The organism is Bradyrhizobium sp. HKCCYLS20291, from assembly GCF_051167715.1.
GTDB lineage: Bacteria > Pseudomonadota > Alphaproteobacteria > Rhizobiales > Xanthobacteraceae > Bradyrhizobium.
The window spans coordinates 1-56,133 of sequence record NZ_JBNPTO010000019.1 but is presented as its reverse complement, the minus strand read 5'-3'; the positions used below and the strand labels follow the sequence as shown (position 1 = coordinate 56,133).

Annotated in this window: 52 protein-coding genes (1 of these 52 only partly in view); 12 read left to right on the top strand and 40 right to left on the bottom strand. The window is 66.1% G+C overall.

Annotated elements, in window-relative coordinates:
- Both ACQR07_RS30845 and ACQR07_RS30840 read right to left on the bottom strand, forming a co-directional pair.
- On the bottom strand, window positions 1-480 hold the 5' portion of the coding sequence (locus tag ACQR07_RS30845; RefSeq protein ID WP_434905835.1) for a hypothetical protein. Its footprint begins 117 nt before the window's first position; the window shows 480 of its 597 coding nt (coding positions 1-480); its start codon is at window positions 478-480; the stop codon falls past the left edge of the window.
- 137 nt (window positions 481-617) lie between these two features.
- Window positions 618-1,547: a LysR substrate-binding domain-containing protein gene (locus ACQR07_RS30840; protein WP_434905834.1), complete on the bottom strand. Its 930-nt coding sequence runs from the start codon at window positions 1,545-1,547 to the stop codon at window positions 618-620.
- 234 nt (window positions 1,548-1,781) lie between these two features.
- Here ACQR07_RS30840 and katG point away from each other — a divergent pair, with 234 nt between their 5' ends.
- Window positions 1,782-3,953, top strand: coding sequence for a catalase/peroxidase HPI (katG, locus tag ACQR07_RS30835; protein WP_434905833.1), 2,172 nt, complete (start codon window positions 1,782-1,784; stop codon window positions 3,951-3,953).
- Between the two features lie 78 nt (window positions 3,954-4,031).
- On the opposite strand, the gene ACQR07_RS30830 is transcribed toward katG, so the two are convergent.
- On the bottom strand, window positions 4,032-4,847 hold the full coding sequence (locus ACQR07_RS30830) for a lytic murein transglycosylase (RefSeq protein ID WP_434905832.1): 816 nt from the start codon (window positions 4,845-4,847) through the stop codon (window positions 4,032-4,034).
- Between ACQR07_RS30830 and ACQR07_RS30825 the strand changes: the two genes are divergently transcribed.
- Together ACQR07_RS30825 and ACQR07_RS30820 are read left to right on the top strand one after the other, a co-directional pair.
- Window positions 4,825-5,106: a hypothetical protein gene (locus tag ACQR07_RS30825; RefSeq protein WP_434905831.1), complete on the top strand. Its 282-nt coding sequence runs from the start codon at window positions 4,825-4,827 to the stop codon at window positions 5,104-5,106. The genes ACQR07_RS30830 and ACQR07_RS30825 overlap by 23 nt on opposite strands.
- Window positions 5,107-5,174: 68 nt before the next feature.
- The gene (locus ACQR07_RS30820) at window positions 5,175-5,771 is read left to right on the top strand and encodes a PepSY domain-containing protein (protein WP_434905830.1); all 597 of its coding nucleotides are present in this window, start codon (window positions 5,175-5,177) and stop codon (window positions 5,769-5,771) included.
- Between the two features lie 2 nt (window positions 5,772-5,773).
- On the opposite strand, the gene ACQR07_RS30815 is transcribed toward ACQR07_RS30820, so the two are convergent.
- From ACQR07_RS30815 to ACQR07_RS30775, 9 genes are all read right to left on the bottom strand, one after another.
- Complete coding sequence (locus tag ACQR07_RS30815; RefSeq protein WP_434905829.1) at window positions 5,774-6,478, bottom strand: TetR/AcrR family transcriptional regulator; 705 nt, start codon at window positions 6,476-6,478, stop codon at window positions 5,774-5,776.
- Between the two features lie 150 nt (window positions 6,479-6,628).
- Complete coding sequence (locus tag ACQR07_RS30810) at window positions 6,629-7,351, bottom strand: HAD-IA family hydrolase (protein WP_434905828.1); 723 nt, start codon at window positions 7,349-7,351, stop codon at window positions 6,629-6,631.
- Window positions 7,348-8,292: a CbbX protein gene (gene cbbX, locus ACQR07_RS30805; RefSeq protein ID WP_434905877.1), complete on the bottom strand. Its 945-nt coding sequence runs from the start codon at window positions 8,290-8,292 to the stop codon at window positions 7,348-7,350. The genes ACQR07_RS30810 and cbbX overlap by 4 nt, the downstream gene beginning before the upstream one ends.
- Before the next feature lie 170 nt (window positions 8,293-8,462).
- A complete protein-coding gene (locus tag ACQR07_RS30800; RefSeq protein ID WP_434867603.1) occupies window positions 8,463-8,882 on the bottom strand; it encodes a ribulose bisphosphate carboxylase small subunit in 420 nt (139 codons plus the stop codon).
- Between the two features lie 75 nt (window positions 8,883-8,957).
- The gene (locus ACQR07_RS30795) at window positions 8,958-10,418 is read right to left on the bottom strand and encodes a form I ribulose bisphosphate carboxylase large subunit (RefSeq protein WP_434905827.1); all 1,461 of its coding nucleotides are present in this window, start codon (window positions 10,416-10,418) and stop codon (window positions 8,958-8,960) included.
- A gap of 36 nt (window positions 10,419-10,454) precedes the next feature.
- Entirely contained in the window at window positions 10,455-11,537 is a 1,083-nt protein-coding gene (gene fba, locus ACQR07_RS30790) for a class II fructose-bisphosphate aldolase (RefSeq protein WP_434905826.1), read from the bottom strand.
- 51 nt (window positions 11,538-11,588) lie between these two features.
- On the bottom strand, window positions 11,589-13,616 hold the full coding sequence (gene tkt / locus ACQR07_RS30785; protein WP_434905825.1) for a transketolase: 2,028 nt from the start codon (window positions 13,614-13,616) through the stop codon (window positions 11,589-11,591).
- Window positions 13,613-14,488 (bottom strand): phosphoribulokinase, encoded by an 876-nt coding sequence (locus tag ACQR07_RS30780; RefSeq protein WP_434867607.1) that lies wholly within the window; start codon window positions 14,486-14,488, stop codon window positions 13,613-13,615. The genes tkt and ACQR07_RS30780 overlap by 4 nt, the downstream gene beginning before the upstream one ends.
- 50 nt (window positions 14,489-14,538) lie before the next feature.
- Entirely contained in the window at window positions 14,539-15,606 is a 1,068-nt protein-coding gene (locus ACQR07_RS30775) for a class 1 fructose-bisphosphatase (protein WP_434905824.1), read from the bottom strand.
- Between the two features lie 146 nt (window positions 15,607-15,752).
- On the opposite strand from ACQR07_RS30775, the gene ACQR07_RS30770 reads away from it, so the two are divergent.
- The gene (locus ACQR07_RS30770) at window positions 15,753-16,673 is read left to right on the top strand and encodes a LysR family transcriptional regulator (protein WP_434905823.1); all 921 of its coding nucleotides are present in this window, start codon (window positions 15,753-15,755) and stop codon (window positions 16,671-16,673) included.
- A gap of 48 nt (window positions 16,674-16,721) precedes the next feature.
- Here the strand turns inward: ACQR07_RS30770 and bchJ are convergent, their stop codons facing one another.
- The 16 genes from bchJ to bchF form a co-directional block, all read right to left on the bottom strand.
- Complete coding sequence (gene bchJ / locus ACQR07_RS30765; protein ID WP_434905822.1) at window positions 16,722-17,363, bottom strand: bacteriochlorophyll 4-vinyl reductase; 642 nt, start codon at window positions 17,361-17,363, stop codon at window positions 16,722-16,724.
- A gap of 1 nt (window position 17,364) precedes the next feature.
- Window positions 17,365-18,969: a magnesium-protoporphyrin IX monomethyl ester anaerobic oxidative cyclase gene (bchE, locus tag ACQR07_RS30760; RefSeq protein WP_434905821.1), complete on the bottom strand. Its 1,605-nt coding sequence runs from the start codon at window positions 18,967-18,969 to the stop codon at window positions 17,365-17,367.
- A 96-nt stretch (window positions 18,970-19,065) separates the two neighbouring features.
- A complete protein-coding gene (hemA, locus tag ACQR07_RS30755; protein ID WP_434905820.1) occupies window positions 19,066-20,277 on the bottom strand; it encodes a 5-aminolevulinate synthase in 1,212 nt (403 codons plus the stop codon).
- On the bottom strand, window positions 20,274-21,335 hold the full coding sequence (gene puhE / locus ACQR07_RS30750) for a putative photosynthetic complex assembly protein PuhE (protein WP_434905819.1): 1,062 nt from the start codon (window positions 21,333-21,335) through the stop codon (window positions 20,274-20,276). Before puhE ends, hemA begins: the two co-directional genes overlap by 4 nt.
- Before the next feature lie 13 nt (window positions 21,336-21,348).
- Window positions 21,349-22,410 carry a magnesium-protoporphyrin IX monomethyl ester (oxidative) cyclase gene (acsF, locus tag ACQR07_RS30745; protein ID WP_434905818.1) on the bottom strand — a complete coding sequence of 354 codons (1,062 nt, stop codon included), beginning with the start codon at window positions 22,408-22,410 and terminating at the stop codon, window positions 21,349-21,351.
- Entirely contained in the window at window positions 22,407-22,712 is a 306-nt protein-coding gene (locus ACQR07_RS30740) for a hypothetical protein (protein WP_434867615.1), read from the bottom strand. The genes acsF and ACQR07_RS30740 overlap by 4 nt, the downstream gene beginning before the upstream one ends.
- Entirely contained in the window at window positions 22,709-23,176 is a 468-nt protein-coding gene (puhC, locus tag ACQR07_RS30735) for a photosynthetic complex assembly protein PuhC (RefSeq protein WP_434905817.1), read from the bottom strand. Before puhC ends, ACQR07_RS30740 begins: the two co-directional genes overlap by 4 nt.
- A gap of 16 nt (window positions 23,177-23,192) precedes the next feature.
- Window positions 23,193-23,813, bottom strand: coding sequence for a photosynthetic complex putative assembly protein PuhB (gene puhB / locus ACQR07_RS30730; RefSeq protein ID WP_434905876.1), 621 nt, complete (start codon window positions 23,811-23,813; stop codon window positions 23,193-23,195).
- Window positions 23,814-23,839: 26 nt separating this feature from the next.
- Complete coding sequence (gene puhA / locus ACQR07_RS30725; protein WP_434905816.1) at window positions 23,840-24,619, bottom strand: photosynthetic reaction center subunit H; 780 nt, start codon at window positions 24,617-24,619, stop codon at window positions 23,840-23,842.
- A gap of 19 nt (window positions 24,620-24,638) precedes the next feature.
- Window positions 24,639-26,069, bottom strand: a complete 1,431-nt coding sequence (locus tag ACQR07_RS30720) for a BCD family MFS transporter (RefSeq protein ID WP_434905815.1) — start codon at window positions 26,067-26,069, stop codon at window positions 24,639-24,641.
- Window positions 26,066-26,767 carry a magnesium protoporphyrin IX methyltransferase gene (gene bchM, locus ACQR07_RS30715; protein WP_434905814.1) on the bottom strand — a complete coding sequence of 234 codons (702 nt, stop codon included), beginning with the start codon at window positions 26,765-26,767 and terminating at the stop codon, window positions 26,066-26,068. The genes ACQR07_RS30720 and bchM overlap by 4 nt, the downstream gene beginning before the upstream one ends.
- 12 nt (window positions 26,768-26,779) lie before the next feature.
- Complete coding sequence (gene bchL, locus ACQR07_RS30710; RefSeq protein WP_434867620.1) at window positions 26,780-27,685, bottom strand: ferredoxin:protochlorophyllide reductase (ATP-dependent) iron-sulfur ATP-binding protein; 906 nt, start codon at window positions 27,683-27,685, stop codon at window positions 26,780-26,782.
- Window positions 27,682-31,272: a magnesium chelatase subunit H gene (locus ACQR07_RS30705; RefSeq protein WP_434905813.1), complete on the bottom strand. Its 3,591-nt coding sequence runs from the start codon at window positions 31,270-31,272 to the stop codon at window positions 27,682-27,684. Before ACQR07_RS30705 ends, bchL begins: the two co-directional genes overlap by 4 nt.
- Window positions 31,247-32,803, bottom strand: a complete 1,557-nt coding sequence (bchB, locus tag ACQR07_RS30700; protein ID WP_434905812.1) for a ferredoxin:protochlorophyllide reductase (ATP-dependent) subunit B — start codon at window positions 32,801-32,803, stop codon at window positions 31,247-31,249. Before bchB ends, ACQR07_RS30705 begins: the two co-directional genes overlap by 26 nt.
- 1 nt (window position 32,804) lies before the next feature.
- The gene (locus ACQR07_RS30695) at window positions 32,805-34,091 is read right to left on the bottom strand and encodes a ferredoxin:protochlorophyllide reductase (ATP-dependent) subunit N (protein WP_434905811.1); all 1,287 of its coding nucleotides are present in this window, start codon (window positions 34,089-34,091) and stop codon (window positions 32,805-32,807) included.
- A complete protein-coding gene (gene bchF, locus ACQR07_RS30690; RefSeq protein ID WP_434905875.1) occupies window positions 34,088-34,675 on the bottom strand; it encodes a 2-vinyl bacteriochlorophyllide hydratase in 588 nt (195 codons plus the stop codon). The genes ACQR07_RS30695 and bchF overlap by 4 nt, the downstream gene beginning before the upstream one ends.
- A 328-nt stretch (window positions 34,676-35,003) precedes the next feature.
- On the opposite strand from bchF, the gene ACQR07_RS30685 reads away from it, so the two are divergent.
- The 6 genes from ACQR07_RS30685 (at window position 35,004) to ACQR07_RS30660 (ending at window position 41,086) form a co-directional block, all read left to right on the top strand.
- Entirely contained in the window at window positions 35,004-35,801 is a 798-nt protein-coding gene (locus tag ACQR07_RS30685; protein ID WP_434905810.1) for a cobalamin B12-binding domain-containing protein, read from the top strand.
- A gap of 140 nt (window positions 35,802-35,941) precedes the next feature.
- Complete coding sequence (gene ppsR, locus ACQR07_RS30680; RefSeq protein WP_434905809.1) at window positions 35,942-37,309, top strand: transcriptional regulator PpsR; 1,368 nt, start codon at window positions 35,942-35,944, stop codon at window positions 37,307-37,309.
- Window positions 37,310-37,325: 16 nt separating this feature from the next.
- Entirely contained in the window at window positions 37,326-38,264 is a 939-nt protein-coding gene (gene chlG, locus ACQR07_RS30675; protein ID WP_434905808.1) for a chlorophyll synthase ChlG, read from the top strand.
- Window positions 38,261-39,595: a BCD family MFS transporter gene (locus tag ACQR07_RS30670; RefSeq protein ID WP_434905807.1), complete on the top strand. Its 1,335-nt coding sequence runs from the start codon at window positions 38,261-38,263 to the stop codon at window positions 39,593-39,595. The genes chlG and ACQR07_RS30670 overlap by 4 nt, the downstream gene beginning before the upstream one ends.
- Before the next feature lie 4 nt (window positions 39,596-39,599).
- Complete coding sequence (locus tag ACQR07_RS30665) at window positions 39,600-40,811, top strand: geranylgeranyl diphosphate reductase (RefSeq protein WP_434905806.1); 1,212 nt, start codon at window positions 39,600-39,602, stop codon at window positions 40,809-40,811.
- A gap of 11 nt (window positions 40,812-40,822) precedes the next feature.
- A complete protein-coding gene (locus tag ACQR07_RS30660) occupies window positions 40,823-41,086 on the top strand; it encodes a hypothetical protein (protein WP_434905874.1) in 264 nt (87 codons plus the stop codon).
- Between the two features lie 273 nt (window positions 41,087-41,359).
- On the opposite strand, the gene ACQR07_RS30655 is transcribed toward ACQR07_RS30660, so the two are convergent.
- Complete coding sequence (locus ACQR07_RS30655; RefSeq protein ID WP_434867923.1) at window positions 41,360-41,779, bottom strand: c-type cytochrome; 420 nt, start codon at window positions 41,777-41,779, stop codon at window positions 41,360-41,362.
- Window positions 41,780-42,102: 323 nt separating this feature from the next.
- Here ACQR07_RS30655 and ppsR (ACQR07_RS30650) point away from each other — a divergent pair, with 323 nt between their 5' ends.
- Window positions 42,103-43,473, top strand: coding sequence for a transcriptional regulator PpsR (gene ppsR, locus ACQR07_RS30650; protein WP_434905805.1), 1,371 nt, complete (start codon window positions 42,103-42,105; stop codon window positions 43,471-43,473).
- Entirely contained in the window at window positions 43,474-45,648 is a 2,175-nt protein-coding gene (locus ACQR07_RS30645) for a GAF domain-containing protein (RefSeq protein ID WP_434905804.1), read from the top strand.
- A 397-nt stretch (window positions 45,649-46,045) separates the two neighbouring features.
- Here ACQR07_RS30645 and ACQR07_RS30640 read toward each other — a convergent pair whose 3' ends face one another.
- The 11 genes from ACQR07_RS30640 to ACQR07_RS30590 form a co-directional block, all read right to left on the bottom strand.
- Entirely contained in the window at window positions 46,046-46,729 is a 684-nt protein-coding gene (locus ACQR07_RS30640; protein WP_434905803.1) for a heme oxygenase (biliverdin-producing), read from the bottom strand.
- A gap of 34 nt (window positions 46,730-46,763) precedes the next feature.
- The gene (gene pufM, locus ACQR07_RS30635; protein WP_434905802.1) at window positions 46,764-47,690 is read right to left on the bottom strand and encodes a photosynthetic reaction center subunit M; all 927 of its coding nucleotides are present in this window, start codon (window positions 47,688-47,690) and stop codon (window positions 46,764-46,766) included.
- Window positions 47,691-47,708: 18 nt separating this feature from the next.
- Window positions 47,709-48,554: a photosynthetic reaction center subunit L gene (pufL, locus tag ACQR07_RS30630; protein ID WP_434905801.1), complete on the bottom strand. Its 846-nt coding sequence runs from the start codon at window positions 48,552-48,554 to the stop codon at window positions 47,709-47,711.
- A 141-nt stretch (window positions 48,555-48,695) separates the two neighbouring features.
- Window positions 48,696-48,884, bottom strand: coding sequence for a light-harvesting antenna LH1, alpha subunit (pufA, locus tag ACQR07_RS30625; RefSeq protein ID WP_315725281.1), 189 nt, complete (start codon window positions 48,882-48,884; stop codon window positions 48,696-48,698).
- Window positions 48,885-48,900: 16 nt separating this feature from the next.
- Window positions 48,901-49,128, bottom strand: coding sequence for a light-harvesting antenna LH1, beta subunit (gene pufB / locus ACQR07_RS30620; RefSeq protein WP_434905800.1), 228 nt, complete (start codon window positions 49,126-49,128; stop codon window positions 48,901-48,903).
- Between the two features lie 170 nt (window positions 49,129-49,298).
- Window positions 49,299-49,526 carry a hypothetical protein gene (locus ACQR07_RS30615; protein ID WP_434905799.1) on the bottom strand — a complete coding sequence of 76 codons (228 nt, stop codon included), beginning with the start codon at window positions 49,524-49,526 and terminating at the stop codon, window positions 49,299-49,301.
- Between the two features lie 31 nt (window positions 49,527-49,557).
- A complete protein-coding gene (bchZ, locus tag ACQR07_RS30610; protein ID WP_434905798.1) occupies window positions 49,558-51,009 on the bottom strand; it encodes a chlorophyllide a reductase subunit Z in 1,452 nt (483 codons plus the stop codon).
- On the bottom strand, window positions 51,009-52,556 hold the full coding sequence (bchY, locus tag ACQR07_RS30605) for a chlorophyllide a reductase subunit Y (RefSeq protein ID WP_434905797.1): 1,548 nt from the start codon (window positions 52,554-52,556) through the stop codon (window positions 51,009-51,011). Before bchY ends, bchZ begins: the two co-directional genes overlap by 1 nt.
- Before the next feature lie 45 nt (window positions 52,557-52,601).
- Window positions 52,602-53,600: a chlorophyllide a reductase iron protein subunit X gene (locus ACQR07_RS30600; RefSeq protein ID WP_434905796.1), complete on the bottom strand. Its 999-nt coding sequence runs from the start codon at window positions 53,598-53,600 to the stop codon at window positions 52,602-52,604.
- On the bottom strand, window positions 53,597-54,538 hold the full coding sequence (gene bchC, locus ACQR07_RS30595; RefSeq protein ID WP_434905795.1) for a chlorophyll synthesis pathway protein BchC: 942 nt from the start codon (window positions 54,536-54,538) through the stop codon (window positions 53,597-53,599). The genes ACQR07_RS30600 and bchC overlap by 4 nt, the downstream gene beginning before the upstream one ends.
- Window positions 54,539-54,628: 90 nt before the next feature.
- The gene (locus ACQR07_RS30590; RefSeq protein WP_434905794.1) at window positions 54,629-55,774 is read right to left on the bottom strand and encodes a methyltransferase; all 1,146 of its coding nucleotides are present in this window, start codon (window positions 55,772-55,774) and stop codon (window positions 54,629-54,631) included.
- Window positions 55,775-56,133: the final 359 nt, after the last annotated feature.

Sequence of the window (56,133 nt, the reverse complement as noted above, 5' to 3'; positions counted from 1 at the left end):
GACCTCGTGCGTCCCGGTGATCTTGCGAAACTTCATCGCATATTGCGAAGCGATGATCTCGAGATCGACCGGCCGCCAATCGCCACGAGGATCGGCGCGCAGCGCCTCGAGACGCTGATTATGCGCCCGGCCCTGTCGGCTTTCCGACATCTGGCCGGGGGACGGCGCGCCATTGTCGGTCGTGACGGGGGCATCGGGCAGCACCAGGCGAAGAAAGGCGACAATGAAATCGCCGACGCTGTCGTTGCGATGCGCGAGCCGCCAGTTCTGTGACAGCACGAGCTTCGCACCGCTGCGCGCATGATGGAGCGCGACGAGCTCATCCATCATGGTCAGGACCCTGACGGCGCTCAGATTATACGGTTCCTGCGTGAACTTGCGCTTGAGGTCGACGCGTTCCCTGCGCAGGCTGGCGTTCTTGACCAGCCAGTCGACGATCGTTCCGACCCAGAACGTCTCGGTGTTCGCCGCTTCAGACATGACCGCTCTCCCGGCGCGCGCCCTCGGCGCGCAGCCGCTTGCGGAGATCGATACAAGAGCCATGCCATCGCCGGCCGAGACTGCTCGCGCGTCTCGAAGAACGACGAGGTCCGCCTTCGCCGGATCTTCCTCGCTGCTCAGCCGCGCCGCTTGCGGCCCTGACCTGCCGCGGTCTGCTTGCGCAGCCCTTCCGCCGCGCTGCCGACGACCTCGGAGATCTGAATGAGCTGCTTGGCGAGCGGGCTGGTCTTGCGCCAGACCATGCCGATGGTGCGCTGGGGCTGCGGCTCGGCGAAGCGCGCCAGCGACACCGAAGCGGAGCGCGTCTCGACGCCGACGGCCATCTCCGGAATCAACGTCACGCCCATGCCGGCGCCGACCATCTGCACCAAGGTCGAGAGCGAGGAGGCATCGAGCATCTCGCGCGGCGCCTGCATGTTGCAGAACGACAGCGCCTGGTCGCGGAAGCAGTGCCCCTCCTCCAACAGCAACAGCCGCATCTCGCGCAGGCTCTCGCTGCTCGGCACCGGTGCGCCTTCATATTCGGGCGGACGCACCAGCAGGAAATTTTCCGAGAACAGCGCGACCTCGGTGAGCGAGGGCTCCGACACCGGCAGCGCGACGATCGCTGCATCGAGCCGGCCCTCGATCAGTTCCTCGATCAGGGTCGGCGTCTTCGACTCGCGCACGTGAATGTCGATCTCGGGCTGCTTGCGCGTCAGACTTCCGATCACCTTCGGCAACAGATAGGGCGCGACGGTCGGGATCATGCCGAGCCGCAGCCGGCCGGTGAGCTTGTCGCGCGAGGCGCGGGCGAAATCGCCGAGCTCATCGACCGAGCGCAGGATTTCGCGAACGCGTTCGGCCAGTTGTTCGCCGAAGCGGGTCAGCACCACCTGGCGCGCATTGCGCTCCAGCAGGACGCCGCCGAGCGCGTCCTCCATTTCCTTGATCTGCATCGAGAGCGCCGGCTGCGAGATCGCGCAGGCCTCCGCGGCACGGCCGAAATGGCCGAGACGCGCCAGCGCATCGAAGTAGCGAAGCTGCCGCATCGTCAAATGTATCATCAGATAATCTTATCGGCCGCGAGCATGGAGTCAATTTTCCCCCACCTCGCAGCGTCGGCAATCTCGGGATGCAATCAAGAGTGGCATATGGTGCAGGGTGAGCGAGCGCCATACGTTATTCATCAGATAATCTTATCGCTGCGATCACCAATCTCAACTTCCCCTGATCGGGGTGGCCGCGTAGGGTCCCGCCACCCTTCCCCCAGGGGAAAGATGCAGGTTCAGGAGGCGACTATGGATGACGTCAGCAAGTGCCCGTTCTCGGGCGGCGTGAAAGGATTCAAGAACAAGGACTGGTGGCCGAACCAGCTCGATCTGTCGGTGCTGCATCAGCATTCGAACCTCTCCGACCCGCTCGGTGAGGCGTTCGATTATTCCAAGGAATTCAAGAGCCTCGATCTCGACGCGCTGGTCAAGGACCTGACCGCGCTGATGACCGATTCGCAGGAATGGTGGCCGGCCGATTTCGGCCATTACGGTCCGCTGTTCATCCGCATGGCCTGGCATGCCGCCGGCACCTATCGCATCGGCGACGGCCGCGGCGGCGCCGGCACTGGTCAGCAGCGTTTCGCGCCACTGAACAGCTGGCCAGACAACGCCAACCTCGACAAGGCCCGCCGCCTGCTGTGGCCGATCAAGCAGAAATACGGCCAGAAGATCTCCTGGGCCGATCTGTTCGTGCTGACCGGCAACGTCGCGCTGGAGTCGATGGGCTTCAAGACGTTCGGCTTCGGCGGCGGCCGCGCCGACACCTGGGAGCCGGAGCAGGACATCTATTGGGGTCCGGAAGGCAAGTGGCTCGCCGACGAGCGCTACAGCGGCGACCGCGAACTCGCAGGCTCCCTCGGCGCCGTGCAGATGGGCCTCATCTACGTCAACCCGGAAGGTCCGAACGGCAACCCCGATCCGCTGGCGGCGGCGCGCGACATTCGCGAGACCTTCGCCCGCATGGCGATGGACGACGAAGAGACCGTGGCGCTGATCGCCGGCGGCCACACCTTCGGCAAGACCCATGGCGCCGGTGATGCGTCGCTGGTCGGTGCCGAGCCGGAAGGCGCCGACATCGCGCAGCAGGGTCTCGGCTGGTCCAGCAAGTACGCATCCGGCAAGGCAGGCGACACCATCACCTCCGGCCTCGAGGTGATCTGGACGACCACGCCGACCAAGTGGAGCAACAACTTCTTCTGGAACCTGTTCGGCTACGAGTGGGAGCTCACCAAGAGCCCGGCCGGCGCGCATCAGTGGAAGCCGAAGCATGGCGCCGGTGCCAACACGGTGCCGGACGCGCATGACAAGTCGAAGCGCCACACGCCGTCGATGCTGACCACCGACCTCGCGCTGCGCTTCGATCCGGCCTACGAGAAGATCTCGCGCCGCTTCCTGGAGAACCCGGATCAGTTCGCCGACGCCTTCGCCCGCGCCTGGTTCAAGCTGACCCATCGCGACATGGGTCCGAAGGTGCGCTACCTCGGCCCGCAGGTGCCGAAGGAGGATCTGATCTGGCAGGATCCGCTGCCGGCCGTCGACCATCCGCTCGTCGACGACAAGGACGTCGCCGCGCTCAAGGCGAAGATCCTCGCCTCGGGCCTGAACGTCGCGCAGCTGGTCTCGACCGCCTGGGCCTCGGCCTCGACCTTCCGCGGCTCCGACAAGCGCGGCGGCGCCAATGGCGCGCGCATTCGCCTCGCTCCGCAGAAAGACTGGGCGGTCAACAACCCGGCCGAGCTCGCCAAGGTGCTGTCCGCGCTGGAAGGCATCCAGAAGGAGTTCAATGCCGGGGCGAAGAAGATCTCGCTCGCCGACCTGATCGTGCTGGCCGGCAATGCCGGCGTCGAGGCGGCGGCCAAGAAGGCCGGCGTCGAGGTGACGGTGCCGTTCGCACCGGGCCGCACCGATGCCTCGCAGGAGCAGACCGACGTCGAATCGTTCGCAGTGCTCGAGCCGACCCATGACGGCTTCCGCAACTATCTCAGCGGCAAGCAGTGGCTGTCGGGCGAGGAGCTGCTGGTCGACAAGGCCCAGCTGCTCAACCTGACCGCGCCGGAGATGACCGTGCTGGTCGGCGGCCTGCGCGTGCTCGGCGCCAACGCAGCCGGCTCCAAGCACGGCGTCTTCACCGCGCAGACGGAGACGCTGTCGAACGACTTCTTCGTCAACCTGCTCGACATGGGCGTGGCGTGGACGCCGGTCGACAAGGGCGAGCACACCTTCGAGGGCCGCGACCGCAAGTCCGGCGCCGTGAAGTGGACCGCGACCCGCGCCGACCTGATCTTCGGCTCGCACTCGCAACTACGCGCGCTCGCCGAGGTCTATGCGAGCTCGGATGCCAAGCAGAAGTTCGTCAAGGACTTCGTCGCCGCCTGGACCAAGGTGATGAACCTGGACCGGTTCGAGCTGAAGGCGTGAGGCCGAACGGCTGACTGACTAAGACGAAGCGGCGCTTCAGTGATGAAGCGCCGCTTTTTTTGAAGTGATTAGTCGACCTCACCGCTCCGCGGCCGAGCCGCCGCCGTCGATCTGGCGGCCCATCAGCGCGATGGCCTTCTGGTAGACGCCGGCGGCGTTCCAGGCTTCGATGGCGACAAAGTTCGGCTCGCCCGGCTGATAGCCGGCGCCCGCCTTCCAGCCATTGGCACGCAGGAAGTTGGCGGTCGAGGCCAGCGCGTTGGCGGCGACGTCGAGATTGCCGATGCCGTAGGCCAGGATGTTCTTGGGCATGAACTGGGTCTGCCCGACCTCGCCGTGCATCGAGCCGCGCGTGGCGCCCGACAGCACGCCGCGGTCGATCAGCTTGAGCGCGGCATAGAGCTGCTCGGTGAAGAATTCCGGACGGCGGCAATCATAGGCCAGCGTCGCGATCGACGACAGCATGTGCTGGTTGCCGCGCTGGCTGCCGAAGCCGCTCTCCATGCCCCAGATCGCGATCAGCGGCCCAGGCGGCACGCCGTAGCGCTGCTCGATCGAGGCGAACATCGCCGCCTGCGACTGCTTCAGCTGACGGCCGCGCGCGACGATGGTCGCAGCGCCGCGCTTGGCGAGGAACTGTTCGAGCGACAGGCTGAAGCTGCGCTGGCCGCGGTCGGCGGCGATGGTGGCCGAGGCGTAGTTGGTCTGCATCAGCGCCGCGAGCGCGGTGTTGCCGATCCCCTTGGCGCGCGCCTCCTCGCCGAACTCGCGCTTCCAGCCCTCGAAACCCGCCGGTGACGAGCCGCACTGCGCCGCCTCCGCCCCGCTGCCGAAAGCCGCGAGCAGCGCCGCCGCGGTGAAGGTGATCGTGATGATGGCCCGGCGCTTGATCATTGATGCTCCTTCTGATGACGCCCTTCCAGCCGGCTTGCATGACGCTGGCATGACAATGGAAGACGCCGTCGCGGCAAAATTCACCGCAATGATTGAAACGCCGAACAACTTATCGCAGTTGTCGACAAACGCCCAGCGCGGTGCCATTGAGGTTCCCGACCACGCCGCTCGCGCGCAATTGATCGAAGCCATCGGCGAGTGGCAGAACGCCGCGTTGACAGGCCTCGATGGCGAGCCTTTAAGAAACGAAACGGTTTAGTTCTTAACGTTCGATTCGGATATGACGCCCCAAACTGCCGGGCGAGGCGTGGAGCCGGTGAGACGTCCATGAGATCAAAGCTACTTCTTTCGCTGATGCTGTCGTGCTGGACGGCGTTGACGCCGGTCGCTGCAATGGCCCGCGTCACCGACATTCAGCCGCAGTCCACTACGGAAGCACCGTCCGCCACGGATCCCGCGCTCAGCCAGGCAACGATCGACCTCGAGCTCGACCGGTTCCGCCGAACGGAAGTCTCGCTGCACCAGGCGTTGCGAGTTGCTGAGAAGCTGCATCCGGGATCCAAGACCGCGGACATCAGCTTCGAGGGCGGCCTCGGCGCGCCGGTCTACAAGGTTCGCACGCTGCTGAAGGGCCAGATCTGGGAATCCGATATCGACTGCGCCACCGCCAAGGTGCTGAGCAGCGTCCTGTTCTCGACCGTGCAGGGCCTCAACGAGGGCGACCGCACCAGCCTGGCCGCGCTCAACGGCATCGCGCTACGGATGTCGGATGCGATCCGGATCGCGGAACGATCCGCAGCGGGCAAGGCCATCAGTGGCGGCCTGATCACCAAGGACGGCAAGCTCGCCTTCATCATCGTCGTCGTCAGCGGCAAGGATCTCAAGCAGGTGACGCTCGAACCGACGTCACTGCGCCGCCGCTGAGCTCACGCCGAGGTTTTGGCTTGCAACATCAGGAAGATCTTGACGCGCTCGCGGACGAAGCCCGGCATCTCCTTGCGAACGGACTTTTCAGACGTTCCCATCAGGGCCCGCATCAGCAGCGGTAGCACGATCAGGTCGATGAAGATTTCGGCGGAGGCGGTCGCCGCCTTGGACGGCGCGCGCTTGGCCGATGTTGCCGGTGAGCCGATCGTATCAGCCAGCAACGACGCCACGGCGCGGCTTGCCCGCTGGCGCGACAGCTCGTGAAACTGGCAGCTCAGATCAGGAAAGCGATAGGCTTCGCCGATCGTGACGCGGAACAGCCCAATCGACTCCTTCAACGCACGGTCGACGATGGCCATCGCAAGCCCGGCCAGCTTCTCCTGCACCGTCCCGGACGGCAACGTGTAGGACGAGCCCAGCGCCATCCGCTCATCGATGGAACGTTCGACGATGGCGGCAAACAGGGCAGGCTTGCCGGAATAGCGTGCATAAATAGTGGGCTTGGAGGCCGGCGCCCGCTCGGCGATCTCATCGATGCTGGTGCCATCGAAGCCGCGCTCGAGGAATACCTCACGCGCCGCGTCCAGAATCCGTTCTTCGATATTACCGGCCAGCGCTTTCGGCGGCCGTCCGACTCGTCCACGCAGCGCGACCGCGCGCGGGACGTCACTGCGTTTGTTAACCTTGGCCTGCGTGCGGGCCATACTCACGACCTCGACTCGACATGTCAGCATGCGATCAAGGCATTACACGTTCTCATCGCAACAGCAATAGAACGCGATGGCGAACAGCCATGCGCACTATGATGTATATAGTTAGAACCATTCTTGAGTTTGCTGGTACCTCATGACACCTCAGGTAAACAATTCGCTGAGGTCGTCGAGCACCGCGAGCGCGCCGTTGAAACTGTCATCATGAAAGTAGAGGCTGCGCGTGATGAGCACCGGGACACCGGCGCGTGTCGCCGCCATCAGTCCATTGCCGGAATCTTCGATCGCGATACAATTCGCAGCCGGCAAGTCGAGCTGTGACAGCACCTCGATGTAGACGTCGGGCGCAGGCTTCTTGCGCGCAACGTCGTCGGCGGCGACGACGGCTGCAAACATCGTCTCCCAATCCCGACCGAGCACCGGCGCGAGCAGCGCGTCGATATTCACACGCGTGGTCGTGGTCGCGATCGCCATCCGCTGACCGCGGCCGATCGCCGCATCGAGCAGCTCCTTCACGCCGGGCCGCAACGGACAGCCCTTGTCGGCCATCAGGGCGGCAAAACGTTCCGTCTTGACCCGGTGCAGCCTCGCGATCACGGCGTCGCTCAAGGGCGGGCCACTGCGCCGCATCTGGTCGAAGGCGCGAATACGCTCCTTGCCGCCGGCGACGCGCAGCAGCTCCTTGTAGACGCGTCGGCCCCAATGCCAGTCCAGCTTCGCATCCACAAAGGCCTCATTGAAAGCCTCGCGATGAATCTCCTCGGTCTCCGCCATCGTGCCGTCGACATCGAGAAGCAATGCGCCGGCGCCGGCGATCCGCGCCCGGAGCTCGTCGCGCGTCAAGTTCGGGACCACGGCGAGGCTCATGGCTGCTCCTCCGTCCGCATCCCCTCGTTCGCCGCTCCCTTGGCGAACACGCGGCTTGCCAAGACGTCGCTGGCTTCGATCGACATCACCTCCTCCGCCGTCAGCACGCGGTCGAGCCGCGACACCAGCCGGTTGGCCTGGCGTAGCCGAATCCGGTCCAGCGCATTGCGGATCGAGCGGGCGTTGGAGAACAGCGGCTGGGTCCGACGGACCGCGATGTACTTCTCGAATGCCGCGCGCGCCTCGGGTGAAAACCGGTAGTTCTGCCCCTCGAGCATCATCTCGGCGATCGTCAGGAGCTCGCCTTCGGAATAGTCGGGAAAGTCGATGTGATGAGCAATGCGCGAGCGGAAGCCGGGATTGCTCTGGAAGAATTTCTCCATCCGGTCGGCATAGCCGGCGAGGATCACCACCAGGTCCTCGCGCTGCGACTCCATGATCTGCAGCAGGATCTCGATCGACTCCTGGCCGTAGTCGCGCTCGTTCTCGGGACGGTACAGGTAATAGGCCTCGTCGATGAACAGCACGCCGCCCATCGCCTTCTTCAGCACTTCCTTGGTCTTCGGCGCAGTATGGCCGATGTATTGGCCGACGAGGTCATCGCGGGTGACGCTGATGACATGGCCGCGGCGGACGAAGCCGAGCCGGTGCAGGATGCCGGCCATGCGCAGCGCGACCGTGGTCTTGCCGGTGCCGGGGTTGCCGGTGAACGACATGTGCAGGGTCGGGAACGTCGTCGCCAGACCCATCTTCTGGCGGATGCGCTCCATCAGCAGCAGGGAGGCGATCTCGCGGATCCGCGTCTTCACCGGCGCGAGGCCGACCAGTTCGCGGTCGAGCTGCTCCAGCACCGGGGCGATGTCGACGCTCTCGAACTCGCGGCGCAGATCGATCGTCTCGACCGGCGTCGCCTCCTTGGCATCCGCCTGCGTGGCCTGCATCATGGGCTGTGCTCCGCTCGCCGAAGTTCGCACACGCTGGCGGAATGCCCCCGCGAACTCCGGCAAGCAGGGTACGCCGTCAAATCGGAATCAGCAAATCGGACTTTGCCACGACGGCAGGGCCGGCGCTGGAGCCGCCGACCAGGCCGGCGACTCCAGCGTAGCTTATGTTAGGAGTAGCGTTCGCCTTCGGGACGCTCGGCCGCGTAGGACCGCGTCGAATAACGCTGATTGCGCCCAACGGTTTCCTGGCGGTCGAGCCGGAAGCCGGGCTCGTTCTTCGGCCGGTTGACGATGAAGGACAGCCGGATCGACTCCCAGCCATGGCTGGAATCGAATGCTGAGATCCGGATGTAGCGGTCGCCGTAGATCTTCCGGCATTCCGACAGCTCGCGCATGATGCCGGCGGCGTCGCGCAGGTCGAACATCGGCAGCCCCCACATCTCCCAATAGGTGTTGCGGGGATGCGGATCGTCGGTGAACTCGATGTTCACGGCCCAGTTCTTCTCGAGACAGTACTGGATCTGGGCCGTGATCTGGTCGTCGGTCAGGTCGGGCAGGAAGGAAAAGCAGCCTTGGGTCACACGCATGGTGAAATCTCCTGATGTTGTGCTGCCGGGCGGGCCGGGGTCCGGCCCGCAGCGCGGCGACGCATCGAACGAGGTTTAGGCGGCGGGGGTGACGGTCGGCACGAAGTCCGGCGAGTCCGTCGATTCGTAGTTGAAGGTGACGTCCTTCCAGATCTCCAGCGCCTCACGCAGCGGCGTGCAGGTCTGCGCCGCCTTGGCGAGGATCTCCGGACCTTCGTGGACGTAGTCGCGACCCTCGTTGCGGGCGAGGATCATCGCTTCCAGCGCGACGCGGTTGGCGGTCGCGCCGGCCGCGATGCCGCGCGGATGGCCGATGGTGCCGCCGCCGAACTGCAGCACGACGTCCTCGCCGAGCAGGTCGAGCAGCTGGTGCATCTGGCCGGCATGGATGCCGCCGGACGCCACCGGCATCAGCTTGTTCAGGCTCGCCCAGTTCTGGTCGAAGAACACGCCATGCTCGAGCCGCATCGGGTTGAAATCCTCGCGGCAGATGTCGTAATAGCCGCGCGTGGTGTTGGGATCGCCCTCGAGCTTTCCGACCACGGTGCCGGCATGGATGTGATCGACGCCGGCGAGCCGCATCCACTTGGCGATGACGCGGAACGACACGCCGTGCGCACGCTGCCGCGTATAGGTCGAATGACCAGCGCGGTGCAGATGCAGGATCATGTCGTTCTTGCGGGACCATTTCGCCATCGACTGGATCGCGGTGTAGCCGATCACGAGGTCAATCATGATGATGTTCGAGCCGAGCTCCTTGGCGAACTCGGCGCGCTCGTACATGTCCTCCATCGTCGCCGCGGTGACGTTGAGATAGGTGCCCTTGATCTCGCCGCTCGCCGCCTGCGCCTTGTTGACCGCCTCCATGCAGTACAGGAACCGCTCGCGCCAATGCATGAACGGCTGCGAGTTGATGTTCTCGTCGTCCTTGGTGAAGTCGAGGCCGCCCTTGAGCGCTTCGTACACCACGCGGCCGTAGTTGCGGCCGGACAGGCCGAGCTTCGGCTTGACGGTCGCGCCCAGCAGGGGGCGGCCGAACTTGTCGAGCCGCTCACGTTCGACCACGATGCCGGTCGCCGGCCCCTGGAACGTCTTCACATAGGCCACGGGCAGCCGCATGTCCTCGAGCCGCAGTGCCTTGAGCGGCTTGAAGCCGAACACATTGCCGATGATCGAGGCCGTGAGGTTGGAGATCGAGCCCGGCTCGAACAGGTCGAGATCGTATGCGATGTAGGCGAAGTAGCTTCCGGGCGAGCCCGGCACCGGCTCGACGCGGTAGCACTTGGCGCGATACTTCTCGGCCGCGGTCAGGCGATCGGTCCACACCACGGTCCAGGTCGCGGTGGAGGATTCACCGGCGACTGCGGCGCAGGCCTCGGTCGGGTCGACGCCGTCCTGCGGCGTGACGCGGAACAACGCGATCACGTCGGTATCCTTGGGCTGATAGGACGGCTCCCAATAGCCCATCTTCTTGTATTCCATGACGCCGGACTTGTAGCGATCCTTGCCGCGCACCGTGATCGATGGGTCGTTCATGTGTTCCTCCTGGCTGTATTGTTGTGGCTGTTGAAGTCACGCAGCTTCGGTCATTCCCCCAATTCGCGGATCGAGCGCACCGGAGCGGTAGCGCTTGGCCATTTCGGCGAGCGGAATGACCTTGATCCTGGATGCATTGCCTGCGGCGCCGAACTGCTCGAAGCGCTCACGGCACAGGTCGCGCATCGAATCCATCGCCGGCTTCAGGAACTTGCGCGGATCGAACTCGACCTTCGACGACGCACCCACTTTCCGGAAGATCGCGGTCATGGCGAGCCGGCAGTCGGTGTCGATGTTGACCTTGCGCACGCCGTGGCGGATGCCGCGCACGATCTCCTCGACCGGCACGCCCCAGGTCTGCGGCATCTCGCCGCCGAACTGGTTGAACATGTCCTGCAGGGATTGCGGCACCGAGGACGAGCCATGCATGACCAGATGCGTGTTCGGCAGCCGGCGATGGATCTCCTCGATCACGTTCATGGCGAGGATCTCGCCGTCCGGCTTGCGCGAGAACTTGTAGGCGCCGTGCGAGGTGCCCATCGCGATCGCCAGCGCGTCGACCTTGGTGGCGCGGACGAAATCGACGGCCTGGTCCGGATCCGTCAGCAGCTGGTCGCGGCTGACCTTGCCTTCGAGGCCGTGGCCGTCCTCCTGCTCGCCGCCGCCATGCTCGAGCGAGCCGAGCACGCCGAGTTCGCCTTCGACGGAGGCGCCGACCCAGTGCGCCATGTCGGTGACGCGGCGGGTGATGTCGACATTGTACTCATAGTCGGCCGCGGTCTTGGCGTCGGCCTTGAGCGAGCCGTCCATCATCACCGAGGTGAAGCCGTACTTGATCGCGGTGGCGCAGGTGGCCTCGTCGTTGCCGTGGTCCTGGTGCAGGCAGAGCGGGATCTGCGAATACATCTCCTCGAGCGCGTCGATCATCTTCGACAGCATGATGTCGCCAGCATAGGAGCGCGCCCCGCGCGAGGCCTGGATGATCACGGGCGCGTCTACCGCTGCCGCCGCCTCCATGATCGCAAGCCCCTGCTCCATGTTGTTGATGTTGAACGCCGGCACGCCGTAGCCGCGCTCGGCGGCATGGTCCAGCAATTGTCTGAGCGTGATCCGCGCCATGGTCGTCTCCGTCCCTCTTCGTGTTCTGTTCTGTGAGCGTCGAAACGTCCGTCAGGACGCCCGTGCCCTGATGATGTTGCGCATGGCCGCATCGGCCACCGCGGCCGGCGTGATGCCGAACTCGCGGTAAAGGACATCGGCCGGCGCCGAGGCGCCAAAGCCCTGCATGCCGACGAACTCGCCGGCATCGCCGAGCCAGCGCGCCCACTCGCCCTCGACGGCGGCCTCGACGCCGATGCGCGGCGCGTTGCCCAGCACCTGGGCGCGATAGTCCGCGCTCTGCTTGCGGAGCAATTCGAAACACGGTGCCGACACCACCGCCGCATGCACCCCATCTGCCTCGAGCAGCTTGGCCGCCTCCATCGCGATCGCCACCTCCGAACCGGTCGCAATCAGTGTCACGTCGCGGCCGGCCTCCGGCTCGACGACCACATAGGCGCCGAGCGACACCTTGTTGTGGTCCGACGCCTCGGTGCGGAAGGCCGGCAGCGCCTGGCGCGACAGGCACAGCACCGATGGCGAGGTCTCCGCCCGCAACGCGCAGTCCCAGGCTTCCGCGGTCTCGACCGCATCGGCGGGACGGAACACCAGGAGATTAGGAATGGCGCGCAGGCTCGGCACATGCTCGACCGGCTGATGCGTCGGGCCGTCCTCGCCGAGGCCGATGGAATCGTGCGTCATGACGTGAATGACGCGGATTCCCATCAATGCGGCGAGACGGATCGCCGGCCGATTGTAGTCGGCGAACGCAAGGAAGGTGCCGCCATAGGGAATGAAGCCGCCATGCAACGCGACGCCGTTCATCGCCGCGGCCATTGCGTGCTCACGCACGCCGTAATGGACGTAGTTGCCATCCATGGTCGCGGGCGTCACCGATTTATGCGTCTTGGCCTTGGTCAGGTTCGAATGGGTCAGGTCCGCCGAGCCGCCGAGCAGGTTGGGCAGCACGGTCGCGATCACGTCGATGACGTTCTGCGAGGCCTGGCGCGTCGCGATCTTGGGCCGCTCGGCGGTGAGCTGCGCGATGAATTGCGCCATCCGTTCCGTATAGACCGCGGGCATCTTCTTGTTCAGCGCATCGTGGCACGGCGAGCGGTCCGCGCTGCACTGCTTGCGCGCACGCTCCTTCCAGGCCTGGCGCACGCTGCGCCCGCGCGCCCCGATCTCGCGCCAGCTCACCAGCACGTCCGCCGGCACTTCGAACGGGCGGTGCGGCCAATGCAGCGCGGCGCGGGTCTTCTCGACTTCCTCCGGACCAAGCGGCGCGCCATGCGCCTTCTCCGAGCCCTGCCGTCCGGGCGAGCCGAAGCCGATCGTGGTGCGGCACGCGATCATGCTCGGACGATCGCTCTGTCGCGCCGCAGCGATCGCCGCCGCGATCGCCTCGGGATCGTGGCCGTCGATGCGGCTCGTGGCCCAGCCCGACGCCGCGAACCGCGCGAGCTGATCATCGGAGCAGGCAAGCCCGGTCGAGCCGTCGATCGAGATGCCGTTGTCGTCGAACAGCACGATCAGACGATTGAGCTTGAGATGGCCGGCGAGCGAGATCGCCTCGTGACTGATGCCTTCCATCAGGCAGCCGTCGCCGGCGATGACGTAGGTGTAGTGATCGACCAGATCATCGCCGTAGCGCGCATTCATCAGGCGCTCGGCCAGCGCCATGCCGACGGCGGTGGCGATTCCCTGCCCCAGCGGACCGGTGGTGGTTTCGACGCCCGGCGTGTGGCCGTATTCCGGATGCCCCGGCGTCTTGGCGCCCCATTGCCGGAACGCCTTGATTTCGTCGATCGTCACCGCCTCGTAGCCGGTCAGATGCAGCAGCGCATAGAGCAGCATCGAGCCATGGCCAGCCGACAGCACGAAGCGGTCACGATCCGGCCAGGCCGGATCGGCGGGGTCGAACTTCATGAAGCGGGAGAACAGCACGGTGGCGACGTCGGCCATGCCCATCGGCATGCCCGGATGACCGGACTTCGCCTTCTCCACGGCGTCGATGGCAAGGAAGCGAATGGCGTTCGCCATCTCGGCATGGGCCGTATCGACCTTGGCGGCTGGCTTTTGCAGAGCGGTGGCGGTCATAGCGTGCGCCTCTTTCGGTCCATCAGTTGCATGATCATCGGGGTGAGAATGAGCTGCATGGCGAGGTCGAGCTTCGAGCCATGGATCACGATCGAATTGGCGCGCGACATGAAGCTGCCCTGGATCATCGAGAGCAGATACGGGAAGTCGATGCCGCGCGGATTCTTGAGGCGGATCACGACCATCGATTCGTCGGGCGTCGGGATCCAGCGCGCAATGAACGGGTTCGACGTGTCGACCGTCGGCACGCGCTGGAAGTTGATGTCGGTCTCGGAGAACTGCGGGATGATGTAGTTCACGTAGTCCGGCATGCGCCGCAGGATCGTGTCGGTCACCGCCTCGGTGGTGTAGCCGCGCGAGGCGCGGTCGCGGTGCAGCTTCTGGATCCATTCGAGATTCATCACCGGCACGACGCCGATCTTCAGGTCGGCATGCTGCGCGATGTTGACCTTCTCGGTGACGACGGCGCCGTGCAGGCCCTCGTAGAACAGCAGGTCGGAATCCTCGGGCAGCCGGCTCCATTCGGTGAAATTGCCGGGCCTGGTGTCGTAGAGCCGCGCCTCCTCCTCATCGTGCACGTAGTGGCGCGTCATGCCGGTGCCGGTCTCGGAATAGTCGCGAAACGTCTTCTCCAGCTCCTCGAACAGGTTGGTGTCCGGGCTGAAATGGCTGAAGTGCTTGTTGCCGCACTCGGCCTCCTCGACCATCTTGCGGCGCATCTCCTCGCGATTGTAGCGATGGAACGCGTCGCCCTCGATGTAGGCCGCCTTGACGTTCTCGCGGCGGAAGATGTTCTCGAAGGTCTTCTTGACCGACGTGGTGCCCGCACCGGACGAGCCGGTGATCGAGATGATGGGATGACGACGTGACATGACTTTTCTCCGGAAGTCTCGCCGAGCAGGAGGCGCCCGGCAGTGTTCGCTCAGCGGAACAGGCCGCGGCGGGCGAACAGGGGCGCATCGCTGGTTTCGAACAGCGGCTCGACGCCTTCGTGAAGCTGATCGACATCGCGCACCAGGCGGACGTCGCCCATGATCAGCGGTGCACGCTGATGTGGCGAGCGCGCCGACAATTCGAGGATGCGCGCGCGGCCGCTCGAGGCCAAGCCGCCGGCCCACTCCATGATCAGCGCCATCGGATGCGCTTCGTACACCAGGCGCAGCCGGCCCTCGCGATAGCCCGGGCGTGAATCGGCCGGATACAGGAACACGCCGCCGCGCATCAGGATGCGGTAGGCTTCGGCAACCAGAGACGCGATCCAGCGCATGTTGAAGTCACGGCCGCGCGGTCCCGCGGCGCCGGACAGGCACTCGTCGACATAGTTGCGGACCGTGCCACTCCAGTGCCGGCGGTTCGAGGCGTTGATCGCGAACTCCGGCGTATCCTGCGGGATGCGGATGCTGGACTTCGCGAGGATGAACTCGTGCAGCGTCGGGTGCAGCACGTAGAGATCGACGCGGTGGTCGATCGCCAGCACCAGGCAGGTCTGCGGGCCATAGACGAAGAAACCGGCAGCAAGCTGCGCCGTGCCGGGCTCGAAGAAGCTGGAGAGCACGTCGCGGCCGCGCGGACGGATCGAGAAGATGGTGCCGACGGAGATGTTGTTCTGCAGGTTCGACGAGCCGTCGAGCGGATCGATCGCCACACAAAGTGGGGCAGTCTCATTGACTATTTCCGGGCGATCGCCCTCTTCCGACAGGATGCCGGCGACAGGCGACCGGCGCAGCGCCTCCCGCATCAGATTGTCGGCGACGATGTCCAGCGCCTTCTGGATGTCGCCGTCGGTGTTGACGGTGGCGGCGCCTTCGTCGACCCCGGACAGCGGCGCGATAGCGATCTGCCGCGCGAGCTCGCGCGCCGCCTCGGCGAGGGCCTCGATGACGGCAGCGCAGTCGGCGTCAGCCCCGTGGGACGCCAGATGAGCCTGCAATGTCGGATGATGATCTGCCTGGTCGGTCATCTGGTCGGTCATGGGCCACTCCCTCGCCATCAGCTCCTCTGTCGGGAACTTGATGAAGCCGCACGAATGCGTCGTGCCGCGCCGCTATCAACACTCGATTTGCCCCATTTGGGAAATTTCATTATCTTTGGAATGACCAAAGTTTTCCTTATGCGATCGATATCATCGAGGGTTCCATGAGCAGGCACTTCTCCCGTGATCTCACCATTCGCCAGCTTCGCGCGCTGGTGGCCGTGCAAAACTCGGGATCGGTGACCTCAGCGGCGGGTCGCCTGAACCTCACCCAGCCAGCGGTGACGCTGCAGATTCGCAATCTTCAGGAGCTCGCAGGGCTGCCGCTGATCCAGCGCACCACCGACGGCATGATCCTCACCGAAGCCGGCCGCAGCGTGCTCGCGCTCGCCGAGCGGGTCGAGGCGGCGCTGCTGGATTGCGAGCAGGCGCTCGACATCCTGGCAGGACGAAGCGGCGGCCGGGTCGCGATCGGCGCGGTCAGCACCGCGAAATACTTCGTTCCGTTCGCGATCGCGGAGTTCTCGCGGCGCTTTCCCAAGATCGACGTGACCTTGCGGATCGGCAACCGCGACAGCCTGCGCGAGGCGCTGCGCGGCTATGATCTCGACATCGCCATCATGGGACGGCCGCCGGCCGACATTCCGGTGGACATGCGTCCCTTCGGCAAGCACCCCCACATCATCATCGCGCCGGCCGGCCATCGGCTGGCGCGCCGCAAGCGGCTCGCAGCGGCGGATCTGGCCGGCGAGGTGTTCATCACCCGCGAGCCGGGCTCGGGAACCCGCCTGCTGATGGAGACCTATTTCGACAAGCACGGCCTGCATCCCAAGACCAGCATGGAAATGGACAGCAACGAGACCATCAAGCAGGCCGTGATCGCGGGGCTCGGCATCGCGTTCATCTCGCAGCACACAGTGTCGCACGAGTTGAGCGAGGGACGGCTGGTGATGCTGCGGGTCGCCGGGCTGCCGATCGTCCGGCAATGGCACGCCGTGCGGCGTGCCGACAAGCTGCTGCTGCCGCCGGCGCAGGCCATGCTGGACTTCCTCGGCAAGGAGGGCGCGCGGTTTCTGCCAAAGTAAGCGCTGGTCCCGAAGCCATGACATCGTCGCTTCGGGCATGGCGTCGTCTCACCAGTCGATCTCGAAGCGGCAGGCGGAAGCGCCCACCGCTTCGCAAGCAATTTCGCGCGCCCGGGCGTCGGGATGCACCAGCGTCCTGAACAGCGTCTCGAATGTCGCAGCGTAGAAGTCGCAGCTGGCATGATCGCTGCGATGGCCGCGGCACAGCGGACACTGGCTGATCTCGTAGACGGTCGGCCGGCCCGGGCACGCGGTGAAGATGCCGGTGCCGGCGAAGGTCCACGCATGCGCGGTGATGGCCCGCGACAGTGCCCGGCTTGCAAGCCGCGCCGGCAGCAGCCGCAGCAGGCGCTGGGCGGGCCTGGGAATCCGATTTGCGAGCAGATAGGCGGCGGTCAGTTGCCCTGCTTTGCCGCTCACGGCGCGCGCGGTGTCCTCGTCGAGCAGCGTTCGCAGCGCACCATGCAACCTGATGACCTCGGCCTCATCGACCATCTCGGCCGGCGGAGTGCTGAGATAGTTTTCAAGCCGCGCGGCTGCGAACACGCGGTCCGTTGCATCCTCGCCCAACAGCAGCCGCAAGGCCTCGGCCGTCTGGATGATCGCATTGGGGCCGATACGCCCGGCTGCATGATGAGACGCATCGGCAGCGCGCGGCAGCGACAGGTGCTGGGCGCGCGTGCCGTGCATGTCAATGCACCCTGGTCTCGGCCTCTTCGCTCATCTGCTCAGTGCCGCCGCCGCAGGCCATCGCCTGCGCCTGCTGCGGTCCGGTCAGCTTGCGATTATGGCTGGTCTTCCATTCGATCTTGCCGGGATCGGCGCGCTTGCGCGATGTATCGAAGCCGAAATCGACCTTGCCCTTGGATTGCGGCCCCCAATAATTGACGCGGCCGAGGTCGTAGAACTTGCGCTCGAAGCCGGACTTCAGGAACGCCTTGAGGCAGCCGAGCAGATACCGCCTTCGCTCGCCGGAGCCGGCCCAGGGATAAGAGAACAGAGCCTTGTGCATGTAGAAACGGCGGTAGTTGTTCATGACGCCGTCGAGCAGTTCGCCGCGATCCATCGCGTCCGGCTTCATGATCGGAGTGACGAAATTGTACTTCTCGTAGTCGAAGATCTCGACCTTGTCGCCGAGATCGCGGAACAGGTCGGAGAACGGCCACGGCGTGTACATCGCCCAGTTGGCGAGGTCGGGCTTCCAGTCCCGCGCCATCTGGTAGGTCTCTTCCAAGGTCTCGCGGGTCTCGTTCTCGAGACCGACGATGAACTGCGCCTCGACGACGATGCCGGCGTCGCGGAGCAGCTGGATCGCCTTCTTGTTCTGCGCGACCGTGGTCTCCTTGTTGAAGCGGTCGAGCTTCATCTGCGCGGCGGCTTCCGTGCCCAGCGAGACGTGGATCAGCCCGGCCTTGCGGTACAGCGGCAGCAGCGCCTCGTCGCGCAGGATGTCGGTGACGCGGGTGTTGATGCCCCAGAGGATCTTGAGGTCGCGCCGGATCAGCTCCTCGCAGAACGCCACGAACTTCTTCTTGTTGATGGTCGGCTCCTCGTCGGCGAGAATAAAGAAGCCGACATCGTGTTCGCGCATCAGGGTCTCGATCTCGTCGACCACCTTCTTCGGGTCGCGGATGCGATAGTCGCGCCAGAACTTCCACTGCGAGCAGAAGCTGCAGGTGAAAGGGCAGCCGCGCGCCATGTTGGGAATGGCGACGCGCTTGTTCATCGGGATGTAGATGTATTTGCTCCATTCGAGCACGCTCCAGTCCGGCGTGATCGCATCGAGATTCTTCACCGTCGGCGCCGCCACGGTGGCCACCACCTCCGAGCCGTCGCGATAGGCGATGCCCTTGATGCTGCGGCGGTCCTTCGCCCAGCGACCGTCCTCGCGGGCGCGCATCAGGTCGACGATGATCTCCTCGCCCTCGCCGCGCACGATGGCGTCGATCCACGGCGCTTCGGTCAGCACCTGCTGATACATGAAGGTGGCGTGGATGCCCCCGAGTACGGTCAGCGCATCCGGATGCTCCTCCTTGGCGATCTCCAGCAGCCGCTCGGCCTTGTAGATCGAGGGGGTTATCGCAGTGCAGCCGATGACGTCCGGCTTCTCGCTGCGCAGGATGGCGCGGACCTGATCCTCGGACAGATCGTTGGTCATCGCGTCGATGAAGCGGAGATCGGCGAAGCCGGCCGCCTTCAGCGCGCCGGAGATGTAAGCCGCCCAGGCTGGCGGCCAGTTTCCGGCAATCTCGGCCCCGCCGGAGTGATAATTCGGATGCAGCAATAAGATCCGCACGGCGTCCTCCCCCGATTATCAATTTGTCCAACCATCTTAACGTCAAGTTGGATTGACAAATTGATCTGGCTCAAACGCCGTGCAAATCCTCCTTCGTCAGGCCGCCAGGGCGAGGCCCATCTCGGCCCAGATCTCGGACAAAGCTCCGACCAGATGCTCGATGTCGGCGTCGGAGTGATAGGGCGACGGGGTGATGCGCAGCCGCTCGGTGCCGCGCGGCACCGTCGGATAGTTGATCGGCTGCACGTAGATGCCGTAGCGGTCGAGCAGGATGTCGCTGATCCGCTTGCACAGCACGGCATCGCGCACCATCACCGGCACAATGTGGCTCGGATTGTCGAGATGGCTGACGCCCGCTTCATCGAGCCGGCGGCGCAGCCGCGCGACGCGATCCTGGTGCCGGGCGCGCTCGACATTGCTGGACTTGAGATGGCGGATGCTGGTGAGCGCACCCGCGGCGACGGCCGGCGGCAGCGAGCTGGAGAAGATGAAGCCGGAGGCGAAGCTGCGGACGAAATCGCAGACCGTGTTCGAGGCGGTGATGTAGCCGCCGATGACACCGAATGCCTTGGCCAGCGTGCCCTCGATGACGGTCAGGCGATCGGCGACGCCGTCGCGCTCGGAGATGCCGCCGCCGCGCGGGCCGTACAGGCCAACGGCATGGACCTCGTCGAGATAGGTCATGGCGTTGTACTCGTCGGCAACGTCGCAGATGTCCGACATCGGCGAGATGTCGCCGTCCATCGAATAGACGCTCTCGAACGCGATCAGCTTCGGCACCTTCGGATCGAGGTCAGACAGCTTGTCCCTGAGGTCGGCGACGTCGTTGTGGCGCCAGATCCTTGTCTCGCAGCGGCTGTGGCGGATGCCCTCGATCATCGAGGCGTGGTTGAGCTCGTCGGACAGGATCACGCAGCCGGGCATCCGCGCCGCCAAAGTCGACAGCGAGGTCCAGTTCGAGACGTAGCCGGAGTTGAACAGAAGCGCCGCCTGCTTGCCGTGGAGATCGGCGAGCTCTTCTTCCAGCAGGATGTGATAGTGATTGGTGCCGCTGATGTTGCGGGTGCCGCCGGCGCCGGCGCCGCAGCGGTCGAGCGCCTCGTGCATCGCCTCCAGCACCTTGGGATGCTGGCCCATGCCGAGATAGTCGTTGGAGCACCACACCGCGACGTCACGCTCGCCATGGGGACCGCGATAGGTCGCGATCGGGAAGGCGCCGGCCTTGCGTTCGAGATCGGCGAAGACGCGATAGCGTCCTTCGCGCCTCAGACCGTCGAGCTGGCGGCGGAAATAGTCTTCGTAGTTCATGGTACTCCCCCCTGTGCTGTCGTGTTCGGATCGACCGGTGTCGTGACTGACACCGCGGCCAGTCCGGTGATGGTTTGCGCCTGCGCATCGGCGCGCGCCTGGCGATAGGCCTGGCGGAATTGCTCCTCCAGCCGCTGCCGCGCCAAGGCGGCGGCGTTCTTTTGCGCCGACATGGATGCCTTTGGCGGCGGCGCGGGACGCTCGGCTTCCGGCGTCGGCGGCACCACGGCCAGCGTCGGCCGCGCCAGAGGCACTGCAGGCGCAGGTAGCGGCACCGGGATGGCCGCGACGGTTGCCAGCGCCGGCTCGACCGGCGCGCTCCAGCGCCAGAGATTGATGACCGGCATCGGCAGCGCCATGAAGCCGTGCTCGAGCAGGCCGAGCGCGATCAGCGATGCCAGCAGCGACAGCGCGACGCCGTCGAACGAGGATTTGGCGCCGAGCGCGGCGGCGGCGACCAGCACGGTCGCGGTGGCAGCGGCGGCGATCGAGAATGGGAACAGCAAATTGATCGACTTCTTGGCGAAGTAGCTGCGCATGAAGCGGACCTGCTGCGGCAGCAGCTCGTCGTTCAGGGTGCGTACGCCGAGAAACAGATTGATCTTGGCGCTCTGCCTGAGCACCAGCAGCGCGGCGAAGGTCCACCAGCTCAGGCGGTTGGGCGCACCAGAGGTGACCGCGAAGACGAGTCCCGCGGTCGCGATCAGCGCCAGCTCGTGATAGGCGATCGCCTGCAGCGCGAAGCCGACGCGGGAGGCCGGCGTGCAGTCGCCAGGACACGGCTCGGGCCGCGGCCCGGTGATCCAGCCGGCGAGCAGCGACATCTCCACGGTGCCCCACAGCAGGATCGCGCAGGTGAAGGCGCAATAGGCATTGGCGTCAGCGGCGGCCTGGCTGGATACCGTGACGCCCAACAGGGCCGCGACGAACGCCGCGGCCGTGCCCCATTTGAACGCGGCCGGATAGCGGGCGGCGAGCCCGACCAGCGCCAGCACGGCGCCGGTCGAGAACCACCAGACGAACACGACATAGGGAATGGCAATCGCGGTCGCGCCCATGGCCGGCTCCTTGTCACCAGGCGGGTTGCAGCCTGATCTCCCGTGGCAGCTCGTTGCTCTTGGCCGGCAACATGTAGAGGCGGCCGAACGTCAGCGCCGCCTTGATCGGCAGCAGCGTGCGCTTGATCGCTCCCATCACACCACCCTGCGCCTTGGCCTCGGCAATCGCCTCCGACACCTGGCGCAGCTGGTTCAAGCCGGCCCAGAAGCGCGGATTGTCGATGTCCAGCATCACCGGGAACACCTGACGCGAGATCTCCGAGGTGATCCGGAACACCCGCATGTCGTACTCCTCCACCGGCATGCCGAGCGCTTCATAGAAGGCCGGCCGCATGTGATCGCGCACATGCATGGTGGCGAACACCGCCAGCAGGAAGAACTTGATCCAGAGCTTGTTGAGGCCGCTCAGCAGCTTCGGATCGGCGCGCATCAGGAGCGCGAACGCCTCGCCGTGGCGGAACTCGTCGTTGCACCAGCGCTCGAACCACTTGAAGATCGGGTGGAACTGGCGCTCCGGATGCCGCTCCATCTGCCGATAGATGGTGATGTAGCGGGCATAGCCGATCTTCTCCGACAGATAGGTCGCGTAGAAGATGAACTTCGGCCTGAAGTAGGTGTACTTCTTGGTCTTGGTGAGGAAGCTCAGATCGACGCCGATGCCGTGATCCTTGAGGATCTCGTTGATGAAGCCGGCGTGACGGGCTTCATCGCGGCTCATGAACTGGAACAGCTCGCGGATGTCGGGATTGGTGATCCGCTTCTTGATCTCGGCATAGAGCACGCAGCCAGAGAATTCGGCCGTCAGCGAGGACACCAGGAAGTCCTTGAACTCCGCGCGAAGCGCCTCCGGCAGTTCGTTCAGATCCTTCTCGAATTCCGGCGTGCGCACGAAGTGCTTGCGGTTGTGATCGGCGCGCAGCTCGGCCATGACCGCATCCCATTCGCGGCGCACCAGGTCGACGTTGAGCCGGTCCATCGCCGCGAAATCGGTGGTATAGAACCGCGGCGTGAGGATCGTGTCCTCCAGCGCCATCTTGGTGGAGATATTGCCGGATCCGCCTTCCATTGCGATCATCTGACCCTCCCGTCCGAAAAGCTGACGTCGTACAATTCCGTGAGTTCGAGATAGCCCGCGACATGCATCATCGCGCGCTTCAAGGGACCTGCCCGCACCACGGTCGCAGTGCGGCGCAGATTGAGCTGCTCGCCGAACTTGACCGTGATCGGATCGCCATGAATGACGACCTCGTCGCCCGGTCGAATGTTGACGTCGCGGTCCAGCGTGACATGGGCATGCAGGGTCTCGGAGGTCTGCTCGACCTCGATGCTGCAGCCGATGTCGAAGCGGCGGGGCTCGTTGGCCCATAGTCCTTTCATCGCGTTTCTCCCATCGTCATCAGTTCGGTGAAGCGGCGCTTGTTGTCGGCGCCGAACGGCGCGAGATCGACGCGCCGCCCCGTCGCGGGATCATCCAGGCTCAGACGGCCGTCGGACCAGCGGTTGATGGTGAAGGCCGGCCCCGAGCCGATGGCGTGGCGCTGGCGGTCGAATGCCATGCTGCGCAGGACGGTCCGCAGGAAGCCGTCACTGCCAGCCTCGACGACGCCGACGACCTTGCCGCTGTCCGGCGCCACCACGGAGATGCCGCCATCGGCGCGATCCTCGAACCGCAACGGCACCGATTGCACGGCCGCAACGTGATCGACGCGCACGGTACCGAGTCCGGTCAGGCGACCGACCGCGGCAGCGAGCAGCGCGAAGGCGACCAGTGCGATCGCCGCGCGAAGCGCGCCCTTCGGGATGATGATCTCGGCTTCGACATGACCCTCGGCTTGGCTCATGAAGCCCTCCTCCTCATCACGCCGCGTTGGCGACGGCCCCCGCAGGCGCACCCTGCGGCTGACCATTGGCTGCCGCAAGCGGCTGCGCCGCGACGGCACCGTCGGACGCTGCGACCAGCGCCTTGGCGAGAATCTCGGCCACGTCGCGGGCATTCGGGACACCACGCAACATCGGCTCGACCTCGTTGAGCCGCCACGGACGCGAATGCGGCCACAGCAGCAGATAGGACAGCCGCTGCTCGGCGATGACGCCGAGCGGCAGGTCGCCCGAGCCGTCCGAGAACAGCTTCACGTCCGCCCGGGCAATCTGCTTGAACGGCACGTTCAAGGTCATCGGCAGCACGGCACCGAACTGCAGCAGCACGCGCCTGGAGGTGATGGTGTAGCGCGTGGTGCGGCTATAGAGCACGGCGAGGCCGGTGAGCAGCGCGGTCGCAACCGCCACCGGCATCGCCAGCGACGACGCGGTCGCGAGCGATGCCACGAGCGGCTGATGCGCCAGCCAACCCGACACCACGTGGGCGCCGAACAGCGCTGCGAAATAGGCGAGCACCAGGCGCAGGTGGAACACCCGCAGCAGCAGCGCCTTCACCGTCGGCTGTCCCTGCCAGAGCAGCCGCTCGCCCTCCGGCAGCATCAGCGTATCCATTTCCTTGCGCGTACTCACAGCAGCGGCTCCTGGCGTGCAGCGGTCGCATAGAGATGGCCGCCACCGTAGTAGCCGACGATCTTGTCTTCCTCGAGCTTGGTCACCTGGTCGGGCTTGGCGAGGCCGGGCACGTTGGCGAATTGCGAACCGAGAATGGCATCGACCAGCACCGCCTTGCGCGACTTGTCGACGATCGCCATGGTCATCGGCAACAGCACGTGGCGACCGGCGATGCCTGCGACCTCGACTTCGAGATAGCGGATCAGCATCTCGGCGCGGTCGACCCAGACCTCACGGACCTTGCCGCCGAGCTTGCCGTCGCAGCCGATCACCGGCATGCCGCGCGGATCAGGATCCTCCGCCGCAATGAAGATGCTGCCGTCGACGCGCAGCGGCACGATTGCCGGGATGTTGTCCATCGTCAGCTCCGGCTCGTCCTTGCGCGCGGCGTAGGAGCCCGGGCCGACGCCGTCGAGCATCGGGTTGCCGGTCGGCAGATAGGGCGTGCCCGGCCAGGCATACATCGGCGTCACCGGCGCATCGGCACGGTCGTTGTCCCAATTCGGCAGGGTCGCGGTGCGACCACCATGCATGTGGTAGGTCTTCGGGCTCGGCGGCACCGGGAAGCCCTGACCACTCGAAGCGGTCTGACGGCCGACCCGGCCCTCGAACTGCAGCGGATAGCCTTCGCGCTTGTCCTCGGTGCGCAGATAGAAGATCAGGCCGGCGAAGAAGATCCAGAACCCGTAAAGTACGACCTGCGCGACATCGATGTAGCTCGTGAAAGACGTCATGGCTTCCTCCCCGACTGGGCTATCCTGGAAATTCCGCTATTCCAAAGTGCAGCTGCTGTTGCGGCGCGGCCTGCCGACGCACCAGCGGCCCGATGACCGCGAGAGTGACGAACAGCAGCCCGATCTCGATGTGGTAGACGATGCTGTAGCCGGTCGCGGGACCGGCGAGCGCGACGCCGAGCCGGCCATCGAGCGCGAGCTGCGACATCACATCGCGAATGGCGCCGCCGCCGGCAATCGCAACACCTGCCGCGGTGGCCTGCACCGCGCCCCAGGCGCCGAGCGCAAGCCCGCTCTCGCCGTTCTGCACCAGCGCCATCGCCGCGGTCAGCGTGCCCACCGCGAACAGGCCGCCGCCGAATCCGATCAAGGTGGTGCCGATCCGGAACAACAATGGCGAGGCCAGCGGCGCCGAGAAGATCACGGCTGAGAAGGCGAGCAACCCGACGAGGCCGCCGAGGGCCGCGATGCGATAAGGGTCGGAGCCCTTGCCGAGCCGGCGCGCCGACAGGCCGAAGCCGGCGAGCGTCCCAGCCGCGAACAGCGCGGTCAGCGCGGTGGTCTCGCCGACGGTCAGATGGAGGATCTCTGCGCCGTACGGCTCGAGCAGGATGTCCTGCATCGTGAAGCCGGCGGTGCCCAAGCCAACCGCGACCAGCACGCGCATCGAGCCGCCGGCATCGCGGAACTGCCGCCAGGAATCGCCGAAGCGCGGACGCTCGCGGGCAGCCGATGTGCGCGCGGGATCACGCGCCTCCTGCTTCCACAGCGCGATGACGTTGAGCACCATCTCGGTCACCGCGGCGCCCTGGATGACCTGGATCAGGCGCATCTCGCTGAACTCGGCGAGTAGCCCGCCGAAGGTCAGCGCGCTGGCCATCATGCCGAACATCAGCATGACATAGAGAAAGGCGACGACGCGCGGCCGCGAATGCTCGGGCGCGATGTCGGTCGCGAGCGACAGGCCGGCGGTCTGCGTGGTGTGGAGCCCGGCGCCGACCAGCAGGAAGGCGAGTGCGGCGCCGATACGGCCGGCGATCACCTGTCCCGGCGCGTCGCCCGCGGACAGCAAGAGCAGCGCGAACGGCATGATGGCGAGGCCGCCGAACTGCAGCAGTGTCCCCATCCAGATATAGGGCACACGACGCCAGCCGAGCACCGAGCGGTGATGGTCGGACTTGAAGCCGATCAGCACGCGCAGCGGCGCGAACACCAGCGGCAGCGCCACCATGGTGGCGACCAGCCAGGACGGCACGCCGAGCTCGACGATCATGACGCGATTGAGCGTGCCGTTGAGCAGCACCACCGAAATGCCGATCGAGACCTGGAACAGCGACAGCCGCATCAGGCGCGACAGCGGCAGTTCGGTCGAGGCGGCGTCCGCAAACGGCAGATAGCGCGACGACAGCCGCATCCACGCTTGCATGACCGATGGTACGCGCACGCTCATGACGGGCGGAGCTCCAGCGCCTGCGAGATATAGAAGCCGTTGGCGATGCGGCTGTTACGGGCGCAGCGCCAGTCGGCGAGATCGTGGTTGTCGGCGATGAGCCGGTACAGCTTCTGTTCGGCGACCGGCTCGATCGACGGCGCGCGATTGCCGCGCGGGAACACGCCGCCGACCGCATGCATCACCGCCAGCAGCGGCGTGCGCGGCGCGTAGGTCATCAGGATCGCATCGGACGTGCGGCCCGCGAGACCGGCGACGATGCGCACGGCATCCTCGGCCCGGTAGTGGATGAACGAGTCCATCGCCACGACGAAGTTGAAGCCGCCATGCTTGGGATCGAGCATGTCGCCGGCGACGAAGTGGATCGCCTTGCGGCTGATGTCGTCGGGCAGCCGCTTCTGCGCGATCTCGATCAGCGTCGGCGATATGTCGACGGCGACGACGTCGGCGCCGCGACGGGCCGCCTCGATCGAGAAGCTGCCGGTGCCGCAGCCGGCATCGAGGATGCGCGCGCCGCGCAGATCGAGCGGCAGCCAGGACAGCAGCGTCCGCCGCATCTCGTCGCGGCCGGCACGCACGGTGGCGCGGATACGGCTGACCGGTGCATCCGAGGTCAGCCGCGTCCAGGCGGCGACCGCGGTGCGGTCGAAGTAGGTCTCCACTTCATTGCGGCGGGCGAGATATTGCGCGGTCGTCATTGCCAGCCTCACTCAGTCGAAGCCCAGGAGATCGAAGATGTCGCGGTCCTTGAGCGGCAAGGCCTGGATCGGCTCGACGCCGGCAAGCAGCGACGCCGCGAGCCGCAGATATTCGTTCTGGGCGCGCTCGACGTCCGGCGACGGCTCCATCTCGAACAGCGTGCACTTCTTCAGCCGGCTCTTGCGGATGACGTCGAGATCCGGGAAGTGCGCCAGCGTCTTCATGCCGATGCGCTCGTTGAACTTGTCGATCTGGTCGGTCGCGGCACTGCGATTGGCGATCACGCCGCCAAGCCGTACCGGATAGTTGCGCGACTTGGCCTGGATCGCCGCGACGATGCGGTTCATGGCGAAGATCGAGTCGAAATCGTTGGCGGCGACGATCAGCGCGCGGTCTGCATGCTGCAGCGGAGACGCGAAGCCGCCGCAGACGACGTCGCCGAGCACGTCGAAGATCACCACGTCGGTGTCTTCCAGCAGATGATGCTCCTTGAGCAGCTTCACGGTCTGGCCGACGACATAGCCGCCGCAGCCGGTGCCGGCCGGCGGCCCGCCCGCCTCGACACACATCACGCCGTTGTAGCCCTGATAGACGAAGTCATCGGGACGCAGTTCCTCGGAGTGGAAGTTGACCTGCTCGAGGATGTCGATGACCGTCGGAACCAGACGCTTGGTGAGCGTGAAGGTCGAGTCGTGCTTCGGATCGCAGCCGATCTGCAGCACGCGCTTGCCGAGCTTGGACAGCGCCACCGAGAGGTTCGACGACGTCGTGCTCTTGCCGATGCCGCCCTTGCCATAAACAGAAAACACTTTCGCGGTGCCGATGACCACGTTCGGGTCGAGCTGCACCTGGACACTACCGGCCCCGTCGGGGCGGCGCGGCGCTGTCGTCAGCGGAGGTCTCAAGGTGACGTTCATGCGGCAACTCCTACGCCTTCGAGGCGATCTTCGAGCTCTTCCCCGGCCTTGCGCAGCACGTCGAGCATCTCGGGGTCCGGGGTCCAGTAATTGCGCTCATGCGCCTCGATCAGACGGTTGGCGATCTTCGCGGACGCCGCCGGATTGAGCGAGGCAAGACGCTCGCGCATCGCGGGGTCGAGCACGAAGGTCGTTGTGATCTGCTGATAGACCCAGGGCGCGACCTGGCCCGTGGTGGCCGACCAGCCGACCGTGTTGGTCACGTGCGACTCGATCTGGCGCACGCCCTCATAGCCGTGGGCGAGCAGCGCCTCGTACCATTTCGGATTGAGCGTTCGGGTGCGGGTCTCCAGCGCGACCTGCTCCGACAGCGTGCGCACGGTGCCCTCGCCGCGGGTCTGGTCGCCGATATAGACTGGCGCCGCCTCGCCCTTGGCGCGCTTCACCGCACGGCTGATGCCGCCGAGCGTATCGAAATAATGATCGATCGTGGTGACCCCGAGCTCGACCGAGTCGACGTTCTGATAGGCGGCATCGACGCCGGCCAGGACATGACCGAGCAGCGCATCACGCCGCACGGGGCGGCCATCAGTACCGTACGCAAAGCCCTTGCGCCGCGTATAGACGTCGGCGAGTTCGTCTTCGTCGGTCCAGGCGCCGCAATCGATCAGATGGTTGACGTTGGCGCCATAGGCGCCCTCCGCATTGCCGAACACGCGCAGCGCCGCATCCTTGATCTCGCCGCCATGCGCAGCCTGGAAGGCGAGCGCATGCTTGCGCACGTAGTTGAACTCGGCCGCTTCATCCGCCGACGCAGCAAGCAGCGCGGCCTCCGCGAGCAGCTTCGTCTGCAACGGCATCAAATCGCGGAAGATGCCGGACAGCGTGATGACGACGTCGATGCGCGGACGTCCCAGACGCTCCAGCGGGATCAGCTTGGCGCCGCAGAGGCGGCCGTAGCTGTCGTGGCGCGGCTCGGCGCCCATCAGCCACAGCGCCTGCGCAATCGGCCCGCCCTCGGTCTTGAGATTGTCGGTGCCCCACAGCACCAGCGCGATCGTCTCCGGCAGCTTGTGGCCTTCGCCGGAATGGCGGGCCAGCAGCCGCCCGACCTGGCGCTCGGCGTCCTTCAGCGCGAAGGCGCTGGGAATGCGGAACGGATCGAAGCCGTGCAGGTTGCGTCCGGTCGGCAGCACATCGGTGTTGCGCAGCAGGTCGCCACCGGGCACCGGACGGATGTAGCCGCCGTCGAGCGCATGCAGGATCGCGGGCGTCTCGCTGTCGGTCGCGAGCAGCCTGTCGAGCTCGACGCGCTTGGCGGCGTCGGTGATGCCGGCCAGATCGAGCAGTTCGGCGCGCTGCTCCTTCGGCGGCGGCGAGCCGACGACGTGCAGGCCGTGCGGGATCAGCGAATATTCCAGTTCCAGCACGCTCGCCGACAGCGCCCCAATGCGCGCGTCGCGCTCGTCGTCCCACGCCGGCTCGGCCACCGCGAGATCGACCGCAGCAGCCTGGGCCTGGATCAGCGCGGCGCTGTCGGCCCTCACCTGCTCGGTCGCCTCCGGCGACAGGTTGCGCCACGCATCGAGCGAGGACTTCAGGTCGGCGAGGCCCTTGTAAAGCCCGGCGCTGGTGATCGAGGGCGTGAGATAGCTGATCAAGGTGGCGCCGCCGCGGCGCTTGGCGAGCGCGCCTTCGGACGGATTGTTCGATGCGTAAATGTAGAAGTTCGGCAGATCGCCGATCAGCCGCTCCGGCCAGCATTCGGCCGAAAGTCCCGCCTGCTTGCCCGGCATGAATTCGAGCGCACCATGGGTGCCGAAATGCAGCACGGCGTTGGCGCGGTAATCCTCGCGCAACCAGCGATAGAACGCGGCAAAGGCATGCGTCGGGGCGAAGCTGTGCTCGAACAGCAGCCGCATCGGATCGCCCTCGTAGCCGAAGGCGGGCTGCAGGCCGACGAACAGATTGCCGAACTGCTCGCCGAGCACCAGCAGGCTGCCGCCGTCGGTCTGGTGACGGCCGGGCGCCGGGCCCCATTGCTTCTCGATCTCGGCGAGATGGCGCTCGCGGCGGACATGCTGATCGACCGGAATGCGCGCGGCAACGTTCGCGACCGTGCCGAAGCGCTCGGCATTGCCCTTCAGCACGCGCGCGCGGAGTTCGTCCACGGTTGCCGGGACGTCGATCGTGTAGCCCGCGGCACGCAACGAGGTCATCACATTGTGCAGCGACTCGAACACCGAGAGGTAGGCCGCGGTGCCGGCGCTGCCGCCGTTGGGCGGGAAGTTGAACAGCACGGCCGCGATCTTGCGTTCCGCCCGCGCCGAGCGGCGCAGCTCGACCAGCCTGGCGACGCGCGCGGCGAGCTGCGCAGCGCGCTCGGGCAGCGCGGCCATGTCGCGGCCGGCATCGGCCATCGCCGAGCGGCCGCCGAACACCGTCGGACCGACCGCACCGTCGAGCTCGGGGATCGCGACCATCATCGTGGCTTCGACCGGCGTCAGGCCGCGGGCATCCTCGTGCCATTGCTCGACGGTCTGGAACTCCAGCGGATGCGCCGCGATCAAGGGCACGTCGAGCCCGGCCATGACCTGCTCGGCCGCACGCGCATCGTTGTAGGCGGGCCCACCGACCAGCGAGAAGCCAGTGAGCGAGAGCACGGCATCGACGGTGGCGACGCCGTCCTTCTGGAAGTAGCGTTCGATCGCCGGACGCGAGTCGAGGCCACAGGCGAACACCGGAACGACCGCAAGCCCGCGCGCCTCCAGAGCGGAGATCACGCCGTCGTAATGCGCGGTGTTGGCGGCGAGCAGATAGGACCGCATCAGGATGACGCCGACGCGACCGACCGGCTTCGGCGGCAGCGGCACCTGATCGGCACGCTCCACGATCCGCTGCGGCAGCCGCGGATGATAGAGGCCGACGTCCGGATAGGTCACCGGCTCGGCGGCACTGAGCTTGCCACGCAGCGAGGCGCGCGGGCCGTCGGCGTAGCGGCCGACCAGGAAGCGCACCATGTTCGCAAAGTTCTGCTCGGAGCCGGCGAGCCAGTATTGCAGCGTCAGGAAGTAGGCGCGCAGGTCCTGCGCGGTGCCGGGGATGTAGCGCAACAGGCGCGGCATCCGCTGCAGCATCTTCATCTGGCCCTGGCCGCTGGAATTTCCGGAGCGATTGCTGCCGCGCAGCCGCTTCAACAGGCCGAGCACGCCGGTCGCCGAGCCCGACATCGTCAGCTTGCCGAGCCGGGTCAGCCGCACCACTTCGCCGGCCGACAGGCAGCCGATCATGGCGTCGCACTGATCACGGCGGGCCTGCAACGCCGGCAGCACCGGCTGGATGTGGTCCTCCATGAACAGCATGGTGGCGACGACGATGTCACCGGTCGCGATGTCGGCGAGGCAATGCTCAAGCGCGTTCGGATTGCAGCACCACTCGTCGGCGGCGTGCACCTTCAGATCGAGGCCGGGCAGCTCGGCCTGCAGGGTCGCACGCGCGCGCACGGCAGCCGAGGCGAGATGGCTGTCCATCGTCACGATCACCACCCGGATGGGTGTGACGTCAGCGACCGAAATGCGCTTTGGCATCGTACAGGGTCTCGAGCGTGATCAGGTTGACGTTGCGCTCGCGCGCGTAGCGTTCGGTGTTGCGGCGCGCCTTGCCGCGCACGAAGAACGGAATCTTGGTCAGCTCGCGCTCGGCGTCGGACGCCCAGGCGAGCTCGTTGGTGGTGACGGTTTCGACGACGCGCAGCTGCGGCTGCTGCGGCGGCGCCGCCGGCGCGGCACCGAGATGCGACGGCGCGTGATCGGCGAACTCGTGATCCTCGCGGAACATGCCGAGCAGATGCTCTTCCAGGCCCATCATCAGCGGATGCACCCAGGTGTCGAACAGCACGTTGGCACCTTCGAATCCCATCTGCGGCGAGTAGCGTGCCGGAAAATCCTGCACATGGGTCGGCGACGAGATCACTGCGCAGGGAATGCCGAGGCGCTTGGCGATGTGGCGCTCCATCTGCGTGCCGAGCACGAGCTCGGGGCGCAGCTCGCTGACGCGGGCTTCGACCTCAAGGTAATCGTCCGTGATCAGCGGCTCGACACCGTAGAGAGCCGCGGCCTCGCGGATCTCGCGGGCGAATTCGCGGGCATAGGTGCCGAGGCCGACGACCTCGAAGCCGAGCTCCTGCGTGGCGACACGCGCCGCGGCCACCGCATGGGTGGCATCGCCGAAGATGAAGACGCGCTTGCCGGTGAGATAGGTCGAGTCGACCGAGCGCGAGTACCACGGCAGGCGGCTCTCGGTCCGGGCCAGCACCGGCGCCGCATCGACGCCGGCAAGAGCGGCGACTTCGGCGATGAAATCGCGCGTGGCGCCGACACCGATCGGGATCGTGCGCGTGTAGGGCTGGCCGAACTGGCGGTTCAGCCATTGCGCGGCCGTGAGCGCGATCTCCGGATAGAGCACGATGTTGAAATCGGCGTGTGGCAGGCGGGCGAGATCGGCCGGCGTCGCGTTCCACGGCGCGACAACATTGATCTCGATGCCGAGCTCCACAACCTGCCTGGTCACTTCCGCGAGGTCGTCGCGGTGACGGAAGCCGAGAGCCGTCGGACCAAGCAGGTTGCAGACTGGACGAGCGCCCGCCTCCCGTTCACGGCGGGGGGAGCCATCAGCGGAAGACGCAGCCAACGCCCGTACAATCCGGTAGAATGTTTCCGAGGCGCCCCAATTCTCCTTGCGCTGATAGGCCGGCAGCTCCAGCGGGATCACCGGAATCGGAAGCTTCAACGCCTGCGCCAGCCCGCCGGGGTCGTCCTGGATCAGCTCGGCGGTGCAGGACGCGCCGACCAGCATCGCCTGCGGCTGGAAGCGCTCATAGGCTGACCGCGCCGCGCTCTGCAACAGATCGGCGGTGTCGCCGCCGAGATCGCGCGCCTGGAAGGTGGTGTAGGTGACCGGCGGCCTTCGATCGCGGCGCTCGATCATCGTGAAAAGCAGATCAGCGTAGGTGTCGCCCTGCGGCGCGTGCAGCACATAGTGCACGTCGCGCATCGCGGTGGCGATGCGCATCGCTCCGATGTGCGGCGGTCCCTCATATGTCCAGACCGACAGCTGCATCTTACACCGCCAGTCGCGTTTGCCGCAGCAGGGGCCGCGCGAACAGCTCGGCGAGATCGCCGGCCTGCTCGAAACCCTGGATCGGCGTGAAGATCAGCTCGATCGACCACTTCGTGGTCAGGCCTTCGGCCTCGAGCGGATTGGCGAGGCCGAGCCCGCAGACGACGAGATCGGGACGTGCCTCGCGGCAGCGGTCGAGCTGGCGCTCGACGTCCTGGCCTTCGCTGAGCTGCGTGCCCGCGGGCAGCAGCGCGAGTTCGGAGGCAAGATGATCGCGATGCAGATAGGGCGTGCCGACCTCGACCAGCTCCATGCCGATCTCGCGGGCAAGGAAACGCGCCAGCGGGATCTCGATCTGCGAATCCGGGAACAAGAAGACGCGCTTGCCGGCGAGCTGCGCGCGGTAGCGCGCCAGCGCCTTCTCCGCACGCTGCTTCAGCGGCGCGAGCGTGCGCTCGACATGGCTGCGCGACACGCCGAAGGCATCGGCCGCCGCCGCGAGCCACAACGCGGTGCCCTCGCCACCGAGCGGGAATGGCGCAGCGATACGCCGGCAGCCACGTTCCTCGAGCGCGCGCGCAGTGTCGCCGAGGAACGGCTGCGCCAGCAGCACGCGTGTCTCCGGGCCGATCGCCGGCAGCTCCGATGAGCGGCGCGGCGGCAGGAACGCGACCTGGTCGATGCCGAGCGCCGCGAACGTGCGCTTGAACTGGTCCTCGACCACATCGGCGAGCGCGCCGACCACCAGCAGCGACGGCCGCGCCGCGCGATCCGCTGTCGGCAACACCGGCACCAGCGCGGCAAGGCAGGCATCCTCGCCCTGCGTGAACGTCGTCTCGATGCCGCTGCCGGAATAGTTGAGCACGCGCACGCCGGGCGAGAAGCGCTGCGACAGCCTGAGCGCCGCGCGCGACAGATCCAGCTTAATGACCTCCGACGGACAGGAGCCGACCAGGAACAGCAGCTTGATGTCGGGACGCCGCGCCAGAAGCTGCGCGACGATGCGGTCGAGCTCGTCATTGGCATCGACGAGGCCGGCGAGATCGCGCTCCTCCATGATCGCGGTGGCGAAGCGCGGCTCGGCGAAGATCATCACGCCGGCAGCCGACTGGATCAGATGCGCGCAGGTGCGCGAGCCGACGACGAGGAAGAACGCGTCCTGGATTTTCCGGTGCAGCCAGACGATGCCGGTGAGGCCGCAGAACACCTCGCGCTGGCCGCGTTCGCGCAGCACGCCGTCGGACGACAAGGCCGGGGCAGTCGTGCAGGCTTGGGCGTGGACATTCATGACGCACGCTCCACGCTGGCGACGGCGGCCTGCTCCTGCAGCCGCGCCGCGCGCAGCTTGAGCAGGAACTGCGTGGCGTTGATCGCGTAGGCGGCGTAGGCGGCAAGCACCAGCAGCATCTGCTGCTGTGCCGAGCCGATGTGTCCGATGATCGCCGCGAGATAGGCCGTATGCAGCGCGATCACCAGCATCGAGAACACGTCCTCCCAGAAGAAGGCCGGTGCAAACAGATAGCGCCCGAACACGACCCGTTCCCAGATCGAGCCGGTGATCATGATGGTGTAGAGCAGCGCCGTCTTGAGGATGACGGAGGCGGTCGCGAGCCAAAGTCCCTCGCCCGTCGCGAAATAGCGCGCCACCAATCCGAGACTGATCAGGAAGACCAGAAACTGCAGCGGCGCCAGGATTCCCTGCACCAGGGTCCACGGCGTCGCGTCCCGCCTGCGCTTTTCCTCAGCCGTGTAAAGCGCTTGCCGCGGCGCACGCGCCGACTTCTCAGGTGTGAAGCAGAGTTGACTCCACAGCGACGGATCAGTGGCGGACGTGAATTGAGCGTCACACGATGTGTAAAGATGATTTGACAACATCAGTTCCGGGTGGTGCGATAACGGCAACCACAGGGATGTTGTTGGTGCACCGCACTCGGTCTGGTCAACGCTACGTTGTGCAGTTCGCAGGTGGCGCATCGCAAATCCCCGAGTGCGAGCCCGATGGGGAAACGCTAGACCTGGGCAGGAAGAGTGTCAATCAAAATTGACGTCAAATAATATTGACGCAACGAGTGACGTGCGCTCATATGGAGGGGAGGCGCTTATGACCGAACTCAATGAGACAGCCCGATTTCCGCGAGCACGCTTCCGGACGAAGCGTGGGTCATCCGGCTTTCATTCGCCGGCATCGCCACGCGTCAACGTGGCCTTACACAGCACGCGTCATCCTCAGCTCAACGGAGCGATCGAAGCCGAGATCATTCCGCGTCTGGTGATGGCGCATGCCTCCACACTCGAGCGCGTGCCCGCGGCCATCCCGGCGTCCGCGCAGGAGGCCGCCGATTTCGCCGAGCTCGTGCTGGAGGCGGATGACGATCGCGCCGTCGCCTGCATTCAGGCGCATCGCGATCACGGCGAGACGCTGGAGCGGATCTATCTCGATCTGCTGGTGCCGACCGCGAACCACCTGCGCCATCTGTGGGCCGACGACGAGCGCGACTTCGCCGACGTCACGCTCGCATTGTGGCGGTTGCAGCAGTTGCTGCGTCATTTCAGCCCGGCGTTCTGCGCCGAGCTCGCGGTCGCGCCGGCGGGCCTGCGCGTGCTGCTGACGACCGCTCCGGGCGACCGACGCGAGATCGGGCACATGATGTTCGGCCTGGTGCTGGCGGGCGAATTCTTTCGCCGCGACGGCTTCGACACCTGGATCGAGCCGGATACTGCGGATCGCGGCTTTGTCGAGACGCTCCGCACGCAATGGTTCAACGTCGTCGAGTTTTTCGCCACCAGCGACAAGAAGCTTGACGATCTCGCCTCAAACATAAGGATGGTCCGGCGCGAGTCCTCCAACCAGGACATCGGCGTGCTGGTCTGCGGTCCTGCGTTTATTGAACGGCCTGAACTCGTTCTTCTGGTCGGCGGCGACGGTGTCGTCTCCGACCTGAGCAGAGAGGCTTCGCAAGCCCGGCACGTCGTCAGTCTTCTGACCGAACGGCGATAGCCAAGAGGGTGCAGTGAAGATGAATGCTGGAACGAGACTTGCCGCGCGAATGCTCCTTGACTGGGAGGACAACGGCGTTGGTGAGGGCGTTCAGAGCTCCGAAAGAGTCGCTTGGCGATCTCAATGCGGATGTTGCGGCCATGCTGGTGGCCGCAGCGTCCGACATTGCGCTCGCGCTCGACGCCGACGGCAACATTCAGGACCTGGCCTTTCAGCAGGCCGGGCTACCGCTTGAATTGAGAAACACAGACGAGTGGATCGGCCGATCCTGGCAAGCAACAGTGTCCGAGGAAAGCCAGACCAAGCCAGAGCTACTGCTCGCCGAAGCCTCCCAGCGCAAGGTATCGCGCTGGCGCGAGGTGCGTTATCCGGCCGCACGCGGGCCGGACATTCCGATCCTGTTCGCGGTGGTGGCGATCCAGGGGGCAGCCCGCTACATCGCCGTCGGCCGCGACGTGCGCGCCACCGCAGCCCTCCAGCAGAAGCTGATCGAGGCCCAGGTTGCGATCGAGCGCGACTACTCGCGCATGCGCAACGCCGAATCGCGCTACCGGATCCTGTTTCAGATCACCGCCGAGCCGGTGCTGATCATCGACGCCGTCAGCCACCGCATCGTCGAGGCCAACCCGGCCGCGGCCACCCTGCTCGATCATGGCGCTGCCACCCTGATCGGCAAACTGTTTCCCGACGCGCTGCTGCTCGACGATACCGCGGTCTCGCAATCGTTATCGCTGGCGATCCGTTCGCAGGGCAAGATCGAGCGCGCCAAGGTCACGCTCGACGGCGGCCAGGACTATCTGCTCGACGGCACCTTCTTCCGGCAGGATACGTCCTCGCTATTCCTGCTGCGCTTCTCGCCGCAATCCGTGCATCAGGCGCTTCCGAAGGCATCGGACGTCAACACCCAGCTGGTGCAGTTCGTCGAATCGGCGCCCGACGGGTTCGTCATCACCGACATGGAGGGCCGGCTGCTGCACGCCAACGCCACCTTCCTGCAGCTCGCCCAGATCGAGAACATGCATCAGATCCTCGGCGAGACGATCGACCGCTGGATCGGCAAGTCGGCGGTGGATTTTTCGGTGATGCTGAGCAATCTGCGCCAGCACGGCACCTTGAAGCTGTTCTCCAGCGTTGTCCGCGGCGAGCATGGCTCGCCGGTCGACGTCGAGATCTCCGCCACCACGGTCGGCGCGCCCGGCCAGGCCCGGCTCGGCTTCACCATCCGCAATGTCGGCCCGCGCATCACCGGCGACGGCGGCGACCACGCCTTCATTCCGCGCTCGCGCGAGCAGCTCGCCGAGCTGATCGGCCGCGTGCCGCTGAAGGAGCTGGTGCGCGAGACCACCGACGTGATCGAGCGGATGTGCATCGAGACCGCACTCAAGCTCACCGGCGACAACCGTGCCACCGCCGCGGAGATGCTCGGCCTCAGCCGGCAGAGCCTCTACGTCAAGCTCAGGCGCTACGGCCTCGCCGAGTTGAGCGAGGAAGACAGCCAGTTGGAATAGTGGGAAGAGTTTTGCAATGACCGAGATCGCGCCCGTCCCGCTCGCCCCAAGGATTCCTACAAGGAATTCTGCAAGGTCTCCTGCGAGGCTTCATCCTTCGGCCGTTCTCGAACTGTTGAAGCCGATTACCTGGTTTCCGCCGATCTGGGCGTTCGGCTGCGGCGTGGTGTCGTCGGGTGCGCCGCTGGCGCCGCGCTGGCCGATCGTGATCGCAGGCCTCGTGCTGGCCGGCCCCATGGTGTGCGCCACCAGCCAAGCCGTGAACGACTGGTTCGACCGCCATGTCGATGCGATCAACGAGCCGGACCGGCCGATCCCATCGGGCCGGATTCCCGGACGCTGGGGCCTTTACATCGCGCTGATCTGGACCGTGTTGTCGCTCGGCGTCGCGACCCTGCTCGGCACCTGGGGCTTTGCCGCGGCCGCACTCGGCCTCGCGCTGGCCTGGGCCTACAGTGCGCCGCCGATCCGGCTGAAGCAGAACGGCTGGTGGGGAAACAGCGCCGTCGGGCTCTGCTACGAGGGGCTGCCGTGGATCACGGCCGCCGCGATCATGAGCACGCAGGCGCCATCCTGGCCGGTGCTGGCGATCGCGCTGCTGTACAGCGCCGGCGCCCATGGGATCATGACCCTGAACGACTTCAAGTCGATCGGCGGCGATCGCGTCAGCGGCGTCAACTCGCTGCCGGTGCTGCTTGGTCCGGAAAGAGCAGCGCGGCTCGCCTGCATCACGATGGCGCTGGCGCAGGTCGGCGTGCTCGTGCTGCTGGTGACCTGGAGCCGGCCGGTGCATGCCATGATCGTGGCCGCGCTGATCGCGGTCCAGCTGGTGCTGATGCGGCGGCTGATGACGAAGCCACGCGAGCTCGCGCCCTGGTACAACGGGACCGGCGTGCTGCTCTATGTGCTGGGCATGCTGGTGACGGCATTCGCACTGGCAGGGATGTCGGCATGACGACGACGGCCCCTGCTCCGCTCTCCTGGTTCGGCATCGTCAGGCTCGGCCTGGTGCAGACCGCGCTCGGCGCGGTCGTGGTGCTGACCACCTCGACGCTCAACCGCGTCATGGTGATCGAGCTGGCGCTGCCGGCGATGATCCCAGGACTCCTGGTGGCCATCCACTACGCGATGCAGGTGCTCAGGCCCTGGCTCGGCCACGGCTCCGATGTCGGCGGCCGCCGCTTCGCCTGGATCGTCGGCGGCATGGCCGTGCTCGCCGCGGGCGGTCTGCTCGCCGCCGTCGCCACCGCGCTGATGGCGACGCAGCTTGCTCTCGGCCTCGCGCTCGCCGTGGTCGCCTTTATCATGATCGGCATCGGCGTCGGCGCCGCCGGCACCTCGCTGCTGGTGCTGCTCGCCAAGCGCACCGCGCCGACGCGGCGCAGCGCTGCCGCCTCGATTGCCTGGATCATGATGATCGCCGGCTTCATCGTCACGACGGCGGTCGCCGGCAAGGCGCTGGACCCGTTTTCCGGCGAGCGGCTCATGCTGGTATCGGGCACCGTTTCGGCGATCGCCATGGTGCTGACCCTGCTCGGTGTGTGGGGCATCGAGCAGCCGGAGCTGTCGACGCAGGCAGCCTCCGCCGCGGCCGAGCGTGGCGGCTTCATGGAGGACTTCCGGGAGATCTGCCGGGAGCCCCAGGCACGGCGCTTCGCGATCTTCATCTTCGTCTCGATGCTTGCCTATAGCGCCCAGGACCTGATCCTGGAGCCGTTCGCCGGCAGCGTGTTCGGCATGACGCCGGGCCAAACCACGCAGCTCTCGTCAGTCCAGCACATGGGCGCGCTGATCGGCATGATTCTGATGCCGGCGATGGCGAGCCTGCATGCCGACTGGCGGACGCGGCCGCAGCCCTGGATCATCGGCGGCTGCCTCGCCTCGGCGCTGGCGCTGCTGAGTCTGGTGGCGGCCGCCACCGTCGGCCCGGCCTGGCCGCTGCGCGGCTCGGTGCTGCTGCTCGGCATCACCAACGGCGTCTACGCCATCGCCGCGATCGGCGCGATGATGAACATGGTGAGCGAAGGCCGCGACAATCGCGAGGGCACGCGGATGGGCCTGTGGGGCGCGTCGCAGGCGATCTCGTTCGGCATCGGCGGATTCGTCGGCACGGCGGCGGCCGATGCCGCGCGTCATTTCATGCCGTCGACCGCCTCGGCCTATGCGGCAGTGTTCGCCGCCGAAGCGGCGCTGTTCGTCCTTTCCGCCTGGCTCGCGATCTGGATCAAGCGCCCCCGCGAGCAGACATCGACGCTTCAGGCGCAGCCGGCCAATCAGGGAGCCTAGCGCGATGACCCTCACGACCTCTTCCGAGACCTTCGATGTTGTCGTAGTCGGCGGCGGCCCCGCCGGCGCCACCGCTGCCAACGACCTGGCACGACAGGGCCATCATGTGCTGCTGCTCGACAAGGCCGGTCGCATCAAGCCGTGCGGCGGGGCCATCCCGCCGCGGCTGATCGCCGAGTTCGAGATCCCCGACCATCTGCTGGTGGCGAGGATCTCGTCCGCGCGGATGGTGTCGCCGAGCAACCGGGACGTCGACATGCCGATCGACGGCGGCTTCGTCGGCATGGTCGATCGCGAGCATTTTGACGAATGGCTGCGGGCGCGGGCAGTACAAGGCGGCGCGATCCGCCGTACCGGGACGTTCAGCGAGCTTACCCGCGACAAGGACGGCGTGGCCGTGATCCACTACGAACGCCGCATGGATGACGGCAGCGTGCGGGCTGACAGCGTGCGGGCGCGGGTCGTCATCGGCGCAGACGGCGCCGTCTCGGCGGTCGCGCGCCAGTGCATCCCCGAGACCAGCGAGATGCGCTACGTGTTCGCCTATCACGAGATCATCCGCTCGCCGGATCGCAGCCATCCGGTCTTTGACCCCACGCGCTGCGACGTGGTGTATCGCGGCCAGCTGTCGCCGGATTTCTACAGCTGGGTGTTTCCGCACGGCCCGACCACCAGCATCGGCACGGGCAGCGCCCACAAGGGCTTCTCGCTGCGCGGCTCGGTCGCCCAATTCCGCAAGGCCGCCGCACTCGACGATCTCGAGACCATCCGCCGCGAGGGCGCGCCGATCCCGCTGAAGCCGCTGTCGCGCTGGGACAATGGCCGCGACGTCGTGCTCGCCGGCGACGCGTCGGGCGTCGTCGCACCTGCGTCCGGTGAAGGCATCTATTACGCGATGGCCGGCGGCCGTGCGGCGGCGAATGCCGTCGCCCTGACGCTCAAGACCGGCGATGCCGCTGCGCTCGCCACGGCGCGAAAGGCCTTCATGCGCAAGCATGGCGGCGTGTTCTTCATCCTCGGCATGATGCAGCGCTACTGGTACACGAACGATGCCCGCCGCGAGCGCTTCGTGGCCATCTGCCGCGACAAGGACGTGCAGCAGCTGACCTGGGACGCCTACATGAACAAGGAGCTGGTGCGGGCGAAGCCGCTGTCGCATGTGCGGATCTTCTTCAAGAATATCGCGCACCTTACGGGTCTCGCAAAAGCGGCCTAGCAGCTCACGTGATGGATGAGCTGTTTCACAGCCCGCATCTGGTCGACCTGATCCTCCTGGTCGTTGCGCTGGAGTTCATCGCTCTCACTTGGATCTGGCGGCGGCGCCGCCGCGGCATCAGCCCGCGCGCGCTGCTGCCCAACCTGCTCGCCGGCGCGTGTCTGCTGCTCGCGTTGCGTTGCGCGCTGACGGACGCACCGTGGTTCTGGCTCGCGGGTTGCCTCGCCGCGTCGGGCGTCGCCAACGTGGCTGATCTCAGGCAGCGGTGGCGGTAGAGCACGACAAGATTGCGTGAAAACGCATCCATGCTCTCATTGGCAAAGTGCGATGACCACGACGGCACGCGCCGCGACCTCAGTCTCACCCTCCCTGGAGGGGGAGGGTCGGTCGCGCGCGAAGCGGGCGAGCGGGGTGGGGTGAAGCCGCGGAAACCGGTGGAGAGATCACCCCACTCCGGCTCACATGCGCTTCGCGCATCTGAGCCGACCCTCCCCCTCCAGGGCCCTCCAGGGGAGGGTGGGGAGCGGGGCTGACCTCGAGAGTGCTCTCTACTTCTTCTCGGAGAACGTCTTCAGATAGGCGATGACGTCCTTGCGCTGCTGCTCGTTGGCAAGCTTGAACACCATCTTGGTCGAGCCGGTGGCCTGGTCCGCCTTGCCCTTCTCGGTCAGGTACTTCTTCAGGAAGGCGCTGGGGTCGACCAGATATTCGAAGATGTTGTCGTCGGTCCAGACCAGGCCGGCCTCGCCCGCATGCTTGTTGAGATCGGAATAGGCGAAACCGGGATAGGTCCCGGTCGGACGGCCGACGACGCCGGTCAGCACGGGACCAACTGCGTTCTTGGCGTCGGGTCCGATGCGGTGACACGTCATGCACTGCTTGAAGACCTGTTCGCCCTTCGTAGCATCGCCTCCATCCAGCGCGAACGCCGCACCGGCTGACGTTACCGTGACCAGCATCGCGACCAAACCCGCTCTGAGCATCCTGCGTCCTCCCGATCTTTTGTTAGTGCATGTCATTGCCCCTTACAGCTAGCAGTGTCATGAGACCTTGTCATTCACAAGCGCGACAAACTGGGCGGTTAAGTCGCACTTCGACCACGGAACCGGCATAGGAACACCAACGAAAGTTGCATGCTCGGAAATAAACCTTGACACCGAAGGCGCTGCGTGGGCTAACGACATCTCCAAGACTCTCAATACGTTAGCGGGATGCGGCGCAACGCCTTCAAAATGCGCGCCAAACGGATTGGCCGCGCGATCCTGTAAGCGTCTCAACGGGTGGCAAGACGATGGCCGAGTTTCACGGTCCACGACCCGACGTGACATTGCTGCTCGACATGGACGGCGTGATCCGTGAGGCCACGCTGTCTCCCAACATGTCAGCTGAGAATGTCGACGTATGGCTCGGCCGTCCGTGGTCCGAGATCGTCGATGATGCGAGCGAGAAGATCGAACGCATCATGCAGGACACCAAGCGGACCGGCCTGTCCGCGTTTCGCCAGATCACCCAGCGGTTCCCGAGCGGCCTGGAACTCCCGATGGAGTTCACGACCGTATTGCTCGGCGGTCGCGCCGGCATGCTGGCGATCGGCAAGAACCTGCAGGCGGTGGCCGAGTTGCAGGCGCGGCTGATCTCGGCGCAGCAGACCATCGAGCGCGACTATTGGCGACTGCGCGAAATCGAGACGCGCTACCGCCTGGTGATCGAGGACTCCAACGAGGCCGTGCTGCTGACCAAGGTCTCCGACCTGCGCATCGTCGAAGCCAACCGGACCGCCGTGGCGGCGCTCGCGGGCTCCCACCGGCGCCGCGACAATCTGGTCGGCCGCGAGTTCCTGCAGGAGATTCCGCCGAAGGACCGCGAAGCGGTGGAACTGATGCTGAGACGGGTCCGCGACCAGGGCAAGGCGCCCGGCATCGTGATCCATGTCGGCGAGGAGGCCGCCCCCTGGATGCTCAGGGGCTCGCTGATGACCAGCGACAATGCGCCGATGTTCCTGCTGCACATGGCGCCGATCGGCAAGGCTGCGCAGCCCGGCCCCGCGCCCGACGATCCGGAAGGGCTGATCGACAACCTCCCCGATGCCGTCCTCAGCATCGATGCCTCCGGCACCGTCAAGCGCGCCAATCGCGCTTTCCTGGAACTGGTCGAGATCGGCACGAAAGAGGCGCTGATCGGCGAGAAGCTGAGCCGCTGGTTGATGCGTCCCGGCGCCGACCTGTCGGTCCTGATCTCGAACGTCGAGCGTCATGGCGCCGTCCGGCTGCTGTCCACCACCATCCAGGGCGAGCTCGGCACCGAGACCGAGGTCGAGATCTCAGCCGCGGCTCACGGCCTCGACGGCCAGCGCCGGATCGGCCTCGTGCTGCGGAACATCTCCCGGAGGTTGTCGCCGACGGCGGAGCATGACAATCTGCGGACCGCGCTTGCGGCAATGAACGAATCGGTCGGCAAGACTCCGCTGCGCGATCTGGTCAGGAGCACCGTCGAGGTCGTCGAACAGCATTACGTCCGCGCCGCTCTCGAGCTCGCGAACGGGAACCGGACGTCGGCCGCCGAAATCCTCGGTCTCAGCCGCCAGAGCCTTTACGCCAAGCTCGATCGGTATAATCTGAGCCAACTCGAAGAAAACGGCGAGGAAACCGAAAAGGGGAGATAGTTGCCCATTCCGCTGAAAACGCCGGCCTTCGGCCACGCGACTCTTGCGGATTGCGAGCGCGAACAGATCCATCTCGCCGGCTCGATCCAGCCGCACGGCATCCTGCTGGCGATCAAGGAGCCGGACTGCATCGTCATCCAGGCCAGCGCCAATGCCGCGGCCTTCCTCAACACCAACGCCGTCGTCGGCCGGCCGCTGCGTGATCTCGGCGGCGACCTGGCGCTGCAGATCCTGCCTCATCTCAACGGCCCCCTGCACCTCGCGCCGATGACCCTGCGATGCAGCATTGGATCGCCGCCAAGGCGGGTCGACTGCACCGTGCATCGTCCCTCCAATGGCGGCTTGATCATCGAGCTGGAGCCGGCCACCAAGACGACCAACGTTGCGTCCGCCCTGGACGGCGCGTTTCATCGCATCACCTCGGCTTCGTCGCTGGTCGGTCTCTGCGACGAGACGGCGACGATCTTCAGGGAGATCACGGGCTACGACCGTGTCATGGTCTACCGCTTCGACGAGGAGGGCCATGGCGAGGTGCTGTCGGAACGGCGGCGGCCCGAGCTCGAGGCGTTTCTCGGCAACCGCTATCCCGCGTCCGACATTCCGCAGATCGCGCGCCGGCTGTACGAGCGCAACCGCGTGCGGCTGCTGGTCGACGTGAACTACACGCCGGTGCCGCTGCAGCCGCGCATTTCGCCGCTCAACGGCCGCGACCTCGACATGTCCCTGAGCTGCCTGCGCAGCATGTCGCCGATTCATCAGAAATATCTGCAGAACATGGGTGTCGGCGCCACCCTGGTGTGCTCGCTGATGGTCAGCGGCCGGCTCTGGGGGCTGATCGCCTGCCATCATTACGAACCGCGCTTCGTGCCGTTCGACATCCGCGCCGCCGGCGAGGCGCTGGCCGAGACCTGCGCGATCCGGATCGCGGCGCTGGAGAGCTTCGCCCAGAGCCAGTCCGAGCTCGTCGTGCGCCGACTGGAGCAGCGGCTCGTCGAGGCGGTGTCGCGCGACGGCGAGTGGCAGGCAGCGCTGTTCGACGGCTCGCAATCGCTGCTGCAGCCGCTCGGCGCGACTGGCGCGGCGCTGCTGTTCGAGGGTCAGGTCACGACCGCAGGGGACGTCCCCTCGACGCAGCGGATCCGTGACCTCGCCGCCTGGCTCGACCGTCAGCGCCCGCCGCCGGAGGCCGGTCCGCAAGGGCTGACGGTGACTGCGGCACTGACGCTGAACGAGCCGGCCTTCATGGACATCCGCTCGATTGCGAGCGGCCTGATCGCCGCCCCGCTGTCGGCGAGCGACGGCGAATATCTGTTGTGGTTCAGGTCGGAGCAGGTGCGGACCGTGACCTGGGGTGGTGACCCGCTGAAGGCCGTCATCATCGGCGACGACCCGTCCGATCTGTCGCCGCGCCGCTCGTTCGCGCAATGGCACCAGCTCGTCGAGGGCAAATCCGAGCCATGGTCGGCTGCGGAGCTGGCCTCTGCCCGGCTGATCAGCGAGACCGTTGCCGACGTAGCGCTGCAATTGCGCTCGGTGCGCATGGTGATCGCGCAGGACCAGCTCGCCACGATCAGCGCGCAGGTTCTGCGCTCCGAGCAGCCGGTGATCATTGCCGACGTCGAAGGCCGCGTCCTGCTCATGAACGAGGCGTTCGAGCAGCAGCTGCCCGCCTCGCATCCGCATATCCCGCATCTGCGCGATCTCGGTGCCTACTGCACGGCGCCGGCGGAATTCCGCGCCAATCTCGACGATCTCATGCGCAACAAGCGCAGCTGGCGCGGCGAGCTGACGCTGACGGGCGGTTCCTCGCCGCGACGCCCGCTGATGGTCCGCGCCGATCCGGTGATTGCTCCTTACGATCGCGTGCTCGGCTTCGTGCTGATCTTCTCCGACCTCACCGAGCGCAAGGCTGCGGAAGCCGCGCGCGCGCGGTTCCAGGAGGAGATCGACGGCGCAAGACGACCGACGCTGCGGCTCGATCAGAGCGCCAGCCTGATCTACAAGGAACTTGCCGCATCCACCGTGGAGAACGCTCAGCTCGCCGCGCTCGAAGTGACACATGGCGCCCAGGCGGGCAGCATGCCCGAAATGCTCGAGAGCATCCGCAACTCAACCGCACGGACGCTCGAGATCATCGAGCACTTGGTGTGGTACCGCTCGCAGAGCCATGAGTGACGAGAGGACGCGCGGTCGCTGTCCCGTCGTTCACCAATCCGAGGCCCAGCCGCTTTCACTATGCAGCTCACTCGTCGACGACGTAGCGACGATGTAGCCCAATATCTCACCCCGGCCGCGGTCTACTCCCCTCCCCCTCTTGCGGGCAGGGCAATCGCATATGGCTCTCCAACGCGGCCCAAACGAAATATTGGAATCGCGAAGGCCGACGGGAGGAAATTTTCGAATCCAGACTGCTCCTTGGAAGCACGAAAAGAATCGAAAAATTCCACATGCGATTGCCCTGCTCTTGCGGGGAGGGGAGCCGAACGTCGCCGGGGAAACACATCGGCTCGAATGCCTGTCGCGCTTAAGCGCGTCGCTGATGCGCGCGATACGAGACTCGAAACCGGCCACCTCAGCCAGCAAGCCCCGTTGCCTGCTGCAGCGCTTGCGACAACGTGATGTTCAGCTGAAACGCCGTGGCGGCTTCCTCGATGACCACGTCATGCTCGGCCATGCGCGTGCCTGCCCGCTCCAGCGAAACGCGATACGCGTCCTTGAAGCGCGGGATGTCGGCAATCGCCGGAAAATCATAGAACGACAGCGCCTCCGGCCTGAGCTCCAGCGAGCGCGCGAGAATCTTCTTGATGATCTGGCCGCCGCTGAGATCGCCGAGATAGCGCGTGTAGGCGTGCGCCAGCAGCGCATGGCCCTCGCCTCCCCCTGCCTCGCGGATGGCGCCGACATAGGCGATGGTTTCGGGCAGCAGCGGCAGATTGGTTGCATCGAGCTGCGCAAGATCAGCCGCGATCGCAGCGCTGCGATTGAGCTCGGGCCGCACGATGAGGCCGGTCACCGGCGAAGCCGCGTGACGCAGCAGCTCCGCTTCGAGCGTCTCGTAGACCGGCAGCAGGTTGCGCAGCAGCAGCGCATAGGCCTCTCGCGTGCCGCGTCCCCGCAACAGCTCGGCGACGATACCGGTCCGCTCGGCGGTGACGTGGAGCGCCTTGGTCCGCTCGCGCATCGCCTCCAAAAGACTGGCCGGGCGCACGCTGCGCCCGGCCCTATCGATGTGATCAGAATCAACTCGGTCCAACATCTCTCAACCTGCAAGACTCGGCACCGGCAAGACTTCAGCGCGGCGGTGCCAGCCCGTGCTTCACGCCCCACTCGAACCAATTGTCGACGACGGTGCCCGACAGTAGGATACCGATGCCGCCGGTCAAGGTGCAAAGCACGGCGAACCACCAGGCCCAGCGATGGATCGACTCCGCCGTCGCATTGAAGCCCATGGTCCAGCGCCAGAACAGCGCACCGCGTTCGAAGGCCGTACCGCGGTCGACGATCTGCTCCAGCTCACGCTCGCCACCGTAGCGGCTGATCGCCAGCACCGTCGCACCATGCATCGCGAACAGCAGCGCCGACCCGTAGAGGAAGGCGATCGAGAGCATGTGGAACGGGTTGTAGAACAGGTTGCCATGGGTGATCGAGAAGTTGTTGGTCCAGTCGAGGTGCGGGAAGATGCCGAACGGCACCGCCTCGCTCCAGCTCCCCATGAAGATCGGCCGGATGAAGCCGAGCACCAGATAGAGCCAGATCGCCGACGCGAACGCCCACGACACATGCGTGCCGAGGCCGAGCGCACGGGCACGGCGATAGGTGCGCGCCCACCACAACAGGATCGACGTCGTGAGGAAGAAGCCGGCCATCAGCCACCAGCCGCCCTCCTGCAGCGGCGGGAAGATCTGCAGGCCGTATTCCGGCGCCGGCGGCTGCAATGACAGCCAGAAGAACTGGCGGATGAACTCCTGCGGGCTCCAGTTCACCGAGGCCAGCATGTTGAGACCGATGATCTCGATCGCAGCGAAGCCGCACATCAGTGAGGCGAGGCCGAGGAAGCCGAGATAGACCGGGCCGACCTGGGCGTCGCCGAGCTTGCCGAGCCAGTAGTTGAAGCTGCCCTTGCCGAGCCGCTCCCAGACGCCGGGCTCGATCGGGATGCCCGGATAGATCGCGCTACGAACTTGGATCTGCGTGAAGATGTTCTGGTATTGGGCCATGACGACCTCTCCTTGAACTCATTGCACCGGCGACCAGATCGGGATCCTGCGCCACCAGTCCCACCAATCCGACCAGGCATTGCCCTCGGGCATCAGCCAGGCGGGACCGGAGATGACGATGCACACGGCGCTGAAGAACACCGCCGACAGCGCCAGGAACAGGCCGAGGCGGTGGATGCCGAGCGTGCCGATGGAATAGCCGAGCAGGTCACGGAACATCGTGTTCTCATGCTCCGGCGACTTCATCTCCTGGCCCTTGCCGGGGTTGGCGGCCGACAGGATCAGCGAGCCGTGCAGTGCGAGCGCGAGACACGTCGTGAAGAAGAACGTGATCGCGATCATGTGCGCGGGGTTGTAGTGGAAGTTGCCGAACTGATAGCCGGTGTTCGACACCCAATCGAGATGGGTGATGATGCCGTAGGGGAAGGCGTAGCTCCACGAGCCCATCAGCACCGGACGGATCACCTCCAGCGTAAAATAGGCGAAGATCGCAAACGAGAACGCGAAGGGCACGTGATAGCCGATCGCGAGCTTGCGGCAGATCTCAACCTCGCGCAGCGCCCACGAGATGAACGCGCCATGCGCGCACACCGTGATGAGCTGCCAGAAGCCGCCTTCGGTGAGCGGCGCGAACGACAACCCGTATTTGGCGTCCGGCGGATTGATGCTGATCTGCCAGAGATTCCACGTCGGTCCGAGCGCCGTGGCGTAGAGAATCAACGCCACGCCGACGAAGGTGAAGAAGATCGTCGTTACGCCGAAGAAGCCGACGTAGAACGGTCCGATCCAGAAATCGAAAAGGTCGCCGCCGATCAAGGTGCCGCCGCGGACGCGGTATTTTCGTTCAAAGCTGAGCATTGCCATCGGTCTTGCCTCCGCTGCCCGTCGCTCGATTTGCTGCGTACGTATCGCCGTGTCGTGAATTGGTGGACGAGAGCTTTGGGAAGCGGGCGGACGGGGTCTGCCGCCGGCGCCCGCCCGCTTCCCTGATGTCGTGCGAAGCTCTTAGGTGAGCTTCACCGGGGTCGCCGGATCTGAGATCGACGACGTCTTCGCAGCACGCGGTCCCTCCAGCCAGTTGAACCGGTTGGTGCTGAGCAGGATGAAGTGAATCACCAATGCCAGCCCGAACAGGAACACGCCGAGAGCCACGAGAACCCTGCGCGGATCGAACAACAACCACAAGCGCCACATAGTTTTCTCCTTTCGGTCAGGTCAGGTAGGAGAGCGCGAGAGTGGCGTAGTGAGCTGCCCCATCCATCGCCGCCTTGTAGCCAGTCGGTCCGGGCAGCCAGGGACGCCACATCCAGGCGAGAATGTGGGCGACGATCGCAACCGCCGTGAAGACCACAAAGCTCGTCATGAAGATGCTATGGAATTCCCTAGCCTCCGCTTCGGTCAGCCCCGACAGAGAGCCTCCCTTGTTTGGTTCCACCATAGTAGTACCTCCTGGTGTTGGCCTTTCGGCCGGATGCCGCTCACCGAAATGAGCGGCGTCGAAGCGCCATCCCGTTGCCGGGATGACATCCGCGCGGCAAGCCGCACGAATTCCTTGCAAGACTCGCGGGGCCTGAACGCATGACCCCGAAGCCCAAAACCTGCGGGGCCCTACAGCCCCATGAACGAGGAGGTCGCGCAATTCGCGGCCTTGATCCTCGCCTCGCCAAAGATCGCACCGAGCGGCGCCGGACGGTGGCCGGTGATGAGAGAGCCGATCCGGCGCAGCACGCCCTCGACCATCAGCACGACGAAGCACACCGCGTAGACCAGGAGATAGTCGATCCGCTCGCGCGATCTCGGCGCGACGTCACGATCCATGCGTTCGTATAACGACATCGTCCTCTCCCTCTCCGCCTCGTCCCCTTGCCTACGCCGCCTGGCCCATTGCGAGCCGTGACCGCGCCTGCGCGAGAACGTCCTCCGTCACCTTGTCGAGCCCCGCCTGGCGCGCGCCGCTCTCGGCCGCGTCGCGCAGGCGCTTGGCTGCCGAGATCCGCACCAGCACCGGCTGGGTCTCGATGATCTGATCCAGCGCCAGCTTGGCGCCGTCGTCCCATGGCAATTCGCGCTCGAGCCGCGCCGGCGTCGCCGCGATCTGATCGAGCTGCGTGGCGAGCGGCAGGATGTTGAACAGCGCATCGAACAGCGCGTTGCAGACTTCCTGCACGACGTAGGTCGCGCCGGCATAGCCCATGAACGGCGTGCCGGTGTGACGGCGGATCACCGTGCCCGGGAACGAGGCCGGGATGTAGATCGCGCGGTTGCCGGCCTCTGCCGCATACATGCGCTCATTGTAGCTGCCGAACAGCACCAGCGGCGGCCGCTCGTGGATCAGCTTGCGGATCGCGTCATTGTCGGTCTTGGCGCCGGCGCAGCGCGAGATCGCGAAGCTGCAGGGCAGACCGAGCTCGGTCTCCAGGAAATTGCGCAGGCCGCGCGCGTAAGTTTCCGAGGCGACGATGCCGAAGCTTGCGGTGCCGAAGAAGTCCTGCGTCACCGAGCGCCAGAGATCCCACACCGGCTTGATGGTCGTGTGCTTCTCGCGGGCGATGAAGGGCTCGGGATCAAGCCCGAGCATCTCGCCCAGCGTGCGCAGGAATTTGGTCGTCGAGTGCAGCCCGATCGGCGCCTGCAGGTAAGGCCGCTCCAGCGTCTCGCACAGCAGCCGGCCGAACTCGCGGTACATGCAGATGTTGACGTCGGCATTGACCAGCTTGGGCACGTCGGCGAGGTGGCTGCCGAGCGGGAACACCATGTTGATCTCGGCGCCGATGCCCTCGACCAGGCGGCGGATCTCGGCGAGATCCGACGGCATGTTGAAGGTGCCGTAGATCGGCCCGATGATGTTCACGCGAGGTTTCTCGCCCTCGGCGCGCGGCTTGCGCTCGGGAATTTTGCGCGAGCCGTATTCGCTCCACAGCCAGCTCAGCGCACGGTTGGCGCTCTGCCACTGATCCTCGTCGATGGTGCGCGGCAGGAAGCGCTTGATGTTGGAGCCTTCAGGCGTGACACCGCCGCCGATCATCTCGGCGATCGAGCCGGTGACGACGACCGCCGGCAGGTCCGGATCGAGCGCGGCGCGGGCGCGCTTCATCGCCTGCTCGGTGCCCTTCTGCCCGAGTTCGTCCTCGCCGAGGCCGGTGACGACGATCGGCAGTTCGTGCGGCGGCAGGCCGTCGGTGTAGTGCAGCACCGAGGTCACCGGCAGGTTCTCGCAGCCGACCGGGCCATCGATGATGACCTGCAGGCCCTTGATCGCGGTGAACGCGTAGACCGCCCCCCAATAGCCGCCGGCGCGATCGTGGTCGAGGATCAGCATTACACCATCTCCTCGGACTTGCGCTTCTTGGCCTGCGCCGCGACCGCCTTGCGGTACTTGTCGCGGAACTCAGGACGCGCGACAGGTGCGCCCTGCCACACGCCCGCAGCGTCGCCCTCACCGACGCCTTCGAAGAACTCACGCATCTCGTCGAACCGCGCCTTGCCGCCGATCGCGGCATTGACGACCTGGGCCAGCGAGCCAGCACCGGAGATGCCGAACAGCGGCCGCGCCGAGATCAGGTTGGTGAAGTACAGCGACGGAATCGCGCGCGCCTTGGCCTTCTGCACGACCGGCGTGGTGCCGATGGCGAGATCTGGCGCGAACTCGTCGACCGCCGCGAGATCCTGCTCCAGCGAGGCGCGATACTGCACGCGCACGCCGCGTTGTTCGAGCCAGGCGCAGTCGACCTCGGACCAGCGCGTACGCGGGCACGCCGTGCCGACATAGCGCAGATCGGCGCCGCTCTCGACCAGGAGACGGCCGACCAACAGCTCCGAGCCCTCATAGCCCGAGAGCGTGATGCGGCCGCGGATCGGTTTGTCCGCGAGCGCGCCGCGGATCGCCGGCAGCACCGCGTTCTTCGCCGCATCGATCTGCGCGCGGCCGACGCCGCAAGCTTGTCCAACCGCCTCAAGCCAATCCGCGGTGCCATCGCAGCCGACCGGCGCCGAGCCGATGATCGGCCGGCCCGCCGCCTCGAACTCGCGGATCGAGGCCGTGTAGAACGGATGAATCGCCGCGACCGCCGCGCAGTCGAGCGCACCATACAGCTCGCGCCATTCGCGCGTCGGCACCGTTGGTCCAGCGGCGAGGCCGAGCGGCGCCAGCAGCATGCCGATCCCGACGGGATCGGCGGGGAACATTTCACCGAGCAAGGTGATGGTCGGCTTGTCGCCTTTCGGCGCGCGTGGCGCCTGCACCGGCCCCTGCTCGGCCTCGCGCCGCGCGTAGTTGAGCATCGCGCCCGCGAGCACGTCCTTGGCCTCGGCATGGGTCGGCACGCCGAAGCCCGGCACGTCGATGCCGATCACGCGGACGCCGTTGATCTCCTTGGGCAGGATCTGCAGCGGCACGCCCGAGGCGGTGGGGACACAGAGATTGATGATGACGACGCAGTCGTAGTTCGCGGGGTCTGCGAGCTTGAACACGGCCTCGCGGATGTCCTCGAACAGCTTTCCGGTGACCAGCGTTTCCGAGTTGAACGGGACGTAACCTACGCTGCGCCGCGCGCCGTAGAAATGCGAGGTGAAGGTCAGGCCATAGACGCAGCAGGCCGAACCGGACAGCACGGTCGCCGTGCGGCGCATGCGCAGGCCGACGCGCAGCGAGCCGAATGCCGGGCACATGCTCTGCGGCTGGTCGTGCGGCCCGATCGGATAATCGGCCGCATAGCGCTGGAGCACCTCGCTCTTGCCCGCGGCATCGGCGGCCTTCTTGAGCTCGGCCTTGCCGGCGTGACATCCGAGCGCCTCGGGCTGCGCCGGCATGCCTGCGACCGCGCCGCTCTCCGCGCTCACCGCCTGATGGACCACTGCATCGCTCATTGCACGAGATTCCGCTACTACATTCCGCTGCTCAGCACGCACCCATCACACATTGTCGTAGATCACTTCGAGCGACGGCTTCATCACCGCCGTGCTGCCGCACATGTCCTCGAGCGTCGCCTGCTCCAACACCACGTCGCGGCCAGTCTCCGAGGCCTTGAACAGACCGAGCAGACCGTCATGGGTCAGAGGATGCGGATGCTGTGGCGGCGCCTCGGCGACGTTCTTGGCGAGATGCTCGAACAGCGGCGCCCAGGGCGTGCCGGGCCGGCCGATGATCTGATAGCTCGCGCTCTTGCGGCGGATGTCGTCGTCGGCTGGAATCGAGGCCAGCACCGGAATGCCGGTCGCCTCGGCGAAGGCGTGCGCCTCGCCGGTGCCGTCGTCCTTGTTGATGACGATGCCGGCGACGCCGACATTGCCACCGAGCTTGCGGAAATACTCCACCGCCGAACAGACATTGTTGGCGACGTACAGCGATTGCAGGTCGTTGGAGCCGACGATGATGACCTTCTGGCACATGTCGCGCGCGATCGGCAGGCCGAAGCCGCCGCAGACGACGTCGCCGAGGAAATCGAGCAGCACGTAGTCGAAACCCCAATCGTGGAAGCCAAGCTTCTCGATCAGTTCGAAGCCGTGGATGATACCGCGCCCGCCGCAACCTCGGCCCACTTCAGGCCCGCCGAGCTCCATCGCGAACACGCCGTCGCGCTTGAAGCAGACGTCGCCGATCTTGACCTCCTCGCCGGCGAGCTTCTTCTTCGACGAGGTCTCCAGGATGGTCGGGCAGGCGCGACCGCCGAACAGCAGCGACGTCGTATCGCTCTTCGGATCGCAGCCGATCAAGAGCACCTTCTTGCCCTGCTGCGCCATCATGTAGGACAGGTTGGCGAGCGTGAAGCTCTTGCCGATGCCGCCCTTGCCGTAGATCGCGATGATCTGCGTCGCCTTCTTCGGTGCAGCCGTCACCGGCGCATCCGGCTCGATCGCGGCCTCGGCACGCAGGGCATCCGTCATCGCGCTGATCTTGGTCGGGGCGTTCATGCGGCAGCTCTCCAGTCCAGGACCATCTTGAGACATGACGGATCGTCGAACGCGGTCTGGTACGCGCTGCCCGCCGACGACGCTTCCGCGTGATGCGTGATCAGCCCGTCCAGCGACAGCCGGCCGGTGTCGATCAGGTTGCGCACCGCGAGCAGATCATCGTGCTTCCATTCCGCGGCGACGCGGATCGCCGCCTCGCGCATGAAGGCCGGCGGATAGGAGAAGGTCAGCGGCGCGCTGTAGAAGCCGGCGAGGATGATCTCGCCCCGAGGAGCCAAGCGCGCAATGAGACTGTCGAGCAGCCCGGCATCGCCGCTGGCATCGAAGATTAGGCGGTAGTCGCGCTTGCTGTCGTCGGCCGGATCGATGACGCGGTAGCCCATCGCGCCGGCGGCGCGCTCGGGATTGCTCTCCCACACGACCGGCGGATCGCCGCCCATCGCAATGATCAACCGCGCCAGCAGCCGACCGAGCACGCCATGTCCGACGACGCATTCGGCCTGGCCATCGCCGCCGATCGAGAGAGCATGATAGGCGGTCGCCGCCAGCGCCAGCAGCACGCCGCGCTCGCCATTGGACTCATCGATCGCGACGACGCGCTGAGGGGGAACGTTGAGGCGCGAAGCGGAAGCACCGAACAGGCTCCTGACCTCGCCGAAGCAGCGCGCCGCGCCCGGCACGAACACGCGTTCGCCTTTCCGGAAACCCGAATGCGGTGCCGCGTGCGCGACGCGCCCGACGGCCTCGTAGCCCGGCACGAGCGGATAGCCCATGCCCGGGAAGGCTGGCATGCGGCCTTCGTACAGCAACCGTTCGGTGCCGGTGCTGATCGCGCTCCATTCGATGTCGACGGTGAGACAGTCCGGGGCATCCGCCAACTGCAGATGCTGCAGCGACAACTCCCTCGGCCTCCCCAGCACCACGGCGATCGCGTCCATAGCCCAAACTCCCCGGCGACGCCCGCTCTCTTACGGGTGTCAGGTTAGTCCGACTGGAGAGAGTGTCAACATATATTTACAGTATGAGTGTCAGCTTTTCGCGACAATCACACTCGCGATCAACGGGATGCGCGTGCGAAGTGCTCGCACCTGCGAAAACCCTGCCACGTTGAGCATCTCGCGCAGTCGCGCAACGCTGCGCGGCCGTCCTTGACCCATGGCGCGCAGATAGATTTCGAAATAGGCGCTGACGCCGTCGCTGCCGCCGGCCACGTCACGCATCGGCTCGCCGAGCAGCAGCACGCCATGCGCGGGCAATGCGGCGCGGACCTTCGCGAACAACCGCGCCACCGCCGCGTCGTCGTGATCGTGCACGACACGAATCAGAGAGATCACGTCCGCGCCGGTCGGCAGCGGGTCATCGTAGAAACTGCCGGGGGTGATCGTGACGCGATCGGCGAGGCCTGCTTTCGCCAAGCGCTCCTGCGCGATCGCGGCGACCTCGGGCAGATCGAACAATTGCATGCGCAACTGCGGCGCGGTCCGCGCGGCCGCCGCCAGGAAACTGCCGTCGCCGCCGCCGACATCGAGCAGACAGCGATGACCCGTCAGCGGATAGGCGGCAAGAACAACGTCGGCGATCATGGGCTGCGACGCCGCCATCAGCGCGGTGTACGGCGCGACGCTCTCGCGCGACAGCGGCGCGCTGCCATGATCGAGCGCATAGGGCCAGTAATGCGCGAGCCGGCGTTCGCGATCCTGGCCGCGCAACAGCGCGATGGGATCGCCGAGATCCGAATAGAGCGCCGCGTGATGCCGGACCATCGCGGCGATGCCGGGATTGCCGAGCAGCGCCGCGCCGAGCGGTCCGAGCCCATAGCGCACCCGGCCACGGCGCTCGAGCAGTTGCAGCGCGCAAGCCGCCTCGCAAAGGCTCTCCATCGCCGCCTCGGACATCGCCGCGCGCGACGCCAGATCCTTGATCTCGCACGGTCCCGGCCGCAACGTCTCGAACAGATCGAGCTGCACGCAAGCCGAAAGCGTCTGCGAATAGACAAAGCCGGCGCACAGGTCGAAAAGCTCCGCCGCCCGCCGCCGCGCAATCGGCCGCGTCAACGGAAACGCCGCCGCCCAGCGCTGGAACGTCGCACTCGCCAGCAACGAATCGCGCCACCCCCGCCAGCGATCACTTAGGCTGATTGCTGCCGGCGAGTCGTGGCGGATGGCGGCGGGCATGGCGGTCAGAGCTCCAGAACCGGCGCGGACACGCGCGAGTCGAACGCGGCCATGCGCCGACGTGTCGAACTGCCCACCCTCCCCTGGAGGGGGAGGGTCACCGCGCGCAGAGCGCGCGGTGGGGTGGGGTGGGCCCGGAAATAGGTACTGATGGATGAAAGGGCGCTCGGGTTTACCTGTATCGACGCCCGAGAGACGACTAGCACTGTGCGCGCGGATGGTCTGTCACCCCACCCCGGCCCGCATTTCGCTGCGCTCATGCGCGCCGACCCTCCCCCTCCAGGCAGGGGAATCGCATGTGAACCAGCCCTGTAAGGCATTGTGATCTGGTCAAAAATCGATTCTGAAGGTGGCTCCTG

Excerpts from the sequence above, each read along its gene's own strand:
- ACQR07_RS30840 (WP_434905834.1), bottom strand. The coding sequence starts at position 1,547 with ATGATACATTTGACGATGCGGCAGCTTCGCTACTTCGATGCGCTGGCG.
- ACQR07_RS30820 (WP_434905830.1), top strand. The coding sequence starts at position 5,175 with ATGAGATCAAAGCTACTTCTTTCGCTGATGCTGTCGTGCTGGACGGCG.
- hemA (WP_434905820.1), bottom strand. The coding sequence starts at position 20,277 with ATGAACTACGAAGACTATTTCCGCCGCCAGCTCGACGGTCTGAGGCGC.
- ACQR07_RS30815 (WP_434905829.1), bottom strand. The coding sequence starts at position 6,478 with ATGGCCCGCACGCAGGCCAAGGTTAACAAACGCAGTGACGTCCCGCGC.
- ppsR (WP_434905809.1), top strand. The coding sequence starts at position 35,942 with ATGCTGGTGGCCGCAGCGTCCGACATTGCGCTCGCGCTCGACGCCGAC.
- ACQR07_RS30795 (WP_434905827.1), bottom strand. The coding sequence starts at position 10,418 with ATGAACGACCCATCGATCACGGTGCGCGGCAAGGATCGCTACAAGTCC.
- bchZ (WP_434905798.1), bottom strand. The coding sequence starts at position 51,009 with ATGCTGATCCTCGACCACGATCGCGCCGGCGGCTATTGGGGGGCGGTC.
- bchJ (WP_434905822.1), bottom strand. The coding sequence starts at position 17,363 with ATGCACGGCACGCGCGCCCAGCACCTGTCGCTGCCGCGCGCTGCCGAT.
- ACQR07_RS30770 (WP_434905823.1), top strand. The coding sequence starts at position 15,753 with ATGAGCAGGCACTTCTCCCGTGATCTCACCATTCGCCAGCTTCGCGCG.
- ACQR07_RS30705 (WP_434905813.1), bottom strand. The coding sequence starts at position 31,272 with ATGCCAAAGCGCATTTCGGTCGCTGACGTCACACCCATCCGGGTGGTG.
- pufL (WP_434905801.1), bottom strand. The coding sequence starts at position 48,554 with ATGGCAATGCTCAGCTTTGAACGAAAATACCGCGTCCGCGGCGGCACC.
- ACQR07_RS30670 (WP_434905807.1), top strand. The coding sequence starts at position 38,261 with ATGACGACGACGGCCCCTGCTCCGCTCTCCTGGTTCGGCATCGTCAGG.
- ACQR07_RS30615 (WP_434905799.1), bottom strand. The coding sequence starts at position 49,526 with ATGTCGTTATACGAACGCATGGATCGTGACGTCGCGCCGAGATCGCGC.
- bchC (WP_434905795.1), bottom strand. The coding sequence starts at position 54,538 with ATGGACGCGATCGCCGTGGTGCTGGGGAGGCCGAGGGAGTTGTCGCTG.
- ppsR (WP_434905805.1), top strand. The coding sequence starts at position 42,103 with ATGGCCGAGTTTCACGGTCCACGACCCGACGTGACATTGCTGCTCGAC.
- ACQR07_RS30590 (WP_434905794.1), bottom strand. The coding sequence starts at position 55,774 with ATGCCCGCCGCCATCCGCCACGACTCGCCGGCAGCAATCAGCCTAAGT.
- ACQR07_RS30640 (WP_434905803.1), bottom strand. The coding sequence starts at position 46,729 with ATGTTGGACCGAGTTGATTCTGATCACATCGATAGGGCCGGGCGCAGC.
- ACQR07_RS30600 (WP_434905796.1), bottom strand. The coding sequence starts at position 53,600 with ATGAACGCCCCGACCAAGATCAGCGCGATGACGGATGCCCTGCGTGCC.
- fba (WP_434905826.1), bottom strand. The coding sequence starts at position 11,537 with ATGGCGCGGATCACGCTCAGACAATTGCTGGACCATGCCGCCGAGCGC.
- pufM (WP_434905802.1), bottom strand. The coding sequence starts at position 47,690 with ATGGCCCAATACCAGAACATCTTCACGCAGATCCAAGTTCGTAGCGCG.
- bchB (WP_434905812.1), bottom strand. The coding sequence starts at position 32,803 with ATGCAGCTGTCGGTCTGGACATATGAGGGACCGCCGCACATCGGAGCG.
- ACQR07_RS30665 (WP_434905806.1), top strand. The coding sequence starts at position 39,600 with ATGACCCTCACGACCTCTTCCGAGACCTTCGATGTTGTCGTAGTCGGC.
- puhB (WP_434905876.1), bottom strand. The coding sequence starts at position 23,813 with ATGCTGCCGGAGGGCGAGCGGCTGCTCTGGCAGGGACAGCCGACGGTG.
- puhE (WP_434905819.1), bottom strand. The coding sequence starts at position 21,335 with ATGGGCGCGACCGCGATTGCCATTCCCTATGTCGTGTTCGTCTGGTGG.
- pufA (WP_315725281.1), bottom strand. The coding sequence starts at position 48,884 with ATGTGGCGCTTGTGGTTGTTGTTCGATCCGCGCAGGGTTCTCGTGGCT.
- bchL (WP_434867620.1), bottom strand. The coding sequence starts at position 27,685 with ATGAACGTCACCTTGAGACCTCCGCTGACGACAGCGCCGCGCCGCCCC.
- puhA (WP_434905816.1), bottom strand. The coding sequence starts at position 24,619 with ATGACGTCTTTCACGAGCTACATCGATGTCGCGCAGGTCGTACTTTAC.
- ACQR07_RS30740 (WP_434867615.1), bottom strand. The coding sequence starts at position 22,712 with ATGAAAGGACTATGGGCCAACGAGCCCCGCCGCTTCGACATCGGCTGC.
- pufB (WP_434905800.1), bottom strand. The coding sequence starts at position 49,128 with ATGGTGGAACCAAACAAGGGAGGCTCTCTGTCGGGGCTGACCGAAGCG.
- chlG (WP_434905808.1), top strand. The coding sequence starts at position 37,326 with ATGACCGAGATCGCGCCCGTCCCGCTCGCCCCAAGGATTCCTACAAGG.
- ACQR07_RS30780 (WP_434867607.1), bottom strand. The coding sequence starts at position 14,488 with ATGTCACGTCGTCATCCCATCATCTCGATCACCGGCTCGTCCGGTGCG.
- bchY (WP_434905797.1), bottom strand. The coding sequence starts at position 52,556 with ATGAGCGATGCAGTGGTCCATCAGGCGGTGAGCGCGGAGAGCGGCGCG.
- tkt (WP_434905825.1), bottom strand. The coding sequence starts at position 13,616 with ATGACCGCCACCGCTCTGCAAAAGCCAGCCGCCAAGGTCGATACGGCC.
- acsF (WP_434905818.1), bottom strand. The coding sequence starts at position 22,410 with ATGATCGCAATGGAAGGCGGATCCGGCAATATCTCCACCAAGATGGCG.
- ACQR07_RS30720 (WP_434905815.1), bottom strand. The coding sequence starts at position 26,069 with ATGAGCGTGCGCGTACCATCGGTCATGCAAGCGTGGATGCGGCTGTCG.
- ACQR07_RS30775 (WP_434905824.1), bottom strand. The coding sequence starts at position 15,606 with ATGGCGAGGGAGTGGCCCATGACCGACCAGATGACCGACCAGGCAGAT.
- cbbX (WP_434905877.1), bottom strand. The coding sequence starts at position 8,292 with ATGCAGGCCACGCAGGCGGATGCCAAGGAGGCGACGCCGGTCGAGACG.
- puhC (WP_434905817.1), bottom strand. The coding sequence starts at position 23,176 with ATGAGCCAAGCCGAGGGTCATGTCGAAGCCGAGATCATCATCCCGAAG.
- ACQR07_RS30810 (WP_434905828.1), bottom strand. The coding sequence starts at position 7,351 with ATGAGCCTCGCCGTGGTCCCGAACTTGACGCGCGACGAGCTCCGGGCG.
- ACQR07_RS30695 (WP_434905811.1), bottom strand. The coding sequence starts at position 34,091 with ATGAATGTCCACGCCCAAGCCTGCACGACTGCCCCGGCCTTGTCGTCC.
- ACQR07_RS30830 (WP_434905832.1), bottom strand. The coding sequence starts at position 4,847 with ATGATCAAGCGCCGGGCCATCATCACGATCACCTTCACCGCGGCGGCG.
- ACQR07_RS30825 (WP_434905831.1), top strand. The coding sequence starts at position 4,825 with ATGATGGCCCGGCGCTTGATCATTGATGCTCCTTCTGATGACGCCCTT.
- katG (WP_434905833.1), top strand. The coding sequence starts at position 1,782 with ATGGATGACGTCAGCAAGTGCCCGTTCTCGGGCGGCGTGAAAGGATTC.
- ACQR07_RS30800 (WP_434867603.1), bottom strand. The coding sequence starts at position 8,882 with ATGCGTGTGACCCAAGGCTGCTTTTCCTTCCTGCCCGACCTGACCGAC.
- ACQR07_RS30660 (WP_434905874.1), top strand. The coding sequence starts at position 40,823 with ATGGATGAGCTGTTTCACAGCCCGCATCTGGTCGACCTGATCCTCCTG.
- bchM (WP_434905814.1), bottom strand. The coding sequence starts at position 26,767 with ATGACGACCGCGCAATATCTCGCCCGCCGCAATGAAGTGGAGACCTAC.